The organism is Rathayibacter sp. AY1F3 (assembly GCF_002931975.1).
Lineage (GTDB): Bacteria > Actinomycetota > Actinomycetes > Actinomycetales > Microbacteriaceae > Rathayibacter.
The window spans coordinates 1-50,536 of the sequence record NZ_PSVF01000024.1 but is presented as its reverse complement, the minus strand read 5'-3'; the positions used below and the strand labels follow the sequence as shown (position 1 = coordinate 50,536).

Sequence of the window (50,536 nt, the reverse complement as noted above, 5' to 3'; positions counted from 1 at the left end):
GGCGCGCCCCGACCCGGCGGACCCGGCATGGGCCAGCGCCCCGCCGGCTTCGGCCAGCGTCCCGGCGGACCCGGCGGCGGAGCAGGACGTCCCGGCGGTGCCGGTCGTCCGGCCGGCGGCGGCTTCCAGCGCCCCGGCGGCGCTCCCGGTGCCGGTGGCGGCTTCGCCCCGCGTCCCGGTGGCGGCGGCGGTCGCGGTCGCGGCCCCGGCGGTGGAACCGCAGGAGCCTTCGGTCGCGGTGGCGGCAAGAGCAAGGCCCGGAAGTCCAAGCGCACGAAGCGTCAGGAGTTCGAGCTCAGGGAGGCCCCGTCGCTCGGCGGCGTCAGCGTCCCCCGCGGCGACGGCAGGACGGTCATCCGTCTGCGCCGCGGCGCGTCGATCTCGGACTTCGCCGACAAGATCGAGGCCATGACCGGCGTGCCGGTGCCCCCCGGCAACCTGGTCACCGTCCTCTTCGCCCTCGGCGAGATGGCGACGGCCACCGAGTCGCTCGACGAGGCCACCTTCGAGGTGCTCGGCTCCGAGCTCGGCTTCAAGATCCAGGTCGTCTCGCCCGAGGACGAGGACAAGGAGCTCCTCGAGGGCTTCGGTCTCGACCTCGAGCAGGAGCTCGACGACGAGACGGACGAGGACCTCGAGATCCGTCCCCCCGTCGTCACCGTCATGGGTCACGTCGACCACGGAAAGACGCGCCTGCTCGACGCGATCCGCAACGCCAACGTCGTCGCCGGCGAGGCGGGCGGCATCACGCAGCACATCGGTGCGTACCAGGTCGTCGCGGAGCACGAGGGCATCGAGCGCCCGATCACCTTCATCGACACCCCGGGTCACGAGGCGTTCACCGCCATGCGAGCCCGCGGTGCCCAGGTCACGGACATCGCGATCCTCGTGGTCGCGGCGGACGACGGCATCATGCCGCAGACCATCGAGGCGCTGAACCACGCCCAGGCGGCCAACGTGCCGATCGTGGTCGCGGTGAACAAGGTGGACAAGCCCGACGCCAACCCGGCCAAGGTGCGCCAGCAGCTCACCGAGTTCGGGCTCGTCGCCGAGGAGTACGGCGGAGACGTCATGTTCGTCGACGTGTCGGCTCGCGCGGGCACCGGCATCCAGGACCTCCTGGACGCCGTGCTGCTCACCGCGGACGCCGGTCTCGACCTGCGCGCCAACCCCAACAAGGAGGCGCGCGGAGTCGCGATCGAGGCGAAGCTCGACAAGGGACGCGGTGCGGTCGCGACCGTGCTCATCCAGTCGGGAACGCTGCGCGTCGGAGACGCGATCGTCGCCGGAACGGCCTACGGCCGCGTCCGTGCGATGGCGGACGAGAACGGCAACGCCGTCCTCGAAGCCGTGCCGTCGCGTCCGGTGCAGGTGCAGGGACTCTCGTCCGTGCCCCGCGCCGGCGACACCTTCCTCGTCACCGAGGAGGACCGCACGGCCCGTCAGATCGCCGAGAAGCGCGAAGCCGCTCAGCGCAACGCCCTGCTGGCCAAGGCCCGCAAGCGCATCTCGCTCGAGGACTTCACCCGTGCTCTCGAGGAGGGCAAGGTCGAGTCGCTCAACCTCATCATCAAGGGCGACGTGTCCGGTGCCGTCGAGGCGCTGGAGGAGTCGCTCGTCAAGATCGAGGTCGACGACTCGGTGCAGCTGCGCATCATCCACCGCGGTGTCGGTGCGATCACGGAGTCGGACGTCAACCTCGCGACGATCGACAACGCGATCATCGTGGGCTTCAACGTCCGCCCCGACCCGAAGGCCCGCGAGCGCGCTGCTCGAGAAGGAGTGGACATCCGCTTCTACTCGGTCATCTACAACGCGATCGAAGAGGTCGAGAACTCGCTCACGGGCATGCTCAAGCCCGAGTTCGAGGAGGTCCAGTCCGGTGTCGCCGAGATCCGCGAGGTGTTCCGCTCCTCCAAGTTCGGCAACATCGCGGGTGTCATCGTCCGCTCCGGCACGATCACCCGCAACTCGAAGGCGCGCGTCATCCGTGACGGCGTCGTGGTCGGGGACAACCTGGCCATCGAGTCGCTGCGTCGCTTCAAGGACGACGTCACGGAGGTCCGTACGGACTACGAGGCCGGTATCGGTCTCGGAAAGTACAACGACATCCAGATCGGCGACGAGATCGAGACGATCGAGATGAAGGAGAAGCCGCGAGGCTGATCCGCTCCACTGGAAGGCCCGGGTCCGCCCGGGCTTTCCGGCGTCTCACGGCGCTGTTCGTGCGGGATCGGGAGGGGACTCTCGTCCTCTCGCGCCCTGCGGGAGGAATCGGGGGCCGCCCTCCTCCCGGAGGTGCGGACCCTCCAGCGGGCGATTCCGCACCTCCGGGCGCAGGATCGAAGAGCAAGCGCTCCCGTCTCGGTGGGTGCGCCCGCTGAGCGAGCAGCTCGCGAGCAGCGAGCCTGCGGGCGATCCAGCACCTGAGCCTTTCCTCCCCACCCGGTCCCCGAGGATCAGGGAGCCGCGAGGCGGCACCCCACCCGCGCCGTCGCAGACGCGCGGTCGAGGGGCATCACGCCCCAGAAGCAAGGCCCCCTCGGACGCGACCGGTCGTCCGGGCGGAGAGTGGTTGAATGGCGAGCTGAACGGTTCGCCGAGAGAGATGTGAGGACCAGCCATGGCAGATCCGGCCCGGGCGAGGAAGCTCGCCGAACGTATCCAGGTGATCGTCGCGAAGCGGCTCGAGCGCGGTCTCCGCGACCCGCGCCTCGGCTTCGTCACCATCACCGATGTCCAGGTGACCGGCGACCTGCAGCACGCCTCGGTGTTCTACACGGTCTACGGCACCGATGAGGAGCGCGCCGATTCGGCCGCGGCCCTCAAGGCCGCCACCGGAATGCTCCGCACCGAGGTGGGCAGGAACATCACGTCCCGGCTCACGCCGTCGCTCGAGTTCATCCTCGACGCGGTGCCCGAGAACGCGAAGCACATCGAGGATCTGCTCGCCGCCGCGCGCAGCCAGGACTCGCAGGTGCAGTCGCTCGCCGCTCAGGCGGACTACGCCGGCGAGGCCGACCCCTATGTGAAGCCCCGCGAGGACGACGAGGACTAGGCGCCGAGCCCGAACACCGCGGAGCCCGTGGCGACGTCGACCGATTCCAGGACGACGACGACACGGGCTCCCGGCGTGAGCGGGGCCGGGACGTCGACGGTGATCTCCGGGTCGAGCAGCTGGACCGAGGAGCGGGTGCGCGCCGAGGAGACGACGATCCCGCTGAAGGAGGCTCCTTCGCGGCCTCGGAGGACGGCGGCCTCGACGATCGCGGTCGCCGCACGGGAGGCGGCTCCGGCCCGGCGGTCGCTCGCGGCGAGGAGCGGCGGGAGCAGGGGCAGCGCCTCGCGCAGCTGCGACGGGATCGTTCCGCCCCGGGACACCGCGAGGCAGACGGCGAGGCCGAACCGGTCGACCAGGCGCCGCAGCGGCGCGGTGACGTGCGCGTACGGCGCGGCGAGAGCCGCCTGCTCGGGATGCTCCGGCGGGGCGCCGTCGAAGGCGGTGTAGCCGGCGCCGCGGAACAGGCTCGCCGCGGCGTACATGATGGCGAGCTGGGCGGGGTCGGCGGTGTCGAGGCGGCGCAGGTAGGCGCCGTAGGCCTCCTCCTCGGGCCACGGGACGCCGAGCGCCGCGGCTCGGGAGCGGAAGGCCGCGACGGTGGCGGGGTCGGCCTCGGGCATGGTCCGGAGGATGCCCACCCCCGCGTCGAGCATCATCGTCGCCGCCGCCATACCGGTCAGCAGCGAGACCTGGGCGTTCCAGCCCTCGACGGCCAGGGGAGCGCGGCGCTCGACCCGGTAGCCGCCGTCGGCGGCCACGATCTCCTCCTCGGGCAGCGTCAGGCTCGCTCCTCCGCGCTCGGCCTCGCGCGCCAGGCGCTCGCGTCCGAACCAGGGGAGGAGGGCGAGGGAGGGGTGCGGATCGCCCGCGTCGACGCTGCGCTGCACGCCCTCGTAGTCGAGCCGGGCCACGCTGCGCACGAGCGCCCGCTCGAGGTGCACCGAGCGCGGCTCCGCCCGCTCGTCGAGGGTCAGCGTCCAGACCAGCGCTCGGCGCGTCTCGTCCGGCAGGAGCGACGCGGTCCCCTCGGAGAGGACCGCGGGGTGCAGCGGGACGCGGCCGTCCGGGAGGTAGTAGGTCTGGCCGCGGCGGCGCGTCTCGGCGTCGAGCGCTCCGCCGGTGCGGACGACCGCGGGCACGTCCGCGATGGCGTAGCGGAGGACGACGCCCTCCGACGTGTGCTCCAGGTGGAGGGCCTGGTCCAGGTCGAGCGAGCCGGGCGGGTCGATCGTCACGAAGGGGAGGTCCGTCCGGTCGACGCGGTCCTCGTCGTCCGCTCCGGCGTCCGCGTGCTCGGCCTCGGCCAGCGCGGCCGGCGGGAACGGGCCGGGCAGGTCGTTCTCGACGCGGACCGCGGCGAGGGCGCGCTGGACGTCCTGGGCGAGGTCGACGTCGAGGGCGCGCTCGACGGCGGCGTCGGGGCGGGGGAGGCGGAGGCGGCGACCGGTCACGGCGCCGACCCTACCCGCCTCCTCCGACGCGGACGGCGGTCGACGGGCCCTCAGGAGCCGGGGAGGAGGTAGCCGTCCTCCGGGCCGCCCGTCGCCAGGCCGTCGGCGAGGAGCCCGGCCAGGGCGCGACCGCGCTGGTCGGCGTCCGGCCAGAGAGACTCCACCTCGGCCGCGGTGACCGGGCCGTGCGCGGCGCGCAGCTCGGCGAGGATGAGGCCGCGGACCTGGCGGTCCGAGCCCTCGAACCGCTTCTGCTTCGCCTTCACGGGCCCGGTGTGCTCGGGGTACCCCTCCGCCCGCCAGCGGCAGAGGTCGCGGATCGGGCACTCGTCGCAGCGCGGAGCGCGGGCGGTGCAGACGATCGCCCCCAGCTCCATCGCGCCCGCGTTGAAGGCCGCCGCCTCGGAGAGCGACTCGGGCAGCAGCGCCGACATCGCGGCGAGGTCGGCCCTCGCGCGGGGCGGGCCGGGCTCCGCCGCTCCGTCGACCGCGCGCGCGAGGACCCGGCGGACGTTGGTGTCGACCACGGGGTGCCGCCTCCCGTAGGCGAACACGGCGATGGCGCGGGCGGTGTAGTCGCCGATGCCGGGCAGCGCGAGGAGGGTCTCGACGTCGTCGGGGACCACGTCGCCGTGCTCCTCGGCGATCGCCACGGCACAGGCGTGCAGGCGCAGGGCCCGCCGCGGATAGCCCAGGGACTGCCAGGCGCGCACCGCCTCGCCGGGAGGGACGGCGGCGAGAGCGGAGGGTGTCGGCCAGCGCTCCAGCCACTCCGCCAGACGCGGGACGACGCGGACCACCGGGGTCTGCTGCAGCATGAACTCGCTGACGAGCGTGCCCCAGGCGGGGAAGCCCTCGCGGCGCCACGGCAGGTCGCGGGCGCTCGTGCGGAACCAGGCGGTGATCGCGTCGGCGAGAGGGTCGGAGGGCATCAGCCCACACTAGGCGGCGGCGCGTATCGTGGGCGGATGACCAGGTGGGCTCCGCAGAAGGCCGATGTGCTCGACGCTCTCGCGGCGGAGGTGCTGCACAACTACGGGCGCGGACGGGTCAAGGTCGGGATCGACGGCGACGACCCCGCGGTGAGCGCGGCGTTCGCGCTCGACCTCGCGGAGGCGCTCCGCCGGGCCGGCAAGGACGCGATCGTCGCGCACCTCGCCGACTTCCGACGTCCCCGCGCCGATCGGGACGACCCCGCCGTGCCCGACGAGCAGCGCTCCTACGCGGCCGGGTACGACTACGAGCTCCTGCGCCGCGTGCTGCTCGATCCGTTCACCCTCGGCGGCAGCACCGGGTTCGTGCTCGCGGGCTTCGACGCAGTGCGCGACGAGGCGCGGCAGGCGCGCTGGCGGACCGCCGGCCGCGACGCGGTGCTGCTCGTCGACGGCGAGTTCGCCCTCCGGCCGGAGCTGCGCGGAGCGTGGAGCACCAGCATCCGCCTCGACACGCAGGAGCCGCCGGTGGACGCGGCGTACCGCACCACGACGGACCCGCGCCGGCTGGCGGGGATCCTCGTCGACATCCGCGACCCGGAGCAGCCCCGGCGCCTCTTCGCCGACTCCTGCTGAGCCTCGGGACGGAGGCCGCCGCCGCGGGCGGCGTCCGTCCGACAGGGCCGCGGGCTCAGACCAGGGCGGCGCGGCGCACGACCTCCGCCGGCGGCACGAAGGCGCCCGCCCGCTCGACCTCGTGCACCAGGTCGACCAGCAGCTGGTTGACCGGTGCCTCGCGCCCGCCGCGGTGAGCGGTGCGGACCACGGCCCCGGCCAGGTGGTCGATCTCGCTCGGCACTCCGCGGCGGACGCTCTGCAGCGTCGACCCGGGGTTCGGCACCTCGCCCATCCGCGCGGCCATCCGGCGGGGGAGCAGCTCGACCAGGGGCAGGGGAGCGGCGGCCAGGGCGCGGACGGACGCGTTCGAGAGTCCCTGCAGCGAGCCGAAGCGGACGCCCGACGCGAGGCCCGTCCGCGCGGCCTCGCGCATCGACCGGGCGAGGACGCGCCGCAGCCCCGGATCGTCGATCGTCTCCTGGACCGAGAGCCCGGTGATCGCGGGCAGGGCGTTGACCTCGTTGATCAGCAGCTTCGTCCACTGCGCTCCGGTGAAGTCGTCGGTGACGGCGGTGGGGACCGCCTCGCCGAGCACGGCGGCGGCCCGGCGCACGTCGTCGTCGGCCGGGCGGTCGGGGACGCCGAGCGTGGTCGTGGCAGGAGCCGTGACGGTGACGCGGCCGGGTTCGAGGTGGCTCGCGGCGAAGAGGGCGAGAGCACCCACGAGCCGGGCGTCGCGCACCTGCCGGGCCGCCGCGGTGAGCCCGTCCAGTCCGTTCTGGACGACGACGACGAGGGTGCCGTCGACCGTGCGGCGGTTGGTGCGCAGCGCGTCCTCGGCGTCCTGCGCTTTCGTGCAGACGAAGGCGAGATCGGGCACCAGATCGAGGGACTCGCCGCAGCGGACCCAGGCGGTGTGCTCGCCCCACGCCCCGTCGAGCCGGATCCCCGACCGGCGGATCGCGGTGAGGTGGTCGCCTCGGGCGGTGACCTCGACGTCGTGCCCGGCGCGGTCGAGAAGGGCGGCGATGGTGCCGCCGACGGCGCCTGCTCCGAGTACTGCGATCCTCATCCGGACAGCCTAGGACGGGCGGGGGAGGGCTCCGGCTCCACCCCGGGAGTACTCCCGATCCGTCCGTGTATCGTCGCACCCGTGCTCGAGACCCCCGCCCCGGCTCCGAACGGGATCCTCCTGCTGGACAAGCCCGGCGGCATCACCAGCCACGACCTCGTCTCGCGGACCCGCCGCCGCGCGGGGACCCGCAAGGTCGGCCACGCGGGGACGCTCGATCCGATGGCGACCGGGCTGATGATCCTCGGTCTCGGCCCCTCGACGCGCCTGCTCACCTACCTCGTCGGCCTCGACAAGCAGTACGAGGCGACGATCCGGCTGGGCTCCTCCACCACCACCGACGACCAGGAGGGCGAGGTGCTCGCCTCGGCGGAGCCCGCCCTCGTCGCGGCCCTCGCCCCGGAGTCGGTGTCCGACGCGATCGCGGCCCTCACCGGAGCGATCGAGCAGGTCCCGAGCACGGTCAGCGCGATCAAGGTGGACGGCCGCCGCGCCTACGCCCGCGCCCGCGACGGCGAGGAGGTCGTGCTCGCCTCCCGCCCCGTGACCGTCTCGGAGTTCGCCGTCCTGGCGAGCCGCCCGGTCGAGGGGTTCCTCGACCTGGACGTGCGCGTCACCTGCTCCTCCGGCACCTACATCCGCGCGCTCGCCCGCGACCTGGGCGCGTCCCTCGGAGTCGGCGGCCACCTGACCGCGCTGCGGCGCACCGCGGTCGGCCCCTTCTCCGTGGCCCAGGCCGGCGAGATCGACGAGCTCGACGTCCCCGCCGCGCTCCTGCCGCCGACGCTCGTGGCGGGCGAGCTGTTCCCCCTGCTGCGCCTCGACGCCCAGGAGGCGGGCGATCTCGCGAACGGCAAGCGCATCCCGGCCCCGGAGGCGGTGGCGGGCGCGAAGGGCCTCCTCGCCGCGGTCGGCCCGGGGGAGCGGCTGATCGGCCTCGCCGAGCGGCGCGGCACCCAGCTCAAGAGCGTCGTCAACTTCCCGACCGAGGACCTGCGGACGGCCGCCTCGTGATCGAGTGGTTCACGATCCTCCAGGTGGGGATCGCCGTCGCGGCCGGCCTGCTCTGCCTCGTGCTCGGGCTGCTCGCCCGCCGTCCCTCGGACGTCTCGGTCGGCGCGACGGCGATCGTCGAGCTGCTGCTGATCGTCCAGCTGGCGGTCGCGATCGTGTCGCCGCTGGTCGGCAACCGCCCGTCGGGGAGCCTGCCGGAGTACTACATCTACCTGATCTCGGCGCTGCTCCTGCCGCTCGCGGCCGGGTTCTGGGCGCTCATCGAGCGGAGCCGCTGGAGCACCGTGATCCTGGGCGTCGCCTGCCTCTCGATCGCGGTCATGGTCTACCGGATGCACCAGATCTGGTTCTTCCAGAGCGCCTGATCGGGCCCGCCACCGGGCCCGGCCCGGCGAGCGCCTAGCATGGACGTGCGATGTCGAAACCAGCCAGCGATGCGTCCGGACGGGCCGCTCACGACCCCTCAGTCCCCTCGGCCCCCGGGAGCGGAGAGCCGACCCGTTCCGCCCGCTCGCGCGGGATCGGCAGCCTCCTGGTCGTGGTCTACGGGATCCTCGCGCTCGCCGCGACGGGGCGCTCCGTCTTCCAGATCATCGACCGGTTCGACGAGGCGCCGCTGGCGTTCTCGCTCTCCGCGCTCTCGGCCGTCGTGTACATCGTCGCGACGGTCGCCCTGATCGTCCCGGGCCGCGCCTGGCAGCGCGTCGCGTGGGTGACGATCACCTTCGAGCTGGTGGGCGTGCTCGTGGTCGGCGCGCTCAGCCTCCTCGCTCCGCAGCTCCTCGGGCTCGCGAGCGCCGACCCGTTCGGGCGCCAGTCGACGGTGTGGGCGGCCTTCGGCGCCGGCTACCTGCTCATCCCGCTCGTCCTGCCCGTGCTCGGCCTCTGGTGGCTCCGCGTGCAGGGGCGGCGCACGGCCCGGGCGGCCGCCTGATGCGCGTCGAGACCCGCCCCGGCGACCTGGCCGGGATCGGACCCTCCGCCGTCACGATCGGCAAGTTCGACGGCGTCCACTCCGGGCACCGGGCCGTCATCGGCCGGCTGCACGAGCGGGCCCGCGAGCAGGGGCTCGCCGCCGTCGTCGTCACCTTCGACCGCAATCCGCTCAGCGTGATCGCGCCGGAGAAGTGCCCGCCCGTCCTGGTCGGCAACGAGCAGAAGCTCGAGCTCCTCGCCGGGACCGGCGTGGACGCGACGCTGCTGCTCACCTTCGACGAGGCGTTCCGGGCGCTCTCGCCCGAGCAGTTCGTCGAGCAGGTGCTGGTGGAGGCGCTCGAGGCCCGCGTGGTCCTCGTCGGCTCCGACTTCCGCTTCGGCGCCCGGGGAGCGGGCGACGTCGACCTGCTGCGCGTGCTCGGCGGGCAGCACGGATTCGAGGTGGAGCTGATCGACGACGTGCGGCCCGAGGACGGGCGCCGCGTCTCCTCCACCTGGATCCGCGAGCTGCTGGCCGAGGGCGACGTGGAGCACGCGACGCGCCTGCTCGGGCACGAGCCCGTCGTCCGCGGCGTGGTCGTGCACGGAGCGAAGCGCGGCCGCGAGCTGGGCTTCCCGACCGCGAACCTCTCGCCGCAGTCGCAGGGCCTGATCCCGGCCGACGGCGTCTACGCGGGCCGGCTCACCACCGACGGCGTCACGCATCCCGCCGCGATCTCGGTCGGCAGCAACCCGACCTTCGTCGGAGTGCCGCCCAAGCAGGTCGAGGCGTACGTGCTCGATCAGACGCTCGACACCCTCGACCTCTACGACCGCGTGGTCGACGTGGCGTTCGTCGGCCGGATCCGCGGCCAGGTCGCCTACGAGGGCGTCGAGCCCCTCATCCGCCAGATGAACCACGACGTGGTGCAGGTCCGCGAGGTCCTCGGCATCGACTGAGCGGGATGCCGGGCGCCGCCTAGCAGGGGCCGCGGGCCCGCACCAGCGGGAGAGGTCCCGGGGCCATCGGCGTACCGTGGCCGCATGAGCGAAACCCCCTCCGACTCGGCGCGCCCCCTCGCGCTCGTCACCGGCGCGACCGGCTACATCGGCGGCCGGCTGACGCCGCGCCTCCTCGAGGCGGGCTTCCGGGTGCGCGTCCTGGTGCGCGACCCGCGCAAGCTGGTCGACGTGCCGTGGGCGGAGGAGGTCGAGGTCGCCCAGGGCGATCTCGGCGATCCGGAGTCGCTGGAGGCCGCGGTCGAGGGCGTCGACGTCCTCTACTACCTCGTCCACTCGATGGGCTCGGGCAACGACCACGCTCACTTCGAGGAGGTCGAGAGCCGCGCCGCGCATAACGTCGCCACGGCCGCGAGGTCGGCCGGCGTCGGCCGCATCGTCTACCTCGGCGGCCTGCACCCCGAGGGCCAGGAGCTCTCGAAGCACCTCCGCTCGCGCGCTGAGGTGGGCCGGATCCTGATGGAGTCGGGAGTGCCGACGATCGCCCTGCAGGCGGGCGTGATCATCGGCTCCGGGTCGACCTCGTTCGAGATGGTGCGCCACCTCACCGACGTGCTGCCGTACATGCCCGCGCCGCAGTGGGTGCGCAACTTCATCCAGCCGATCGCCGTGCGCGACGTGCTGCACTACCTGATCGGCTCCGCGTCGCTCGAGGACGCCACGCTCAACCGCACCTTCGACATCGGCGGGCCCGACGTGCTCCGCTACGGCCAGATGATGAACGGCTACGCGGTCGAGGCCGGGCTCCCGCAGCGGCCGATCGCGTCCCTGCCGGTGTTCACCCCGTGGCTGGCCTCGCAGTGGGTCAACCTGGTCACGCCGATCCCGCGCTCGCTCGCGGTGCCCATCATCGCCTCGCTGCAGTACGACTGCGTCGTGCACGAGCAGGACATCCGCGCGCTCATCCCCGACCCCGAGGGCGGGCTGACCTCCTACCGCCGCGCCGTCCGGCTCGCGCTGGGAAAGATGCAGGCGGGCGAGATCGAGACGAGCTGGCAGAACGCGGAGGTCGTCGGCGCTCCCAGCGATCCGCTGCCGAGCGACCCGGAGTGGGCCGGCCACACGGTCTACGTGGACCTCAAGGAGCGCCGCACCCAGGCCGACCCGGCCAAGCTCTGGCGCGTCATCGAGGGCATCGGCGGCACCAACGGCTGGTACTCCTTCCCGCTCGCGTGGGTGATCCGCGGCTGGATGGACCGCCTCGTCGGGGGAGTGGGCCTGCAGCGCGGGCGCCGCGACTCCGCGCGCCTGCACGCCGGCGACGCCCTCGACTTCTGGCGCGTCGAGGAGATCGAGCGGCCGAAGCTCCTGCGCCTGCGCGCCGAGATGAAGGTGCCCGGCGGGGCCTGGCTCGAGATGCGCGCCGAGCCCTCCGGAGACGGCGGCTCGGTCTACACGCAGCGCGCGGTCTTCTTCCCGCAGGGCCTCGCGGGCAGGCTCTACTGGTTCGCGATCCTGCCCTTCCACGGCATCATCTTCAACGGCATGGCCAACCGCATCACGGCCACCGCGGCCGACCTGCCGGACTCCGGCGACGAGCGCTCCCCTGGCGGGCGCCGGGTGCAGCGGTGACAATGGAGGGGTCCGGCGGCGGCGAGGCCGCCCGGGACGCCGACGAGAGGAGCACGATGAGCGAACGGTCGAGTACGGACGCGGGGCGCGGACTCCAGCTGGGGAAGGTCCTCTTCATCGGGGACAGCATCATCCAGGCGGGAGCCTGGGGCGAGTGGCTGACGGAGTCGACGGTCGTCGACGAGGGAGTCGGAGGGGCCACCACGGCGGACGTCGTCGCGCGGCTCGCCGAGCTGGTCGCGCAGGAGCCGGACACGGTGGTGCTCCTGATCGGCACCAACGACCTCGCCTGGCACCGCACGACGGAGCACGTCGTGCGCAACATCGAGACGATCGTCGCGACGTTCCGGCGCGACCTCCCGGACGTGCGCATCCTGGTGACCTCGGTCCTGCCGCGCGGACACGAGTTCGCGCCGCAGATCCGCGAGATCAACCGCCACCTGTGGCAGTTCGCGCCCACGGCGCACGCGGGCTACCTCGACCTGTGGCCGGTGCTCGCGGGCGAGGACGGCGGGCTGCTCGAGCAGTACTCGCCGGACGGCCTGCACCTCAACGAGGACGGCTACCGCGCCTGGCGCGAGGCACTGGGCCCGGCGCTCGAGGCGGTCGTGCGGATGCCTCCGCGGACCCGCCCGATCACGCTGCCCTACGACGAGTTCGCGCGGCCGAAGACGGCCTAGCGCAGCACCGTGGAGGGGGAGTCGACCGCAGGGTCGGCTCCCCTTCCGTCATTCCGCGGCCAGTGCGGCCTCGAAGGCCGCGAGGGCGTCCGCGGAGAAGAGGACGAACCGGACCTCGTCGAGTGCGCCGTCCGCGGTCGCCTCGCGGACCGTCTCCACCGCGATGCGCGCCGCGTCGTCCATCGGCCAGCCGTAGACGCCCGCCGAGACGGCCGGGAAGGCGAGCGTCCGCGCACCGAGACCGACGGCGGTGCGCACCGACTCGCGGTAGGCCGAGGCGAGGACAGCGCTGCGGTCCTCCGACCGCGAGTGGACGGGACCGACGGTGTGCACGACCCAGCGGGCGGGGAGGCGGCCGGCGGTCGTGGCGACCGCGGAGCCGGCGGGCAGGCCGTCCGGCAGCTCGGTCCCGCGGAGCCGGCGGCACTCGGCGAGGATCTCCGGTCCGCCCGCGCGGTGGATCGCGCCGTCGACGCCGCCGCCGCCGAGGAGCGACGGGTTCGCCGCGTTCACGATCGCGTCGACGTGCTCGCGGGTGAGGTCGCCGCGCACGGCTCTCAGGGTGGTCACGACTCCTCCTCCAGGCTTCGTCCGAGGGCAGCGATCGCCGCAGGTCCCACGCGGCAGCAGCCGCCGATCAGATCCGCTCCCGCCGCGCGCCAGGAGGCGACCAGCGCGGGGTCGAAGGCCGCGTCGCCTGCCCAGCGACGCTCGACGGCGTCCCACTCCTCGCCGCTGTTCGGGTACACGACGACCAGCTTGCCGGTGATGGAGCGGGCGATGCGGACCGCCTCGGCGATGTCGCCGGGCGGGCAGCAGTTCACTCCCACGCCGACCACCTCCTCGGAGGCGGCGGCGACGGCGAACGCCTCGGCCAGGGGCTCGCCGGCCGCGGTGCGGCCCGAACGGCCGCTCACGCAGATCCAGGCGGGGACCGAGGAGCCCGCGAGGGCCTTCACGACGGCCCGCACCTCCCGCACCGACGGGATGGTCTCGACGGCGAGCAGGTCGGGCCCGGCCGCGGCCAGGGTCTCCAGGCGCGGGCGGTGCCAGGCGGCGAGCTCGCCGACGGTGAGGCCGTCGTCGCCGCGGTACTCGGAGCCGTCGCCGAGGCTCGCACCGAAAGGGCCGACGGAGGCGGCGACCCAGCCGCTCTGCGCGCGCCGGGCCAGGTCCACGCTCTCCCGGAGGGCGCGCTCGACGAGGCCCGGGGCCAGCCCCGCGGCTGCGAATCCGCTCGCGGACACCTGGTAGCTCGCGGTCACCGCGACCCGGGCGCCCGCCTCGGCGAAGGCGCGGTGCGCGGCGACGACCCGGCCGGGCTCCTCCAGCAGGACCCGGGCGCTCCAGAGCGAGGAGTCCACCGCGGCGCCCTGCGCCTCCAGCTCCGTGCCCAGGCCCCCGTCGAGCAGCAGCGGGCGCACCCGCGCCGCGGCGACGAGGCCGGCGGTCACGAGCGGTTGTTGGAGAGCTCGAAGATCTTCACGAGCTCGGCGATCGCCGCCTCGCGGGCGTCTCCGCCCTCCTCGAACATCGCGGTGATGTGCGTGCGGAGGTGGTTCTCGACGATGAGCTTGTTGAGCGAGCCGAGCGACTTCTGGATCGCGAGGGACTGCGTGACGATGTCGACGCAGTAGTCCTCGTTCTCGATCATCCGCTCGAGGCCGCGCATCTGGCCGCCCAGGATCCGGGCACGGTGCAGCGAGCGCTTCTTGAGGTCCTCGATCACTCCTCCAGCCTACGCGCCGCAGGCGGTACCCGGGCGGGGTATGCGCGCCTACGATCGAGGGGTGAGCACCCGCAAGCCGTCCCGCGCGACCGCCGCCCGCTACCCCTCGCGCGACCGCGCCCGCATGGCGCTCGCGCCCGGGATCCTCGGCGCGATCGTGCTGCTGGCCGGGCTCGCCCTCGTCGGCTCCGACGCCTACGACTTCATCCGCTACCCGGTCGCGATCCTCGCGGCGGTCATCGGCTGGTTCGCGATCCAGGCGCGCGCACTCCTCTGGCTGATCGGGCTCGTCCCGGTGCTCGTGCTGTGGAACCCGGTGCTGCCGTTCGCCTTCCCGGACGCGATCTGGTCCTCGCTGAGCCTCGCCGCGGTCGGCGTCTTCGTGGCGGCGGGCCTCGTCATCCGCGTCCCGACTCCGGAATGACGACGAGCGCGACCGTCCGCGCGGCGGAGCGCCGACCGGACCGCCCCGAGGAGTAGACTGGCGGCGCACCCGCACGCCGGGGATGCTGCGACCGGGTCCCAGACCCGTTGCTCGGAGCTCCCGACGGCCACCGGATGCACCGACGCCCGACGCCTCTCCGGAGGCGATCCGGCGGATGCACGGCGACGGCAGCGCGCGGGAACCCCTCCTCCGCCCCCCGTCACACATCGAGGAGGAGCATGGCTCGCAGCGGCCAGCGTCAGTCCGGTCAGACGCGACGAGCGTCGAACGCCGCCGGGAGCCGACCCCGATCGCGCTCGCGCGGCGTGGACAACGCGGGGATCATCCCGATCCTCGCCCGCCGCGTCCGCGAGGTGGAGGCGAAGGCCCAGACCGGCAAGGTCGGACCGACCAACCGGACGAAGTTCCTGGTGATCGCCCTCCTGATGCGCGAGGAGCGCAAGCGGGTCAAGGTCGATCCCTCGCTCAGCGACGCGCAGCGCGCCGAGGAGATGAAGCGCCTCGACGGCATCGCCACGATCCTGGCCAAGACGGCCGCCCGCGACACCAGCCTGATCGCGCTGCTCGAATCGGAGGCCGGCGTCACGGCGGCCGCGCAGAAGCTCCGCCGCGACTGGCTGCTCGAGGCGGGCGCGGAGCTCAGCCCCGACGAGCTGCTCATCGTGACCGAGCCGGAGCCCAAGCCCGAGGTGCCGGTCAACCAGGTCGTGCCGCAGTCGGTGCGCGCCCGGCAGCTGGCGAACCCCTTCCTCCCGCCGGACTTCTCGATCGCCGAGGCCTCGGCCCCGGCGCCGCGCCGCCGGCTCGACGACTGGGAGCTGCTCGGGCCGCTCTTCAAGGCGTTCGAGTACGGAGCGGGCGGACGGGCCGCGAGCATGGAGCTCCCGGAGCCGCCGAAGCTCGACCGGGTCTCGCCGCGCGGCCGCGAGCTGATGCCGCACCAGGCGCGCTTCATCGAGAGCGCCCGCGAGGGGCACCGCAGCTTCCTGCTCGCCGACGAGCCGGGTCTGGGCAAGACCGCGCAGAGCCTCCTCGCCGCCTCGGTGGTCGGGGCGTACCCGCTGCTCGCAGTGGTGCCGAACGTGGTCAAGATGAACTGGGCGCGCGAGGTCGAGCACTGGACTCCGCAGCGGCGCGCCACGGTGATCCACGGGGACGGCGGCACGCTCGACGCGTTCGCCGACGTGGTCATCGTCAACTACGACATCCTCGACCGGCACATCGGCTGGCTCGGGAGCCTGGGCTTCCGCGGCATGGTCGTCGACGAGGCGCACTTCATCAAGAACCTCCGCTCGCAGCGCTCGCAGAGCGTGCTCGCGCTGGCGTCGAGGATCCGCGAGACCACCCCGGGGCACGATCCGCTGATGATCGCGCTGACCGGCACCCCGCTGATCAACGACGTCGACGACTTCCGCGCCATCTGGCGCTTCCTCGGCTGGATCGACGAGACCAAGCCGGGACCGGAGCTGATGGGCCGCCTCGAGGAGACGGGCCTCACCCCCGCCGACACGGGCTTCTACCCGGAGGCGCGCGAGGCCGTGATCGACCTCGGCATCGTCCGGCGCAAGAAGATCGACGTCGCCGCCGACCTGCCGTCGAAGCGGATCGTCGATCTGCCCGTCGAGCTGGACGACGACCTCGGCCGCTCCATCCAGAAGGCCGAGCGCGAGCTCGGCGCCCGCATGCTGCAGCGCTTCAGGGCGGTCACCTCCTCGATCACGCACGAGCTCGACGACGACGAGCGCGAGCGGTTCATCCGCATCGTGGCGCAGAGCGAGCTCGAGGAGTCGAAGTCGGCCAAGACCGGCGAGAACGTCTTCACCATGGTGCGCCGGATCGGCCAGGCCAAGGCGGCGCTGGCCGCCGACTACGCCTCGCAGCTGGCCCGCTCGGTGGGCAAGGTCGTCTTCTTCGCGAAGCACATCGACGTGATGGACCAGGCGGAGGACACCTTCGAGAAGCGCGAGCTGACGTCCGTCTCCATCCGCGGCGACCAGACCGCGGCGTTCCGCCAGACGCAGATCGACGCCTTCAACGAGGACCCGGACGTCTCTGTCGCCGTCTGCTCGCTCACCGCGGCGGGAGTCGGCGTGAACCTGCAGGCGTCGTCCAACGTGGTGCTCGCCGAGCTGTCGTGGACCTCGGCCGAGCAGACGCAGGCGATCGACCGCGTGCACCGCATCGGCCAGGAGGAGCCGGTGACGGCGTGGAGGATCATCGCGGCGCACACGATCGACGCGAAGATCGCGGAGCTCATCGACGCCAAGGCCGGTCTCGCCGCCCGGGCGCTCGACGGCGCGGACGCCGAGACGGCCTCGGCCGACACGGTGCAGCTGGACGCCCTCATGCACGTCCTGCGCGAGGCGATCGGCTGAGCGCACCCGACCGGGCCGGCTGAGAGCTCAGCCGGTCCGGGCGAGCGGTGCGGCGAAGAAGTCCTTCTCGAACGAACTCGACCGCAGGAACGCGTCCCTCATCGCGGCGCGCTCCCTCGGTGAGGCGTCGCGGGCGGCCTGCTCCGTGAACTCGATCGCCCGCTCGGTGGCCGTCGCGAAGACCGGGTCGCCGTAGGTGAGCAGCCAGTCCGCGTAGGGGTGCTCGGGGTGCCCGGAGGCGGCGAGGCGCGACCCGACGTCGGCGTAGAGCCAGAAGCAGGGGAGCAGGGCGGCGACGATCTCGCCGTAGCCGCCGCCCGCGGCGACCGCGAGCAGGTGGTCGGTGTAGCCGCGGGTCACGGGCGCGGGAGTCGCGTCCCTGGTCCCGAGCCGGTCACGGTGCAGCTGCGCCTCCGCCGCGAGGGCGGACGCCGAGCCCTCGGCCCAGAAGACCTGCTCGGCGGTGCTCGGCGCGCGTTGCGCCGCCACGGCCAGGACGCGGGCGTACTCGGTGAGGTAGAGAGCGTCCTGCTCGAGGTACCACTCGAAGTCCTCCCGCCCGAGGGAGCCGTCGCCGAGGGCCCGCACGAACGGGAGCGCGTCGATCTCGTCGCGGAGGGTCCGCGTCCGCTCCCAGACGTCCGCGCAGAACGCCGGGGTTCGTTGCCGGTGGAAGTGGTCGATCGGGCCGTTGCCGGAGCCGACCTCGAGAGCGTCGGCGGCGCGCAGGGCGCCGGTCAGCCACTCCTTGGCCTCCGTCAGCGCCTCGACCAGGGCGTCGGAGGAGGCGTCGCGCCCGGCCAGGAGCGTCGCCATCGCGGACGAGAGCGAGCACCCGGTGCCGTGCGTGTTCGAGGTGGCGACGCGCTCGCCGGGGACCTCGCGCACGAGGCCGTCGGGGGTGACGATCGCGTCCGGGGTGGCGGGGCCGTCGAGGTGGCCGCCCTTCACCAGCACGGCGGCGTCGAGGGCGCGGGCGAGTGCTGCTCCCTGCGCGAGCGCGGCCGGCCAGTCGGAGGCGGTCGGCTCTCCGGCCAGCACGCCCAGCTCGGGGAGGTTCGGCGTCACCAGATCGGCGCGGCGGAGCAGGTCGCGCACGGCATCCTCCGCCTCGGGAGCGAGCAGCCGGTGACCGCTGGTCGCGACCATCACCGGATCCACGACCACGACGGGCGGGCGGACCTCGTCGAGCCACTCGGCGACGACTCCGGCGTACTCGGCCGTGGCGAGCATCCCGATCTTCACCGCGTCGATCGTGACGTCGTCGCTCACCGCGTCGAGCTGCTCGCGGAGGAACACGGCGGGTGGCAGGTGCACGGAGCGGACCCCGTGCGTGTTCTGCGCGACGAGCGCGGTGACGACCGCCATGCCGTAGCCGCCGAGCGCGCCGATCGACTTGAGGTCGGCCTGGACGCCGGCACCGCCGGTCGGATCGGTGCCGGCGATGCTGAGGACACGGGGGACGCGGGCGCCGGCGGTCATCGGTCCCACTCCGCTCGGATCAGGCGGGCGGCCGCCGCGGGGTCGGCGGCCGTGCAGAGCGCCGACACGACCGCGAGCCCGGCCGCACCGGCGAGGCGGAGTGGCCCCGCGTCCGCGGCTCCGACTCCGCCGATGGCGATGCAGGGCAGCGCCGCGGCCGCGGCGAGGGCGGCGAACCCGTCGACACCGAGGGGAGCGGGGTGGTCGGGCTTGGTCGCGGTGGGCCGGATGACGCCGACGCCGAGGTAGTCGACCGTCCCCGCGGGCAGGGCGCGGACGGCGGCGAGGTGCTCGGGGGTGTTCGCGGTGAGCCCGATCACCGCGTCGGGTCCGAGCAGCGAGCGGGCGGCGGTGACGGGGAGGTCGGACTGCCCGAGGTGGACGCCGTGGACGCGGGCGCCCGCGAGGCGGGCGGCGAGGGCGACGTCGACGCGGTCGTCGACCAGCAGGGTCGTGCGCTCGTCGAGGACGGCGGCGACGGCCCGGGTCAGGGCGACGAGCTCGGCGGCGGAGGCGTCGTGATCGCGGATCTGCACGGTCGTGACTCCGCCCCGGACGGCGGCGGCGACCACGGCGGGCACGCCGCGCGGGCCGCACTGGGCGGTGTCCGTGACGAGGTAGAGCGAGAGGTCGAGGCTCATGCGATCCGCGCCTCGGCCTCGGCGTCGGCCGGCTGGAGGGCAGCGAGGGCGTCGAGGAGGCCGACGGCGAAGGATCCGGGACCGCTGCTCGCGGCGGCGGCCCGCTCGGCGGCGAGGCCCCAGACCGCGGAGGCGCTGACGGCCGCGTCGAGCGGGCGGGCGCCCGCGCCGAGGAACGCCGCCATCACGGCGCCGAGCGCGCAGCCGCCGCCGGTCACGCGGGTCAGCAGCGGGTGGCCCCCCGTGACCCGGACGATCCGCTCGCCGTCGGTGACGAGGTCGACCGCTCCCGAGACGGCGACCACGCCTCCGGTGCGGCGGGCGAGGACGCGGGCGGAGTCGAGCGCCTGCTCGGCGGTGTCGACGGCGTCCACGCCGCGGCCGCCCGCACCGGCTCCCGCGAGGGCGAGGATCTCGGAGGCGTTGCCGCGGATGATCGCGGGCCGCGCCTCGAGCAGCTCCACCGCCAGAGCGGTGCGGACGGGCAGCGGGCCCACGGCGACCGGATCGAGCACCCACGGGGTGCCGGCGCGTCCGGCCGCGGCGACCGCCTCGCGAGCACCCTCGCGCTGCTCCGCTCCGGGCGTGCCGAGGTTGACGAGCACCGCGGAGGCGAGGCCCGCGAAGACGCCCGCCTCGCCGGGCAGGTCGCACATCGCCGGGCTGGCGCCGAGGGCCAGAAGGCTGTTGGCGGTGAAGCCGGTGACGACCGCGTTCGTGATGCACTGCACCAGGGGCCCGGCGGCGCGGAGCTCGGCGAGATCGCGACCCACGGACGCCGGGTCGGGCGCCGTGTCGGCGGGGAGGGTCGGGTGGACAGGCGTGCGAATGCTCATTCGCGACATCCCTTCGCTAGTACGAACTAGATCAGGTTCAACGGGTCTTCTCTCAGCCCTGGCGGGCACCCCGTGTCACTGCGCACGACCCTAGCAGCGGGCGCGGGCGCGCTCGCTGCTGCAGTGCGAGAGGAGGGAGCGGGCCGTCGTCGCCCCTTCGCCCGGGAGCGGCCGCTCAGCCGGTGAGGATCGACGAGTCGCCGCGCGGCCCCACCGCGACGCGGAGGCCGATCGGCAGCCGCTCGCGCATCGCGTCGACGTGGCTGATCAGGCCGATCGTCCGACCGCCCGACCGCAGCTCGTCGAGCGTGCTGAGCGCCGTCTCGAGCGTCTCGGCATCGAGCGAGCCGAAGCCCTCGTCGATGAACATGGTCTCGAGCGAGATGCCGCCGGACTGCGCCGTCACCACGTCGGCGAGGCCGAGGGCGAGGGCGAGCGAGGCGAGGAACGTCTCGCCGCCGGAGAGCGAGGCGGGCTGCCGGCGGACGCCGGTGAAGGCGTCGAGCACGTCGATCCCGAGGCCGGAGGCGGCACCGCGGTAGGCGAGCGAGTCGTCGTGGGCGAGTGCGTAGCGGCCGCTGGTCATCGCGTCGAGGCGGAGGTTCGCCGCGGTCACGATCTCCTCCAGGCGTCCGGCGAGGGCGAAGGCCTCGAGGTCCATCCGGCGCGTGTTCTGCCCCCGGCCGGAGACGGTCTCGGCCAGCGTCCGCAGCTCCTCGTGGCGGTGGAGGCGCTCACCCAGCACCGCGAGGCGGCCCGCGGCCGTCGCGGTGAGCTCGGCCAGGCGCTCCGAGCGGTGCTCGAGCACGGAGAGGCCGGCTCGCGCCTCGTCGCGACGGGCGGAGGCCTCGCGCGAGCGCCCCTCGGCGTCGGCGAGGTCGACGGCCGTGCCCGGCAGTCCGCGGAGCTCCGGGTCGGCGAGCACCGCCTCCGTCGCGCTCCGCCGTCGCTCGTGCTCGGCGACGACGGCCTCGGCCCGCGCCCGGTCCCCGCTGGCCAGCGCGGCCGACTCGGCCTCCTCGGCGGTCGTGAAGCCGCGCTCGGCGAGGACCTCGGCGAGCTCCTCCCGGGCGGCGGCGGCGGCCTCGGACCGCGAGACGGCCGCCTCCTCGGCCTCGACCACGGCGACGGCACGACGGCGCTGGGCGTTCAGCTGCTCGACGCGCGAGGCGACGCTCGTCGCGCCGTCGCGGAAGGCCTCGACGCGCTCCCGCAGCAGCCGCAGCGCTTCAGCGGCGAGGGCGGACTCGTCGGCGCGGGCGCGGTGCTCCTCACGAGCGGCGTCCCGCCCGGTCGTGAGAGCGTCGATCCGGGTGCGCAGCCGGATGCGCTCGCGCCGCAGCTCCTCCATGCGGGCGGCGGCGCGGCGCGCCGAGGCGAGCCGCTCCTCGTGCGCCGGGCGGAGCGACTCCGGATCCGCGTCCTCGCCCACGCGCTCCTCTAGCGCCGCGAGAGCCCGAGCCGCGGCTCCCTCGCGCTCGCGGGCGCCGTCGAGGGCGGCGGCGGCGCGCTCCACCGCGACGCGGGCCCGGTCGAGGTCGTCGGTGCCGACCGTCGTCGGGCCGTCGTGCTCGGCCGGGCGGGGGTGCTCGCACGAGCCGCAGACGGGGCAGGGCTCGCCCGGCTCCAGCCGCTCGGCGAGCTCCCCGGCGAACCCGGCGAACCGGCGCGCGATCAGGGCGGCCTGCTCCGCGGCGCGCTCGCCGTGGACGCGCGCCGCGTCGGCGTAGGCCGTGCGGAGCCGCTGCAGGCCCGCCGCAGTGAGATCGCGCTCGAGGGCCGCGGCGATCCTCCGCTCGAGCGCGGCGAGCTCGTCGACGCGCGCGGGGACGGCGGCGGCCTCCCCGGCCAGGGACTCCTCCTCGCCGGCGAGCGCGTCGACGCGAGCGGGCAGCTCGCGCAGCTCCGCCTCGATCCCGGCGAGCGCGGTCGCCGCCGCCTGCTCGGCGCGCGCGGACCGCTCGGCGACGCGCTCCGCGTCGGGGAGCCGGCGCTCCTCGGCCAGCGCCTCGGTGAGGGCGCCGAGGACAGCGGCGAGCCGTTCGGCCGTCTCGGCGGCCGGGCCCCCGGACGCGTCCCCGTAGGCGTCGGCCGCGAGGTCGCGCTGCTGCCGGGCGGCCCGCTCCTTCTCGGCGGCTGCCCGGGCGGAGCGGAGCAGCGGCAGCACGCCGTCGGCCCGGCGCGCGCGCTCGATCGCGGCCCGCTGCTGCTCGACGTGCGCCTCGGCGACCACGAGCTCCTCCGCCTCGATGAGGGCGCGCCGGCGCCGCTCCTGGCCCCGGGCGGTGCGCCGGGCCTCGTCGAGAGCGGTGCCCGCGGCCTCGTGCGCCGCGTCGGCCGCGGCGGAGCCGGCCCGGGCCGCCTCGAGCGGAGCGGCGAGCCGCGCCGGCAGCCCGGCGAACCAGGCGGCGTCCGGCAGGGGCGGCTCGGCTCCGTCATCGAGGAGCCGGACGGCCTCGTCCGCGAGCGCCGTCACGGCCGCGCGCTCCTCCTCGAGCCCGACGGCGCTCGCGTCGCGCTGCTCGAGCAGGCGGCGGCGGAGCAGATCGAAGCGCTCGGTCGCGAAGAGCGTGCGCAGGAGACGCTGCCGGTCGTCGTTCTTCGCGAGCAGGAACTCGTGGAAGCGGTTCTGCGCCAGCAGGATCACCTGGAGGAACTGGTCCTTCGTCAGGCCGACGATCCGGCCGATGTCGGCGCCCACCTCCTTCGCGCTCGACGAGAGCCCGACCCAGGAGCCGTCGACCTGCTCCAGCAGCTCGACCTTCGCCGGCTGGGTCGTGGTGCCGGTGCCGCGCCGTTTCGGCCGCTCGTACTCGGGCGAGCGCCGGACGCGGTAGACGCGCCCCGCCGCCTCGAACTCGAGCTCGGCGAAGGTCTCGTCCTCGGGGCCGCTGTGGTCGCTCCGGAGGCGCGAGGCGGTGCCGTCGAAGCGGGGGACCGAGCCGTAGAGCGCGAACGCGATCGCGTCGAGGATCGTCGACTTGCCCGCTCCGGTGCGCCCGGCGATGAGGTACACGCCCACGTCCTCGAGCCGGTCGAAGTCGACGCACTGCTCGGCGCGGAACGGTCCGAGCCCGGCGAAGGCGAGTCGGCGGATCCTCACCGCAGAGCCTCGGCCTCGACGGCCGCGAGCGCGTCGAGGGTGAGGGCGCGCTCGGTCTCCGTGGCGCCGTGACCGCCGCGGACGTGGGCGAGGAAGTCGTCGACGACCTCCACGTCGCTCCGCCCGCGGATCCGCTCGGCGTACGCGCGCGGCTCGGCCGCGGCGTGCGGGGGCCGGTGCTCGAGCGTGGCGCAGCCGGGGAAGCGCGACTGCAGGCGCGCCATCGCGTCGAGCGGGCGCACGGGATCGGTGAGCACCGCCGAGACCCAGTCGCCCTCCACCTCGGCCAGGGAGGGATCGCGCAGCAGCTGCTGGAGCTCGCCCTCGATCACGCTGAGCCTCCTCGGCACGGGGAGCGGCGACCACTCGACGCCCTCGAGCCCCTCGGGCCCGATCGTCACCAGCCAGGCGCCGCGCGGCTTCGACGCCTCGCCGAACGAGTAGTGCAGCGGCGCTCCGGAGTAGCGCACTCCCGGCAGCAGCTCGGCGCGTCCGTGGATGTGCCCGAGCGCCGCGTAGTCGGCCGCGGCGAAGTGCTCGACCGAGACGTAGTCGAGCCCGCCCGCCGTGATGTCGCGCTCGAGGACCGCGGCCGGGGCTCCGACCGCGAAGCAGTGCGCGAGCACGACCCAGGGACGGCCCGCCGCCTCGGCGGCGGCGCGCACCCGCGCCATCGCGAAGGCGAGCACGTCCTCGTGGCGGCGCAGCTGCTCCTCCGGGTGCCGGTGGCGGTAGAGGGCGGGCTCGAGGAAGGGGATGCCGTGGACGCCGACCTCGAGGCCGGACGCGTCGCGCAGCACGACCGGCTCGGCGTACGCCTCGGGGTCGGTGAGGACGTGGACGCCCGCTCCGCGCAGGAGCCCGGCCTGGAAGCCGAGCCGGGCGGGGGAGTCGTGGTTGCCGCTGGTGAGGACGACCTCGGCGCCGGCCGCGCGGATCGCCTCGAGCGTGCGGGTGAGGAGGGTGTAGTGCTCCGCGGCGGGCACGGCGGAGTCGAAGACGTCGCCGGCGATCAGCACCGCGTCCACGCGCTCGGCCCGCACCGTCTCGACCAGGGCCTCGAGCACGGTCGCGAGCGCCGCCGTCGTGGAGTGCCCGTGGAAGGTGCGGCCGATGTGCCAGTCCGAGGTGTGCAGCAGCTTCACGGTCGTCCTTCCTCTGCGTCGTCCGGGGGAGCGCCTCCAGGCTAGTGAGGCCCTCCGACACCGGCGGCGCAGCGGACACCTCCCGTTCACCGGGAGGTGCACAATAGGGCGTCGGTCGAGCAGAGGAGATGGTCGTGAAGCTGCCCCGCGTCCCCGCGACGATCCTGGGTCTGGGCTCGCGCACCCGCGCCGCCGCCGAGGACACCGCTCCCATCCAGCGTCTGCGCCCGGACGACGAGCCGGCCCGCACCAGCACGGTCGACAACGCGATCTATCAGGACGGCCGCCGGGTCGTCTCTCCCGGCAGCATCCCGGAGGCGCTCGCCGCCCTGCAGAAGCTGCCCGACGCGATGGCGTGGATCGGTTTGTACCGGCCGAACGCGGCCGAGCTCGCCGCGCTCGAGGACGAGTTCTCGATGCACCCGCTCGCCCTCGAGGACGCGATCAGCGCGCACCAGAGGCCCAAGCTCGAGCGGTACGGCAGCGACATGTTCGTGGTGCTGCGCGCCGCCAGCTACTCCGACCAGCGCGAGGAGGTCGACTTCGGCGAGCTCCACCTGTTCGTGGGGTCGAACTTCGTCGTCACGGTCCGCCACTCCGAGAAGCCCGACCTCTCGCTGGTGCGGCGGCGGATGGAGGCCGATCCGGAGCTGCTGCGCGTCGGCCCGGTCGCCGTGCTGTACGCGATCCTCGACGCCGTCGTGGATCAGTACTCGCCCGTCGTCGCCGGTCTCGAGAACGACATCGACGAGATCGAGGCGCAGGTCTTCGAGGGCGACCCGGCGGTGTCCCGCCGCATCTACGAGCTCAGCCAGGAGGTGCTGGACTTCCAGCGTGCGGTCGCTCCGCTGACCGGCATGCTCGGGCGGCTCGTCACCGACTTCGAGGTGTTCCAGTCGGATGTGGAGCTGCGCCGCTACATCCGCGACGTCGCCGACCACGTCGCGCTCGTCACCGAGCGGGTCGACGGCTTCCGCACCACGCTGCGGGAGATCCTGGCGGTGAACGCGACCCTCGTCGCCCAGCGCCAGAACGAGGACATGAAGAAGCTCGCGGAGGTGGGCAACCAGCAGAACGACGAGGTCAAGCGGATCTCCGCCTGGGCGGCCATCTTCTTCGCGCCGACCATGATCTCGAGCATCTACGGCATGAACTTCGACGTGATGCCCGAGCTGCACGTGGCGTGGGGGTACCCGGCGGCGCTCGCGGCGATGCTCGCCTCGAGCGTGGTGCTGCACCGGCTCTTCAAGCGGTGGGGCTGGCTCTGAGCCCGCGTCCCGCGACGTGTCAACACCGTGACGGTCCAGGAGGCTCCGCGTAGCGTCGCTCGCGGGCCGTCCGGCCCCTGAACGGAGGGACTCCCGATGACTCCGGAGGACACGACCACGACGGCCCCGCGGCCCCGCTCCCTCTGGCGGGCGGGCGCGGCTCCGATCCCCTCCGACGAGTTCGTGCCGGGCGCGCACTACGACGACGTCGTGGTCGGCGCCGGGCTCACCGGGCTGGTCACCGCGCTCCTCCTGCAGCGGACCGGCCGGCGCGTGCTGGTGCTGGAGGCGCGGGAGGTCGGCGCCGTCACGACCGGGAACACGACGGCGAAGCTCAGCCTCCTGCAGGGAGCGCACCTCTCCCGGATCGCGGAGCGCAACATTCCCGCGGTGACCGAGGCCTACGTCGCGGCGAACCTCGCGGGCTTCCGCTGGCTGCTCGACTACTGCGAGGGCGCGGGCGTGCCGGTGCAGAGGCGCACCGCCTACAGCTACGCGCAGACGCCCGAGCGCGTGGACGCCGTCCTGAAGGAGCACGCGACCGCGCGCCGCTTCGGCCTCGCGACCCGCCTCGTCGGCGAGCTCGACGTGCCCTTCCCCAGCACGGCGGCCGTGGCCCTCGACGACCAGGCCCAGTTCGACCCGATGGACGTCCTCACGGCGCTCGCCGCCGACTTCCGCGCCGCCGGGGGCACCCTGGTGCAGGGCGTCCGGGCCCTCGGGATGCGAGCGACCGCTCCTGTCCGGGTCCGCACCAGCGCGGGCCCGGTGACCGGGGACCGGGCCTACCTGCTCACGGGCGCGCCGATCCTCGACCGCGGCCTCTACTTCGCCAAGATCGCCGCGCTGCGCTCATACGCGGTCGCGTTCCGCACCGACGCGCCGATCCCCGACGGCATGTACCTCTCGGTCGACGAGCCGTCCCGCTCCGTGCGCGACGCCGAGCGCGACGGCGAGCGGCTCCTCCTGATCGGCGGCAACGGCCACCCCGTGGGGCGCAGGCCCGTCACCTCGGAGGCGGTGGACGACCTGGTCGCCTGGACGCGGCGGTCCTTCCCGGGGGCGGAGCCGGTCGCGCAGTGGAGCGCCCAGGACTACGAGCCGTTCCACCGTGTGCCGTTCGTGGGCTGGCTGCCGCGGGGCCGCGGACGGATCTTCCTGGCGACCGGCTACGACAAGTGGGGGATGACCAACGCGGTGCAGGCCGCGATGACGCTCGTCGCCGACCTCGAGGGCGGGACGCCGGCCTGGGCGAGGACGCTGCACCGCCGGCCCACGCTGCCGCGGGTGATGGCGGAGGGGCTCGGCGCCGGGCTGGCGGTGGGCGCCTGGTACGCCCGCGGCTGGTCGGCAGCGCTCCGCGCGCCCCGCTCGGCCGGGGTGGTGCCGGCGGAGGGCCAGGGCTCGCTCGCCCGCGACGGCCTGCAGCCCGTCGCGGTCTCCACCGTGGACGGGAGGCGCTGCGCGGTGTCGGCGGTGTGCCCGCACCTCGGCGGGATCGTCACCTGGAACGACTCGGAGCGCAGCTGGGACTGCCCGCTGCACGGCTCCCGCTTCGCAGCCGACGGGACGGTGCTGGAGGGGCCGGCGGTCGAGCCGCTCGCCCCGCTGGGCTAGTCCGGCCGTCGGCTCCGCGGAGCCGAGCCGACGGCCGGCCCCGCAGAGCAGGCGGCTCAGTCCTCGTCCGCTCCGGGCTCCGCGACCTCGTCGCCGTCCGCGCCCGAGGCATCGCCGGTCGTGTGCAGATCGGTGTCGCCCGGGATGCTGAAGTCGCTCAGCGGGTCCAGGGGCTTCTTGTCGTCGGTGTCGTCGCTCATGCCTGCCACCCTACGAGCGTCCGGCGAGGCGCTGCACCGCGGCGACCGGGATCGACAGCCACTCCGGCCGGTTGCGCGCCTCGTAGATCGCCTCGTAGACGGCCTTGTCGAGCTCGAACGCGTCGAGCACCGCCCGGTGCGCGGTGACCGCGTCGCCCGCTTGCTCGGCGTAGCCCTCGAGGAACGCGGCACGGCTCGCCGCCGCCCACGCCGCCCTCGAGGCGCCCGGCTCGGCCTGCTCGTGCGCACCCGCCGCGTAGTCGAAGGAGCGCAGCATCCCCGCCACGTCGCGAAGGGCCACGTCGGGAAGACGGCGCTCGTGCATGGGCCGCAGCGGCTCGCCCTCGAAGTCGAGGAGCACCCAGCCGCGATCGGGCACGGACAGGACCTGCCCGAGGTGGTAGTCGCCGTGGATGCGCTGGAGCCTCGGCCACGGCGCGGTCTCGGCGGCGCGGAACACGGCCTCGATCGCCTCCGAGTCCTCGGCGATCACGGGGACCTCTGCCGAGGCGATGCGAAGGCGACGGCGCATGGCCGCGACCATCCGCTCGACGACCTCGGACGTGGTGTCCTCGGTCGGCATGACCTCCGCCAGCGTCGCGTGCACCTCGGCGGTGGCGCGGCCCAGCTCGCGGGCGGGTCCGGTGAAGTCGGAGTCGGCGGCGACCGCCTCGAGGGCGACGCGCCACGCGTCCTGGACCCCGGGGAGGAACTCCTGCGCGAAGGCGAGGTGCCCGAAGGCGCGGCCCGTCTCCTCGCCCTGGTCGTCCCACTCGCCGGTCACGTTGCCGAGCACGGGCGGGACGAGGGCGCTCCCGGCGGCGTTGAGCGCCGACTGCACCGTCACGTCCGGGTTGTCGCCGTGGTGGAGGGCGCGGAAGACCTTGACGATCACCGGGGTCGCGTCGGATCCGTCGTCGGCGGTCGTGCGGACGATCACCGAGGTGTTCGACTGCTCGCCGCTGAGCACCTTCGAGGACGCGAACGCCCCGATCGCGGCACCCGGCTGCCGGTGGCCCTCGGCGCGGGCGCCGCCCTGGGCGCCGTCCTCGTCGGAGCGGCCGCCGTCGGCGATCATGCCGAGCAGGGCGCGGGCGAACACCGGGTCGCGCGGAGCGTCGTACACGTAGTGCGCGTCGTCGGAGTAGACGAGGGCGTCCTCGAGCCCGGGCACCGGAGCCGCGTGGACGGTCACCGGCACCTGGTACAGCACCGGGCTCGTGCCTGCCCGGTCGATGAAGAGGTGGTCCACCACCTCCGCCTCGCCGGGGTGCAGCGACCAGGCGCCGCGGACCTCCAGCTCGGGGCGCCGCCCCTTGCTCGCGTACCACCTCTGGTCCGCCACCCATGCGGCGATGCGGTCGATCGACAGGCCTGCGCTCATGGTCTTCCCTCCGTCGGCACCCCGAACCCTACTGGCCGCGGACGACGGGCGGAGGGGCTTGCGGCGGGGCGCTCAGGCCAGCTCGAGCACGTCCAGCGTCCAGGCGTACTCGAACGCGATCTCGCGCCAGCGCTCGTAGCGTCCGCTCACTCCGCCGTGTCCCGCGGTCATCTCGGTGCGCAGCAGCGCGGGAGCGCCGACCTCGCGGAGCCTGGCCACCCACTTCGCCGGCTCCACGTACAGCACCCGGGTGTCGTTGAGGCTCGTCGTCGCGAGGATCCGGGGGTACTGCACGCCCTCGCGGACGTTCTCGTAGGGCGAGTACGACTTCATGTAGGCGTACACCTCGGCGTCGTGCAGCGGGTCGCCCCACTCGTCCCACTCGATCACTGTGAGCGGCAGCGACGGGTCGAGGATCGAGGTGAGCGCGTCGACGAACGGCACCTGCGCGAGGACGCCGGCGAACGCCTCCGGGGCGAGGTTCGAGACCGCGCCCATCAGCAGGCCGCCGGCCGACCCTCCCTGCGCGACCAGGCGGTCCGGAGTGGTGAAGCCCGCGTCGACCAGGTGCCGCGCCGCGGAGACGAAGTCGGTGAAGGTCGTCCGCTTCGCCAGCGTCTTCCCGTTCTCGTACCAGGAGCGGCCCATCTCCCCGCCGCCGCGGACGTGCGCGACGGCGAAGACGACGCCGCGGTCGAGCAGCGAGAGGCGCGCGATCGAGAAGCCCGGGTCGATGCTCGCTTCGTACGAGCCGTAGCCGTAGAGGAGGAGCGGCGCGGGGGCCGAGTCCGGATCGGCGGCGTCGCGGCGCCAGACGAGCGAGAGGGGCACCCGCGTGCCGTCCTCCGCCACGGCCCACTCCCTCCGCTGCACGTAGAGCGCGGGGTCGTAGTCGCCGAGCACCGGCTGCTGCTTGAGCACCGTGCGCTCGCCCGTCGCGACGTCGAGCGCGAGCACGGTCGAGGGGGTGACGAACGAGGTGTAGGCGAGGCGGAGGGAGGGCTGCTCCCACTCCGGGTTCCCCGCCAGGCCCGCGTCGTAGAGCGGCTCGTCGAAGACGATCTCCTCGAGCCGCGCTCCGGTGCCGTCCTCGCGGAGCAGCCCGAGCCGGGTGGCTCCGTCGGCTCGGTACGAGACCACGACGTGCCCGGCGAAGGCGTCGACGCCCTCGATCCGGCGGCCCTCGCGGTGCGGCACCACCACGCGGCGCTCGCGGGCCCGGGCGTCGGCGTCGCGCGACAGGTCGGCCGGCTCCTCGACGATCTCGAAGTCGAGGGCGCCGTCGTTGTGCACGATCAGCAGGCGGTCGCGCCCGTCGACGACGGCGTGCTCGACCTCGTACTCCACGCCCTCGCGGCGCGGCCACACCGAGCGGAACGAGCCGGTCGGGTCGGACGCGTCCAGCAGCAGGCACTCGCTCGTGATCTTGCTGCCGATCTCGATGACGAGGAAGCGGCGGCTGCGGGTGAGGCCCACGCCGATCCAGTAGCGCTCGTCGGGCTCGGCGAAGACGACCTCGTCCGGGGTCCCGGCGCCGACCTCGTGCCGCCAGATCGTGTCGGGGCGCCAGGACTCGTCGACGGTCGGGTAGAAGACGAAGCGCGCGTCGGCGCCGAAGGTCGCTCCGCCGCCGGTGCCCTCGATGACGTCCGGCAGGTCCTCGCCGGTCTCGAGGTCGCGGATGCGGAGGGTGTAGCGCTCGTCGCCCTCGACGTCGGTGCCGAAGAGCAGCCGTCGGCCGTCGGCCGAGACGTCGAAGCTGCCGAGCGAGAAGAAGTCGTGCCCCTCCGCCTCCGCGTTGCCGTCCAGGACGACCTGCTCGCCCTCGAGCGGACCGCCCTCGGCGATCGACGGCGGCGTCCAGTCGTCCGGCCCGCTGATCGGCGCCCGGCAGTGCACGGCGTACTGGCGGCCCTCGTAGGAGCGCGAGAAGTACCACCAGGAGCCCTCCCGGACGGGGACCGAGAGGTCGGTCTCCTTCGTCCGCGAGCGGATCTCCTCGAACAGGCGCTCGCGCAGCGGGGCGAGAGGAGCCAGCACCGCCTCGGTGTACGCGTTCTCGGCCTCGAGGTGCGCGATCACCTCGGGGCTCTCCTTCTCGCGCAGCCACTCGTAGTGGTCGACCACCACGTCGCCGTGGTGGCGGCGCTCGAAGGGGACGCGGCGGGCGACGGGCGGAACGGGCGCGGTCATCGCTCCAGCCTAGGGCGAGGGCGCCCCTGGCCGCCCGGGGTGCCGCAGCGGCGCCGGGCGTGATCACAATGGAGCATGGCCAGCGGTGCGGAGAACGAGTCGGCGACGTCCCGGGCGGGCGGTGCGCGGAGAGTGCAGACCGAGGTCGAGCGCAAGTACGACGTCGACGCGGGCACCCGGCTGCCCGACCTGACCGGCACCGCGAGCGTCGCGAGCGTCCGCACGGAGGAGCCGGTGACCCTCCGCGCCGAGTACTTCGACACCGCCGAGCGCGCTCTGTCCCGGGCGCGGATCACGCTGCGCCGCCGCGAGGGCGGATCCGACCAGGGCTGGCACGTCAAGCTGCCCGGCTCCTCCGGCCGCACCGAGATCCACGCGGAGCTCACGGCCTCGCGCACGGTCCCGTCCGCCGTCCGCGAGCCGGTGCTCGGGCAGGTGGGGCGCGCGCCGCTCGAGCCGCTGGCGCAGCTCGAGACGGTCCGCTCGATCACCCGCGCCCTCGACTCCCACGGGCGGGAGCTCGCCGAGATCGCCGACGACCTGGTGACCGCGCGCGACCAGCGCACCGGCCGCGAGCGGCGCTGGAGGGAGTGGGAGGTCGAGCTCGTCGACGTCCCGGGCGACGAGGGCGAGCGGGTCCTCGACGCGATCGAGCAGCGCCTCCTCGCCGCGGGCGCCCGCCCGGCCGCCAGCGCCTCCAAGCTCGCCCGGGCCACCGGCGGCCCGATCGAGGAGACGGTCCCGGATCCGCGGAACGGCGGGGAGGCGGCGCTCGCCGCGGTCCGCTCGCTCCTGCGCGAGCTGCGCGCCGTCGACCCGCGGGTGCGCCTCGAGGCCGACGACGCCCTGCACCGGATGCGCGTGCTCGCGCGCCGGCTCCGGTCCGTCCTCGCCGCCTCCCGCTCCGTGCTCGACCGTGCGGCGACCGACCCCGTGCGGGACGAGCTGCGCTGGCTGGGAGGGGTCCTCGGCGCGGCCCGCGACCAGGAGGTGCTCGCCGAGCGGTTCCGCACCTCCCTGGCGGCCGTCGAGGGCGCCCCGAGCACCCCCACCGCCCTGCTGGAGGAGATCGAGCACCGGCACGCCTCGGCGCTGCGCCGCGTCGACCGCACTCTGCGCGGCGGCCGCTACCTCGCGCTCCTCGCCTCGCTCGACGCCCTGCTCGCGGATCCGCCCCGCACCGCGCGGGCGGGCTCGAGCGCGACGGCGCTGGTGCGCCGCTCCGTCGCGAAGGACCTCGCGCGCATCTCCGCGGCGGCCGGCGGCTCGCTCGAGGCTCGTCACGACCTGCGGAAGGCGGCGAAGCGGCTCCGCTACACCGTGGAGGCGTGGCGGGCGGTCGTCCCCGAGGCCGTCGGCGCCCGGCGCCGCTCGCTCGCCGAGGCGGGCGAGGACCTCGCCGACGCCCTGGGGGAGGAGCGCGACGCGCTCGCCGCCCGTGCGCTGATCCTGGAGGAGGCCGATCGCAGCGGGGAGGGAGCCTTCGCGCTGGGGGTCGTCGCCGCCGAGGAGCGGCACCGCGCCAGGCGGGCCGCGAAGGCCGCGGAGAAGGCGGGGGACCGTCTGGGGTCGCTCTCGCGCTGACCGTGCGGCCCCGCGGTCGCTGTCAAGCCGACGGCCCGGTCACACGGACGAAATCCACGGCGGATAATGTGAATCATGCCTTCCGTCCGTGCTCTTCCGTCACCGCTCCTGCGCCCGCGCCACTTCGACCGCGACGACGTCGTGGTCCATGCCGGCCTGTTCTCGCTGGTGAACTCGAGTACGACGCCCCGCGCGGCCTGGACCGAGGACCTGATCGCCATCGGCGAGGTCCTCGACGCCGCCGAATTCCCCTACCGCCTCATCCGCGGCACCGACGGCTCGCCCTTCCTCGCGGTGGACCGCGTGCTCGGCGCCGAGTTGGCCACGCTGCTGGCGCGCGCCTTCGCGACCGAGCCCTTCTACGCCAAGACGGTCGACAAGCGGGGCACCCCGCCCCAGCTCCTGGCCGAGGGCGTGCTCGCGCCGTACCCGCGCGCCTCCGTCTTCAAGCTCTTCCGCCCGCGCGTCTCCTCCACGGGATCGCTGCGCTACGGCGCCCGCAGCGGCGTCCGCCTCGAGCTGTGGAAGGTGGGCGAGGAGGAGATCATCACTCCCGCCGAGAACGCGCTCATGCGCAACAGCCTCCCCGTCGCCGAAGCCATCGACGCCCACGTCGAGGCGTACGGCCGCACCTGGCCGACGTTCGAGGGCATGTTCGAGCCGCTCGTCAGCGACATCCGCTTCGAGGTCGACATCGTCTTCTCGTGGGTCGACGGCACCGACCTGGAGTTCCAGCGCGCCCGTGCGGCCCGCATGGCGAGCTACGTGGTGGGCGAGGGCGACGACGCTCCGGCGCGCTTCCGCCAGATCGACGAGCTCAAGTACGCCCTGCGCAGCGTCTACATGTACGCGCCGTGGATCCGGCACATCTACATCGTCACCGACTCCCCGCGCCCGCGCTGGCTGGACAACCACCCGGACGTCACCCTCGTGCGCAGCGAGGACCACTTCCGCGACCTCTCGGTGCTGCCGACGCACAACTCCCACGCGGTCGAGAGCCAGCTGCACCGCATCCCGGGGCTGGCGGAGCACTTCCTCTACTCCAACGACGACATGTTCTTCGGGCGCCCGGTCGACCCGTCGATCTTCTTCTCGCCCGGGGGCATCACGAAGTTCATCGAGGCGACGACGCGCATCGGCATGGGCGACTCCAACGCCTCCCGCAGCGGCTTCGAGAACGCGGCCCGCGTCAACCGGCGCCTGCTCCGCGAGCGCTTCGGCGCGATGACGACCCGTCACCTCGAGCACGCCGCCACGCCGCTCCGCAAGACCGTGATGGCCGAGCTCGAGGCCGAGTTCGAGCCGGAGTTCACCGCGACCGCCGCGAGCCGCTTCCGCTCCGCGAGCGACGTCTCCGTCACCAACTCGCTCTACCACTACTACGCGCTGATGACCGGGCGCGCGGTCGTGCAGGAGAACGCCTCGGTGAAGTACGTCGACACGACGATGCACCAGGGGCTGAAGGACATGCGCAAGCTCCTCAAGAACCGCGGAGTCGACTTCTTCTGCCTCAACGACGGCAGCTTCCCCGAGATCTCGGCGGAGGCGCGCACCAAGGCCGTCATCGGGTTCCTCGAGGAGTACTACCCGATCCCGGCTCCGTGGGAGCGCGAGGACTGACCGTGGGCTGGGCCGTCGGGGGAGCGGTGGCCGGGCTGCTGCTCGGCCTGGCGAGCTCGCTCGTGTTCCCGGGCATCGGAATGGGAGCGGGCGTCGGCGTGGGCGTCGCGCTGGCCGCGGCGCTGGCTTTCGCCGGATGGCTGTTCGCGCGGGACCGTGCCGGCGGGCGCTGACACCGCCGGCCGTGTCCGAGGACGCGGTCGACGCGGCGCCCGGAGGCGTCGGGGCGACCCCGACGCCCCGTCGCGTCGCTACGCGCTGACGCCCACCCGCTCCACGAGCGGCGGGTAGAGCTCCTCGTCCCGGGCGACCGGGGCCGCCGTCGCCGCGGCGATCTCGACGCCGTGGTCCGCGAGGATCCGCTGCGTCTCGCTCGCCGAGACGTAGGACACCTCGGTCGAGGCGCCGATCGGCACCACCGAGTGCAGCACCGTGCCGTCGTAGACGTGGATCAGGTTGAACGCCTGGGCGCCGTTGCGGGCGCGGGTCGCTCCCACCGGCACGTTGAGGTCCTGGGTGTAGCAGGTGGCCGACGCGACCGAGACCGGGATGCCGGCGAACATCGCCGTCGACGAGTAGTGCAGGTGGCCCGCGATGATGCTGCGGACGTCGGAGCCCTCGAGCACCTCCGCGAGGGCGGGCTGGTCGCGCAGCTCCACGAGGACCGACAGGTCGAGCACGCTCGGCACCGGCGGGTGGTGCAGCGCGAGGATCGTGCCGTGCGGGGCCGGGCTGGAGAGCTCCTCCGCCAGCCAGTCGAGCTGCGCGTCCGAGATCTCCCCGTAGTGGGCGCCGGGCACGGTGGAGTCCAGCGCGATGATCCGCAGCCCGTTCACGTCGTGCACGCGGTCGACCGGCTGCGTGGTCGGGAGCTGGTCGAGCAGCCCCGAGCGGAACGCGCCGCGGTCGTCGTGGTTGCCCATCACCCAGATCACCTCGGCGCCGAGGCGTGCGGCCGCGGGCTCGACGACGGCGCGCAGCTTCGCGTACGCCTCCGGCTCGCCCTTGTCGGCGAGATCACCCGTGATGACGATGGCCTCCGGACGTCCGCCGGACGCCTCCAGCTCGTCGAACAGGAGCCGCAGCTGGGCCTCGCTGTCGACGTCGGAGCCGTACAGGCCGCCGTCTCCGGCGATGAAGTGGGTGTCGCTCAGGTGAAGGATGAAGTGGTTGGGCCGGGGGTACTCGGCCTGGCGGAGGGACATGATCCTCGGGTTCCACGATCGGCGGGAGCCGGATCACGCGACCCGGCGTCGGCACTTGCGCACTGCTCCAGCGGAGGCGACCCCGCTGCGATCAGTCCATCATCGCGGGGTGAACTCCGGGCCAACACCGGTCGGCGCGTCATCGAACGGTTCTCCCAGGTTGCCGGTCGCTGCGCGGTCCTCCCCGACCCCGGAGGATCGCCGCGATCAGAGTCGGGCGAGCAGCCGCGCGTAGAACTCGATGGCGCGCTCGAACTGGTCGGCCTCGACCGACTCGTCGACCCCGTGGATCCCGAGCTGCTGCCGCGGGCTGATCTCGAACGGGATGAAGCGGTAGACGTGGTCGCTGATGGCGTGGAAGTGCCGGGCGTCGCTGCCGCCGGTCTGCACGTAGGGGGCGACGACCGCGTCCGGGAACGACTCCTGCACGACCGCGCGGAGCAGGTCGTACGGCCCGCCGTCGCCGGGCTCGCCGGTGGGGGAGACGGGGGAGGGCTCGTGGGCGACCTTCACCTCGACCTCGACCTCCGGGTCGTCGATGACAGCGCGGATGCGCTCGACCACGCCTGCCACGGTGCCGCCCGGGTTGATCCGCACGTTCGCGGTGGCGCTGGCGCTGGAGGCGAGGACGTTCGCTCCGGTGCTGCCGCGCAGCTCGGTGATCGCGACCGTCGTCCGCAGCATCGCGGCCGAGCGGTTGGAGTGGGCGGCGAGCGCGCCGACGACGGCGTCCGGGTGCTCGTGCGGGCGGGCGTACCAGACGGCGTGGGCCGCGTCCGCGTGGTCGGCCGCCGCGCGCACCAGCTGGGCGATCGGCTCCGGGAGGGTCGAGGGGAACGGGTTCTCGGTCAGGCGGTGGATCGCCCTCGCGAGCCGCTGGGTGGCGAGCAGCCCGGGCGGGGGCGGCGGAGCGGAGGCGTGGCCGCCGACGTCGCGGCAGGTCAGCTCGAGGTTCATGATCCCGCGCTCGGTGACGCCGATCACGGCGATCGGGGTGGTGACGCCGGGCAGGATGCCGCGCCGCACGTTCCCGCCCTCGTCGAGCACGAGGCGCGGGCGGACCCCGCGCGCGCCGAGCAGGGCGACGACCGAGGGGGCGCCGTCGCCCGCCGTCTCCTCGTTGTGCGTGGAGAGGAGGTACACGTCGTGCCGGGGCCGCTCGCCCCGCCGGACGGCCGCCTCGACCGCTTCGAGGAGGGCGACGAGGGAGCCCTTGTCGTCGAGGGCGCCGCGCGCCACGACGGAGGTGCGGCCGTCCGCGGCGACGACCGTCTCGGCCGCGAACGGGTCGTGCGACCACTCCGCCGCCGTCACGCTGACCACGTCGTAGTGAGCCATCAGCACGGCCGGCTCGCCCGGCTCCTCACCGCGCCAGCGCCAGAGGAGGGAGTGGCCGGCGACGGTCTCGGACTCCAGCGCCGCGTGCAGCGCCGGGTAGAGCTCGGCGACGAGCTCCCGGAAGGCGTGGAAGCGGCTCCAGTCGGTCGCCGACTCGTCCGAGTGGGACACGGTGTCGACGCGCAGCAGGGCCTGGAAGCGCTCGAGCGCGGTCGTCGTCACCGGGCTAGCCTACGACGGCGGTGCCGGGCCCCCGGCCCGCCGGAGCGGAGGTGCGCGGTGGGGCTGCCCGAGGTGTGCGTCGTCTACGTCCTCCGCGACGGCCCGCGGGGTGCGGAGGTGCTCCTCGGCCGGAAGCGCAGGGGCCTCGGCGAGGGCCGCGTGGTCGCCCCCGGTGGCAAGCTCGAGCCCGGGGAGTCGCCCGTCGACGCGGCCGTCCGCGAGCTGGAGGAGGAGGCGGGGCTGGTCGCCCTCCCGGCCGACCTGGAGCCGCGCGGCGTGCTCGACTACTCCTTCCCCCACCGGGCGGCGTGGAGCCAGCGCTCGCACGTCTTCCTCTGCCGCCGGGTCGCCGGCGAGGTCACCGAGTCGAGCGAGCTCGCCGCCGCGTTCGTCCCGGTCGACGAGGTGCCGTTCGACCGCATGTGGGACGACGCCCGCCTGTGGCTGCCGGACGTGCTGCGCGGCGGCCCGCCCGTCCGCCTCCGCGTCGAGTTCGGGGCCGACCTCGCGAGCGTGACCTCCTGGGGCCCGGGAACGGGGCCCGCAGCGGGGTCGTGACCATCTGCACGAGCACCCGGCGGAGCGCGCTCCGGCCGGGCCGGTCCCGCCGTGGGACAGGGGTCCGCCGCGCCTGCCGCCGCGGGGCCATCCGCTAGGCTTCCGCTCGGCCGGGGCCCCGCCCATGGCGTCTCTGGACACCACGAAAGGGAAAGAATGACCAGCACGACGGTGATCGAATGGCGTGAGCAGGCTCCTGCCGAGGCAGTGGACGCGCTCGCCGCTCCCGGTGGACTGGTCGTCTGCGCGACCAAGGTCGGCTACATCCTGATGACGACCGACGGTGCGGGCCTCGAGCGCAAGTTCTCGGCCAAGCAGCGCAACCGCAACAAGCCCGGCGTCGTGCTCTGCTCCAGCATCGAGCAGCTCGTCGAGCTCGCGGAGCTCAACGACGAGGTCCTCGCCTTCTACCGGAAGCACTGGGACCAGGACGTCCTGCTCGGCTGCATCCTCCCGTGGAAGGCCGAGGCGGTCGAGCTCATCGACGAGGACGCCCGCGAGCTGGTCCGCGACGGACGCGGCACGAGCTGCTTCGTCATCCGCTTCGGCCGCCCCGCCGAGCAGCTGGTCGCCACCCTGTGGGAGCGCGACCGCACCCTCACCTTCGCCAGCTCGGCCAACCCCTCGGGCGTGGGCAACCGCGGCCGGGTCGCGAACATCGGCGAGCGGATCGAGAACGAGGCGGACGTCATCGTCTCGGCCGACTCGTACGTCTCCTCCATCCAGCCGGACAAGGACGAGGACTCCCGCCACGAGCAGGGCGTCATGGTCTCGATGGTGGACGCCTCGGGCGCCCTCATCCCCGTGCAGGGCAGCGAGCGCTCGATCACCCCGGGCCCCGTGCTGATCCGCCGCGGCCTCGACTACGAGCGCATCATGCTGAACCTCGCCGAGCAGTTCAACTCCTGGGACTACCGCCAGGGCGAGTACTACTGATCCGCTAGCGGATCGCGACGACGGCCGGGCCGGGGCTCGCCCCCGACCCGGCCGTCGTCGTCCCCGGCGTCAGAGCTCGAGCACGTCGCCGGGCTCGAGCGCGTGGTACTCCCCGCCCCCCTCGCGCACGGCCCAGCCGAGCCGGTCGTGGCCGAGCGCGCGTCCCGCCTCCGAGAGGACCTGCTCGTGGGTCGCGAAGGCGTGCCGCGGCGCGATCTCGAGCACGTAGTCCATCGCCTCGGCGATCTTCATCCACGGCGCGCCCGACGGGGCCGCGAGGACCTCGACGTCGACGCCCTCGGGGACGGTGAAGGAGTCGCCGGCGTAGTAGACGCGGCCGTCGACGAGGACGCCGACGTTGTCGATGACCGGGATGCTCCGGTGGATCACCGCGTGGCGGGCGCCGAAGAAGCGCAGCTCGAACGGGCCGACCGTCACCACGTCGCCGTCGGCGACCGTCTCGACGTCGAAGCCCTCGGCGGCGGCGGCGACCCCGGCCGGGCCGAGGATCCGCAGCGACGGGGCCGCGTCGCGCAGGCGCTGCAGCTGCTCCGGGGTCCAGTGGTCGGCGTGCTCGTGGGTGAGCACCACGGCGACGGTGTCGGCCGTCCCCTCGACGGGCCGGGTGAAGGACCCCGGATCGATCACCAGCCGGGCGCCGTCCTCCTCGATCAGGACGGCGGCGTGCTCGAGTTTCGTCAGTCTCATGCCCCGAGCCAACCGCCTCGGCGGGCGGCGGGCAAGGCCGGGGCCGAGCGGAGACCGGATGGGCCGGGCGCTCGATTTGCGTCGATGCGGATCCGTGTGCAACACTCTTCGAGTTGCAAAAACGCGGCCCCATCGTTTAGCGGCCTAGGACGTCGCCCTCTCACGGCGGTAACGCGGGTTCAAATCCCGCTGGGGTCACCACGGCAACACGAGAAGAACCCCCGGTCTGACCGGGGGTTCTTCTCGTTTAACACCCGGGTGCTCGCCACGCGGCACCCGCTCGACGCATCGCGCCGATCGCCTCGTTCCCGCTCCGCCTCCTCGGGGCCGCATCCCGCCGGATCGGCGCTAGGATCGCATCCGCGAAGGGGAGTATCCCGCCTTTCCGCTCCCGTCAGTACGCACCGCCCCTGCGCGGTGCCGGGGGCGGGACGGGTGACGCGGACCGGCACGGCCGTCCGCTCCCCGGGGAGAGACTTTCGGCCCCCACCCACTCGGAAGGCCCTCATGCTCGATCTGCCCGTCTGGTTCGTGATCGGCTCGTTCGTCGTCCTGAGCCTGATCCTCGCCGCCGACCTGCTGCTGGTCTACAAGCGCCCGCACGTGCCGAGCCTGAAGGAGTCCGGCCTCTGGGTCGGCTTCTACGTCACGCTCGCGCTGATCTTCGCGCTGGCGATGCTGATCCTCGGCGGCGGCGAGCTCGCGGGCCAGTTCGTCGCGGGCTGGCTGACCGAGTACAGCCTCTCGATCGACAACCTGTTCGTCTTCGTCATCATCATGGGCCGCTTCGCGGTGCCGGCGAAGCTGCAGCAGGAGGTGCTGATGGTGGGCATCATCATCGCGCTGGTCTTCCGCGGGATCTTCATCCTCCTCGGCGCGCAGCTCATCGAGAGCTTCAGCTGGATCTTCTACCTGTTCGGCGCGTTCCTGGTCTACACGGCGTGGAACCAGGCGTTCGGCAAGGAGGACGAGGACGAGGGCACCGACAACCTGCTCATCCGCCTCCTGCGCAAGCGCGTGAGGATCTCGGACGAGTTCGACGGCTCGAAGATCCGCACGGTCAAGAACGGCACGAGGTTCTTCACCCCGATGCTGATCGTCTTCCTGGCGATCGGCTCGACCGACCTGCTCTTCGCGCTCGACTCGATCCCCGCGATCTTCGGCATCACGGAGAGCCCGTTCATCGTCTTCACCGCGAACGTCTTCGCCCTGATGGGGCTCCGCCAGCTCTACTTCCTGCTCGGCGGCCTCATCGACAAGCTCGAGTACCTCAAGTACGGCATCGCGTTCATCCTCGCCTTCATCGGCGTGAAGCTCGTCCTGCACGCCCTGCACGAGAACGACCTGCCCTTCATCAACGGCGGCGAGCCCGTGCCGGTGTGGGACATCGACACGATCACCTCGCTGGTGGTCATCGTCCTGAGCATGACCGTCGCGACGCTCGCGAGCCTGGCGAAGATGCGCCGCGAGCACCGCCACATCGAGATGCACGACGGGCACCCCGAGGTCGTCTCGGACGACGCCCGCTCGGCCGCCGAGGAGAAGTGACCCCGCGATGACGACCACCACCGTCGACCTGCCCCAGGGGGCGCTGCGGCTCGCCGTCAGCAGCAGCACCGACGTCGGAGCCGTCCGCCGGGTCAACGAGGACTCCCTCCTCGCCGACGAGCTGCTGCTCGCGGTCGCCGACGGGATGGGCGGGCACGCCCGCGGCGACCTCGCGAGCGCCGCGGCGGTCGGTGCTCTGCACGAGAACCGGCCGACGGCGCTCGGACCGGTCGACGCGGTGTTCGACCTGGTCGAGGGCGCCAACACGGCGGTGCGCGCGCTGGACGTGGGCGGTGCGCTCTGCGGTACGACGCTCACGGGGCTGATGCTCGTCCTGCCCGAGCCCTCCGGGCCCGCCCGCTGGGCGCTCTTCAACGTCGGCGACTCCCGCGTCTACCGCTGGGACGGGACGGAGCTCGAGCAGCTGACCGTGGACCACTCGGCCGTGCAGGAGCTCGTCTCGGCGGGCCTGCTCACGCGGGAGTCCGCCGAGTCGCACCCGGACCGCAACATCGTCACCCGCGCCCTCGGCGCCGACGAGGAGGTCGAGACGGACGTCTGGACGCTGCCCGTCGTGCCGCGCGCCAGCTACCTGCTCTGCTCCGACGGGCTCACCAAGGAGCTCTCGGACGAGCGGATCGCGGCGCTGTTCGCGCGCCGCGACTCCGGCGACCCGGCCGACCTCGCCCAGGCGCTCGTGAGAGCGGCGGTCGACGCCGGTGGGCGGGACAACGTGACCGTGGTCGTCGTCGACGCGGTGCTCGACGCCCGCGCCTGAGCCCGTCGACCGCGCGCCGCCGGCTCCCGGGAGCGGGGGAGCGCGGTGCTATTCTCGGTCCATGCTGAGCGGCCCGCACCTCCTTCCGTGCCGCGACGAGACCTCGATCTGACGGCCTCCCTCGTCGCGGTGCCTCGCCCGGCCGAGCAGCGACTCCTGAAGGAGAAGGAACCGTCATGACCGAGAAGTCACCCGGCGCAGCCGCGCCCGCGTCGAGCGGAGCGGAATCCCGCTCGCTCGCGGACTCGATCCGCACCCCGAGGCCCCGCACCCTCGCCGAGAAGGTCTGGGACGACCACGTCGTCGTCAAGGGCGAGAACGGCGCTCCGGACCTCGTCTACATCGACCTCCACCTCCTCCACGAGGTGACGAGCCCCCAGCCGTTCGACGGGCTGCGCGCGGCCGGGCGCCCCCTCCGCCGCCCCGACCTCACCATCGCGACCGAGGACCACAACACGCCGACCCTGCAGATCGGCCGGCCCATCGAGGACCCGACCAGCCGGGCCCAGATCGACGCTCTGCGCCGGAACGCCGGCGAGTTCGGCGTCCGCCTGCACTCCCTCGGCGACGTGGAGCAGGGCATCGTGCACGTCGTCGGCCCGCAGCTCGGCCTGACGATGCCGGGGATCACCGTCGTCTGCGGCGACTCGCACACCTCGACGCACGGCGCGTTCGGCGCGATCGCCTTCGGCATCGGCACGAGCGAGGTCGAGCACGTGATGGCCACGCAGACGCTGCCGCTGCAGCCCTTCAAGACGATGGCGATCACCGTCGAGGGGACGCTGAAGGAGGGGGTCACGGCCAAGGACGTCATCCTCGCGGTCATCGCCCGCATCGGCACCGGCGGCGGCCAGGGCTACATCCTCGAGTACCGCGGCTCCGCGATCCGGGCGCTCTCGATGGAGGGCCGGATGACGATCTGCAACATGTCGATCGAGGCCGGGGCGCGCGCGGGCATGGTCGCGCCGGACGAGACGACGTTCGCCTACCTGCAGGGCCGTCCGCACGCCCCCGAGGGCGAGGACTGGGACGCCGCCGTCGCCTACTGGCGGACGCTGCCGAGCGACGAGGGCGCGGTGTTCGACGCCGAGGTCGTGATCGACGCCGACGCGCTCGAGCCGTTCGTCACCTGGGGCACCAACCCCGGCCAGGGCGTGTCGCTCTCGCAGTCCGTCCCCGACCCCGAGGCCATCGACGACCTGAACGAGCGCACCAGCGCCCTGCGCGCGCTGGAGTACATGGCGCTCGAGCCCGGGACGCCGATGAAGGAGATCCCGGTCGACGTCGTCTTCATGGGCTCCTGCACCAACTCCCGGATCGAGGACCTGCGGGCCTTCGCCGCGATCGTCGAGGGGCGCACCAAGGCGCCGGGCGTCCGCGTGATGGTCGTCCCCGGCTCCGCCCGCGTGCGGCTCGAGGCGGAGGCCGAGGGCATCGACCGGATCGTCACGGCGTTCGGGGCGGAGTGGCGCTTCGCCGGCTGCTCGATGTGCCTCGGCATGAACACGGACCAGCTGCTCGAGGGGGAGCGCGTCGCCTCCACCTCCAACCGCAACTTCGAGGGCCGTCAGGGCAAGGGGGCGAAGACCCACCTCGTCTCGCCGCTCGTCGCTGCCGCCACGGCCGTGCGCGGCACGCTCTCGAGCCCCTCCGACCTGGAGCCGGCGCGCGAGAGAGCAGGAGTCTGACCGTGCAGAAGTTCGAGACCGTCACCGCGATCGCCGCGCCCCTGAAGCGCGCCAACGTCGACACCGACCAGATCCTCCCCGGCGTCTACCTCCGCCGCATCACGAAGACCGGATTCGAGGACGCCCTGTTCCACGGCTGGCGCCAGGAGGAGGACTTCGTCCTCAACCAGGAGCGGTACCGCGGTGCGGGCATCCTCGTGGCCGGGCCGGACTTCGGCACGGGCTCCAGCCGCGAGCATGCCGTCTGGGCGCTGCGCGACTACGGCTTCCGGGTCGTGATCTCGCCCCGATTCGGCGACATCTTCCGCGGCAACGCCGGCAAGCAGGGACTCCTGGCCGCCGTCGTGTCCGAGGCCGACGTCGAGCGCCTGTGGGAGATCATCGAGAGCACCCCGGGAATAGAACCGACGGTGGATCTGGTTGCGCGTACGGTCACCGCCGGTGGCGAGGCCTTCGACTTCGAGATCGACGACTACACTCGATGGCGCCTGATCGAGGGCCTGGACGACATCGGCCTGACCCTGCGCGACGAAGCGCTCATTTCCGAATTCGAGACCCGCCGCGAGAGCTGGCGGCCCAAGACATTGCCGGTGAAATAGCGTGAACACACTTCTTCAGGACGCCAAGGCCCTCCAGGACGCCAAGGCCTCGGGAGCCCGCGTGGGGATGACGACGGAGCGGATCACCATCAAGGGCGGTCGGCCGCTGGTGGGGCGCATCGAGCTCAAGGGAGCGAAGAACCTCGTCACCAAGGCGATGGTCGCGGCGCTCCTCGGCGAGACCGCGTCCACCCTCCGCGACGTGCCCGACATCAGCGACGTCCGCGTCGTGAAGGGCCTCCTCGAGGTGCACGGCGTCAAGGTGAAGCAGGGCGCCGAGGTCGGCGAGCTGATCCTCGACCCCTCGAACGTCGAGTCCGCGCACTTCGCCGACATCGACGCGCACGCCGGCTCCAGCCGCATCCCGATCCTCTTCTGCGGCCCGCTCCTGCACCGCCTGGGCGAGGCGTTCATCCCCGACCTCGGCGGCTGCCGCATCGGCGACCGCCCGATCGACTACCACCTCGAGGTCCTCCGCAACTTCGGCGCGGTGATCGAGAAGCTGCCCTCCGGGATCCGGATGTCGGCTCCCGAGGGCCTGCACGGCGCCAAGGTGTCGCTGCCCTACCCGAGCGTCGGAGCGACCGAGCAGGTCCTCCTGACCGCGGTGCGCGCCTCCGGCATCACCGAGCTCTCGGGCGCGGCGATCGAGCCCGAGATCATGGACCTGATCAACATCCTGCAGAAGATGGGCGCCATCATCTCGGTCGACACCGACCGCGTGATCCGCATCGAGGGCGTGGACCGGCTCACCGGCTACTCCCACCGCGCGCTCTTCGACCGCAACGAGGCGGCCTCCTGGGCGGCCGCGGCCCTCGCGACCGACGGCGACATCTTCGTCGGCGGCGCCCGCCAGCAGGAGATGACCACCTTCCTCAACGTCTTCCGCAAGGTCGGCGGCGCGTTCGAGATCGCCGAGGACGGCATCCGCTTCTACCACCCGGGCGGCGAGCTCAAGCCGGTCATCATCGAGACCGACGTGCACCCCGGCTTCATGACGGACTGGCAGCAGCCGCTGGTCGTGGCGCTCACGAAGGCCAAGGGCGTCTCGATCGTGCACGAGACCGTCTACGAGCAGCGCTTCGGCTTCGTCGACGCGCTCGTCGAGATGGGCGCGACCATCCAGATCCACCGCGAGTGCCTCGGCGGGCAGGCCTGCCGCTTCGGGCAGCGCAACTTCATGCACTCGGCCGTGATCTCGGGACCCTCGAAGCTGCACGGCGCCGACATCGTCGTGCCGGATCTGCGCGGCGGCTTCTCGCACCTGATCGCGGCGCTCTCGGCCGAGGGCACCTCGACGGTCTCGAACGTCGGCATCATCAGCCGCGGCTACGAGAACTTCCTCACCAAGCTCGAGCTGCTGGGCGCCGACTTCTCGCTCGACGCGTAGCCGCCCACCGGGACCCCGGTGCCGAGGAGGACGACCGTCCTCAGCGGCCCGGGGTCCTGTCGCGTCCGGGCGCGCCCCACGCGGGCGGTTCCGCGGCCTCCTCCAGGCGTCCCCGGATCCGCTTCTCGAGGAGCGCGAGCGTCGTCTCCGGCGCGGGCCGGAGGCCCAGCGGTCCGGGCGACTCGACCAGGACCAGCGTCAGGCGTCCGCGCCGCGTCCCGGCCAGGACGACCTCGAGGGCCTCGCGCGGACGCAGGCCCACCAGCACCCACCGCCGCTCCAGCCGCGCGATCCGCGCCCAGGGCACGACGACGCCCCAGTCGCCGAAGGAGACGGTCAGTCCCCGGCGGCGCGGCACGACGACCGCGTAGGGCCGCAGCGTCGGCAGCGGGAACCGCGGCTCGACACGACGGAGGCCCGCTCCGAGCCGGCCGCGTCCGAGGACCGCGACGCCGCCGGTCGCCTCCGCCTCGACGTGGGCGAGTGGTGCCACCGCGACGCGCCAGAGGGCGTCGACCCCGCCGATCACGAGGGCGACGGCCGCCGAGCCGCCGACGAGGACCGCGAGCGTCAGCAGGAGGCCGTCGCCGAGCGCGGCCGCGTCGCGTCCGGCCTGCGTGGCGAGCAGCACGACTCCCCACACGATCAGGAGCACCAGGCCGGACAGCGCGATCGGCGAGTCGGCGAGGCGGCCGAGCGCTCGGCCGATGGCGTCCCACGGCGACGGGCGGCGACGCGGACGGGGCATGCCGGTACCGTACCGGCGGCCGGGCCGCTCCTCCCACCGCGGGGCACCGCTGCTCCCGGGCGTGGGGACGCGGCCCCTCCGATGCGGGATGCGAGGATGGGCGGGTGTCTGAGCGAAGCCGTCCGTCCATCTTCTGGTTCCTCGCGGCGGCGGTGATCCCCGTGATGACCGCCTCGGTCGACCTGCGGATCCGGAACGGCGACAAGATCCCGAGCACCGGAGCCTTCGTGTTCGCGCCGAACCACTACAGCGAGATCGACCCGATCATCACGGGCTGGACCCTGTGGCGCGCCGGCCGCGCACCGCGCTTCCTCGCCAAGGCCTCGCTGTTCTCGGTGCCCGTGCTCGGCTCGATCCTGCGCGGCTCCGGGCAGATCCCCGTCGAGCGCTCGGGCTCGGTCCGCGGCAGCGAGCCGCTGAAGACCGCCAAGGCTCTCGTGGACGAGGGCCGCTCGGTCATCATCTACCCCGAGGGCACCCTCACCCGCGACCCCGAGCTCTGGCCGATGCGCGGGAAGACGGGAGCGGTGAGGATGGCGCTGCAGTACGGCCTGCCCGTCGTCCCGGTCGCGCACTGGGGCGCGCAGCAGCTGATGGGCCGCTACTCCAAGCGGATCACCCTCTTCCGCCGCAAGCGCGTCGACGTGATCGTCGGCGACCCCGTCGACCTGTCCGCCTTCCGCGGACGCAGCCTCGACTCCGCCACACTCAACGAGGCCTCCGCGGTCGTGATGGCGGCGATCACCGCCCTGCTCGAGGAGCTGCGCGGCGAGGCGGCGCCCGAGAAGCGCTGGAACCCCTCCGAGCACAACCAGAAGGGCACGGGTCGCTTTGAGTCCGAGCAGTAGGAAGGCGCCCATCCCCGTGCCCCGCCGCGTCGCCGTCCTCGGCGCCGGCAGCTGGGGCACCACCTTCGCGAAGATCCTCGCCGACGGCGGCTCCGACGTCGTGATGTGGGCGCGCCGCGCCGAGCTGGCCCGCGAGATCACCGAGGCCAAGCGCAACAGCGACTACCTCCCCGGCATCAACCTCCCGCGCAACATCCGGGCCACGCCGCGCATCGAGGAGGCGCTGGAGGGCGCGGACCACGTCTACCTCTCCATCCCGTCGCAGTCGCTGCGGAGCAACCTCGAGGCGATCACGCCGTTCCTCACCGAGCGCACGGTGCTGGTGAGCCTGATGAAGGGCGTCGAGAAGGGCACCGGCCAGCGGATGAGCGAGGTGATCGCGCAGATGCTGCCGGTCTCTCCCGACCGGATCGCCGTCGCCTCCGGACCCAACCTCGCCCTCGAGATCGCCAAGGAGCAGCCGACCGCGGCGGTCATCGCCTCCGAGAGCCTCGTCACCGCGCAGGAGGTGGCCCTCGCGGCGACCAACCGCTACTTCCGCTCCTACGTCAACACCGACGTGATCGGCACCGAGTTCGGCGGCGTGCTGAAGAACCTCATCGCCGTGGCGATCGGCATCGTCGACGGCGTCGGCTACGGCGAGAACACGAAGGCGTCGATCATCACGCGCGGTCTCGCCGAGATGACCGACTTCGCGGTCGCGTACGGCGGACGGGCCGAGACGATGGCCGGACTCGCGGGGCTCGGCGACCTCATCGCGACGTCGAGCTCGTCCCTCTCGCGCAACAACACGGCCGGGCGCCTGCTCGGCCAGGGCTACAGCTTCACCGACGTGGTGAAGTCGATGCAGCAGACGGCGGAGGGGCTCGCCTCCGTCGCGCCGGTCCTCGAGCTGGCGCGCGCCAGGGGAGTCGACATGCCCATCGTCGAGCAGGTGTCGCAGGTGCTCGCCGGTACGCTCGATCCGAAGGACATCGCGCCGCACCTGACCACGGATTCGGACGAGCCACAGGGTGAGAGGAACCTCGATGACCAGCAAGCTCCGCGTGGCCGTTCTGTTCGGGGGGCGCTCCAGCGAGCACTCGATCAGCTGCGCAACGGCGGCCGGGGTGCTGCGGGCGATCGACCGTGACCGCTTCGAGGTGATCCCCGTCGGGATCACCTCCGACGGCGCCTTCGTGCTCGAGGAGGACCGTCCTGAGAAGTTCGCTCTCGACGCCGCGTCGCTGCCCCGCGTCGAGGACGACGGCTCCCGTGTGCGCTGGCCGGAGTCGGCCCTCTCGCGAGAGCTCACCGTGACGACCGAGGACGGCGCGACGCGCTCGCTCGGCGAGGTCGACGTGGTGCTGCCGATCCTGCACGGCCCGTGGGGCGAGGACGGCACCGTCCAGGGGATGCTCGAGCTCGTCGGGCTGCCCTACGTCGGCTCGGGCGTGCTCGCGTCGGCGCTCGGCATGGACAAGCACTTCACCAAGACGGTGCTGCAGGCCGCGGGCCTCGCGGTGGCGCCCTGGTACCTCGTGACCGAGGCGGAGTGGCGCGCCGACCCGGGCGACGCCTCCTCGGCCCTCGACGAGCTGGGCCTGCCCGCGTTCGTGAAGCCGGCGCGGGCCGGCTCCAGCGTGGGCGTCAGCCGGATCGACGAGCGCGAGCAGCTCGAGGCCGCGCTGGAGGAGGCGTTCGCGCACGACTCGCGGGTGCTGATCGAGTCGGGCATCGTCGGCCGCGAGGTCGAGATCGGCGTGCTCGGCGGCCGCCGCGGTGCTCCGGCCCGCGCCTCCGTCGCCGGCGAGGTGGTCGTCTCCGGCCGCGGCTTCTACGACTTCGAGGCGAAGTACCTCGGGGCGTCCGGCATCGAGCTGGTCTGCCCGGCCGACCTGACCGACGGCGAGCTCTCCGAGATGCGGTCCCTCGCGATCCGTGCCTTCGACGCGATCGGAGCCGAGGGCCTCGCCCGGGTCGACTTCTTCCTCACCGCCGACGGCTTCGTCGTCAACGAGATCAACACCATGCCCGGCTTCACGCCGGTCTCGATGTTCCCGCGCATGTGGGGCGCGAGCGGCGTGGACTACCCGGACCTGATCAGCGAGCTGCTCGACTCGGCGCTCGACCGCGTCCCGGTCGCCGCCCGATGACGCCGGCGCTCGCGCTCCGCGTCGAGGCGGGCGCGGCCGCGGCGCCCTTCGAGCAGATCCGCGAGCAGATCACCGCTCTGATCGCCGCGGGCGAGCTGCCGGTCGGCACGCGGCTGCCGCCGGTGCGCGCGCTGGCCGAGACGCTGGGCGTCGCCGCGGGGACAATCGCCCGCTCCTACCGGGAGCTGGAGTCGGCGGGCCTGGTCGAGACGCGCGGCCGGGCGGGCACGGTCGTCGCGGGAGGCGTGGACGCGCTGGAGCGCGAGCTGCAGGCCGCGGCCGCCGTGTTCGCGTCCCGCGCGCGCGAGCTGGGGGCGACCTCCGATGGTGCGCTCACCGCAGCGAGTCGAGCCCTCGGCGTCTGACCGCTGAGACTCAGCCGGTGGGCGTGTCCGTCGGATCGAGGGTGTCGGCATCCGAGACGTCGGTGCACTCGCGCGTCTGCGGGACGTAGGAGACGGCGTTCGCGAGGTCGAGCGCGGCGGAGGATCCGGACGCGCGGCTCTGGTCGACGGTGATCTCCACCGCGGGATCGCGACCGTAGGTGGTCAGCGTGTAGATGTCCTCGTCCTTCTGCGTCTCGTCGATGATCCAGTCGACTCCGCTGACGTTCACGCAGAGGTCCGTCGTCGGGCCGGGCACCTCGACTCCGCAGTGGAGGATGACGGCGGCCGGGGTGCCCCAGGCGGCGGTGCCCTGAGCGTTCGTCTCGCGCTCGGGCTGCTCCGCGACCACGTCGGGCAGGCGCACCGAGACCTCGGCGCAGCCGGTGCTCGTCGCATCGGCGGCGGGCTCGAGGGCGACGCTGGCCGAGCAGCCCGAGAGCAGCAGGACGGCGGCGGCGGCGAGGAGGGGGGAGCGGAGTCGGCGGGGGGACATCGCCGTCAACGCTAGCGTGTGAACCATGGCAGAGGATCGGAGTCCCACCCTGGCCGAGCTCAGCGAGGGCGAGGTGCTCGCGAGGGTGCTGGCCCGGCTCGGCGGCCGGGGCGCGGAGACCCTGGTCGGGCCCGGCGACGACTGCGCGGTGCTGCGGGCTCCCGACGGCCGCTTCGTGGTGACCACGGACATGATGGTGCACGGCCCCGACTTCCGGCTGGCCTGGTCGAGCCCGGCGGACCTGGGCTGGAAGGCGGCGGCCTCGAACCTCGCCGACGTCGCGGCGATGGGGGCCCGTCCCACCGGGCTCGTCGTCGCGCTCGCGGCGCCCCAGTCGCTGGGCGTCGACGTGCTGGAGGGGATCGCGGGCGGACTCGCCGCCGGCTGCGCCGCGATGGCGCCGGGATGCGGAGTCGTCGGGGGAGACCTGTCCGCCTCCGCGACACTGACGCTCTCGATCACGGCGTTCGGCTCGCTCGACGGACGACCGCCGGTGCTCCGCAGCGGTGCGAGGCCGGGGGACGTGCTCGCCGTGGCCGGCCCGCTGGGACGAGCGGGGCTCGGGCTGCGCCTGCTGTTCGAGCAGGCGCAGCGGGACGGGGAGCCGTCGGCCGACCTCGCCGACCGGCTCCGCGAGCGGCATCCGTCCCTCCTCGAGGCGCAGCTGCGCCCGACCGCGCCGATCTCCGCGGGCGAGGCCGCGGGCGGGACCGCCACTGCGATGATGGACGTCTCGGACGGCGTGGTGCTCGACGCCCGTCGGATGGCGCGTGCGAGCGGAGTGGCGATCGACCTCGATGCCGCGGCGGTCGATGAGCACGCGCGCGGGCTCACGGGAGTGGAGGGCGTGGACCTCGACCTGGCGAGGGCGCTGGTGCTGGGAGGCGGCGAGGACCACGCGATGCTCGCGTGCTTCCCGCCCGCCGCGGCGCTGCCGGAGGGCTTCGTCCCGCTCGGGGTCGTCCGCGAGGGGGGCCCGGAGGTGCGCCTGGGCGGGGT

The 50,536-nt window shown here is 73.6% G+C and carries 47 protein-coding genes, 1 tRNA gene and 1 riboswitch; of the genes, 29 read left to right on the top strand and 19 right to left on the bottom strand.

The genetic code is table 11. The features are described from left to right. Both infB and rbfA read left to right on the top strand, forming a co-directional pair. Window positions 1-2,166 (top strand): translation initiation factor IF-2 (gene infB, locus C5C39_RS13550; protein ID WP_104353615.1); only part of this gene is annotated, 2,166 nt, incomplete at its 5' end. Between the two features lie 457 nt (window positions 2,167-2,623). Further along, window positions 2,624-3,058, top strand: coding sequence for a 30S ribosome-binding factor RbfA (gene rbfA / locus C5C39_RS13545; RefSeq protein ID WP_104223052.1), 435 nt, complete (start codon window positions 2,624-2,626; stop codon window positions 3,056-3,058). Here rbfA and C5C39_RS13540 read toward each other — a convergent pair. Together C5C39_RS13540 and C5C39_RS13535 are read right to left on the bottom strand one after the other, a co-directional pair. Further along, entirely contained in the window at window positions 3,055-4,512 is a 1,458-nt protein-coding gene (locus C5C39_RS13540; protein ID WP_104353613.1) for a ribonuclease catalytic domain-containing protein, read from the bottom strand. The genes rbfA and C5C39_RS13540 overlap by 4 nt on opposite strands. 50 nt (window positions 4,513-4,562) lie before the next feature. Further along, entirely contained in the window at window positions 4,563-5,444 is an 882-nt protein-coding gene (locus tag C5C39_RS13535; protein ID WP_104225596.1) for an A/G-specific adenine glycosylase, read from the bottom strand. Window positions 5,445-5,480: 36 nt separating this feature from the next. On the opposite strand from C5C39_RS13535, the gene C5C39_RS13530 reads away from it, so the two are divergent. Then, window positions 5,481-6,080 (top strand): hypothetical protein, encoded by a 600-nt coding sequence (locus tag C5C39_RS13530; RefSeq protein WP_146083945.1) that lies wholly within the window; start codon window positions 5,481-5,483, stop codon window positions 6,078-6,080. Window positions 6,081-6,135: 55 nt separating this feature from the next. On the opposite strand, the gene C5C39_RS13525 is transcribed toward C5C39_RS13530, so the two are convergent. Further along, window positions 6,136-7,134, bottom strand: coding sequence for a ketopantoate reductase family protein (locus tag C5C39_RS13525; protein ID WP_104353611.1), 999 nt, complete (start codon window positions 7,132-7,134; stop codon window positions 6,136-6,138). Window positions 7,135-7,215: 81 nt separating this feature from the next. On the opposite strand from C5C39_RS13525, the gene truB reads away from it, so the two are divergent. From truB to C5C39_RS13495, 6 genes are all read left to right on the top strand, one after another. Beyond that, window positions 7,216-8,148, top strand: coding sequence for a tRNA pseudouridine(55) synthase TruB (truB, locus tag C5C39_RS13520; protein WP_104223057.1), 933 nt, complete (start codon window positions 7,216-7,218; stop codon window positions 8,146-8,148). Then, window positions 8,145-8,513 carry a hypothetical protein gene (locus tag C5C39_RS13515; RefSeq protein WP_104223058.1) on the top strand — a complete coding sequence of 123 codons (369 nt, stop codon included), beginning with the start codon at window positions 8,145-8,147 and terminating at the stop codon, window positions 8,511-8,513. Before truB ends, C5C39_RS13515 begins: the two co-directional genes overlap by 4 nt. Window positions 8,514-8,563: 50 nt before the next feature. Further along, complete coding sequence (locus C5C39_RS13510; RefSeq protein WP_244229447.1) at window positions 8,564-9,082, top strand: hypothetical protein; 519 nt, start codon at window positions 8,564-8,566, stop codon at window positions 9,080-9,082. After that, entirely contained in the window at window positions 9,082-10,023 is a 942-nt protein-coding gene (locus tag C5C39_RS13505; RefSeq protein WP_104225670.1) for a bifunctional riboflavin kinase/FAD synthetase, read from the top strand. The genes C5C39_RS13510 and C5C39_RS13505 overlap by 1 nt, the downstream gene beginning before the upstream one ends. An 84-nt stretch (window positions 10,024-10,107) precedes the next feature. Beyond that, a complete protein-coding gene (locus C5C39_RS13500) occupies window positions 10,108-11,655 on the top strand; it encodes an SDR family oxidoreductase (RefSeq protein WP_104353610.1) in 1,548 nt (515 codons plus the stop codon). Window positions 11,656-11,711: 56 nt separating this feature from the next. Continuing rightward, window positions 11,712-12,335 carry a GDSL-type esterase/lipase family protein gene (locus C5C39_RS13495; protein ID WP_104225671.1) on the top strand — a complete coding sequence of 208 codons (624 nt, stop codon included), beginning with the start codon at window positions 11,712-11,714 and terminating at the stop codon, window positions 12,333-12,335. 48 nt (window positions 12,336-12,383) lie between these two features. On the opposite strand, the gene C5C39_RS13490 is transcribed toward C5C39_RS13495, so the two are convergent. From C5C39_RS13490 to C5C39_RS13480, 3 genes are read right to left on the bottom strand one after another with little or no spacing between them, the layout of a single operon-like run. Then, window positions 12,384-12,905, bottom strand: coding sequence for an O-acetyl-ADP-ribose deacetylase (locus tag C5C39_RS13490; protein WP_104353609.1), 522 nt, complete (start codon window positions 12,903-12,905; stop codon window positions 12,384-12,386). Next, window positions 12,902-13,789, bottom strand: coding sequence for a homocysteine S-methyltransferase (gene mmuM, locus C5C39_RS13485; RefSeq protein ID WP_104353608.1), 888 nt, complete (start codon window positions 13,787-13,789; stop codon window positions 12,902-12,904). The genes C5C39_RS13490 and mmuM overlap by 4 nt, the downstream gene beginning before the upstream one ends. Next, on the bottom strand, window positions 13,786-14,064 hold the full coding sequence (locus C5C39_RS13480; protein ID WP_104223062.1) for a metal-sensitive transcriptional regulator: 279 nt from the start codon (window positions 14,062-14,064) through the stop codon (window positions 13,786-13,788). Before C5C39_RS13480 ends, mmuM begins: the two co-directional genes overlap by 4 nt. Before the next feature lie 61 nt (window positions 14,065-14,125). Here C5C39_RS13480 and C5C39_RS13475 point away from each other — a divergent pair, with 61 nt between their 5' ends. Next, window positions 14,126-14,488, top strand: coding sequence for a DUF6804 family protein (locus tag C5C39_RS13475; RefSeq protein ID WP_244229446.1), 363 nt, complete (start codon window positions 14,126-14,128; stop codon window positions 14,486-14,488). Window positions 14,489-14,727: 239 nt separating this feature from the next. After that, window positions 14,728-16,884, top strand: a complete 2,157-nt coding sequence (locus tag C5C39_RS13470; RefSeq protein ID WP_104225603.1) for a DEAD/DEAH box helicase — start codon at window positions 14,728-14,730, stop codon at window positions 16,882-16,884. Between the two features lie 27 nt (window positions 16,885-16,911). Here the strand turns inward: C5C39_RS13470 and thiD are convergent, their stop codons facing one another. From thiD to C5C39_RS13445, 5 genes are all read right to left on the bottom strand, one after another. Next, the gene (gene thiD, locus C5C39_RS13465; RefSeq protein WP_104353607.1) at window positions 16,912-18,366 is read right to left on the bottom strand and encodes a bifunctional hydroxymethylpyrimidine kinase/phosphomethylpyrimidine kinase; all 1,455 of its coding nucleotides are present in this window, start codon (window positions 18,364-18,366) and stop codon (window positions 16,912-16,914) included. Next, complete coding sequence (gene thiE / locus C5C39_RS13460; protein ID WP_104353606.1) at window positions 18,363-19,007, bottom strand: thiamine phosphate synthase; 645 nt, start codon at window positions 19,005-19,007, stop codon at window positions 18,363-18,365. The genes thiD and thiE overlap by 4 nt, the downstream gene beginning before the upstream one ends. Then, window positions 19,004-19,843 carry a hydroxyethylthiazole kinase gene (gene thiM / locus C5C39_RS13455; protein ID WP_104353605.1) on the bottom strand — a complete coding sequence of 280 codons (840 nt, stop codon included), beginning with the start codon at window positions 19,841-19,843 and terminating at the stop codon, window positions 19,004-19,006. Before thiM ends, thiE begins: the two co-directional genes overlap by 4 nt. Continuing rightward, a riboswitch (TPP riboswitch) is annotated at window positions 19,835-19,926 on the bottom strand. It overlaps the preceding gene by 9 nt. A 92-nt stretch (window positions 19,927-20,018) precedes the next feature. Then, a complete protein-coding gene (locus C5C39_RS13450; protein WP_104353604.1) occupies window positions 20,019-22,946 on the bottom strand; it encodes an AAA family ATPase in 2,928 nt (975 codons plus the stop codon). Continuing rightward, entirely contained in the window at window positions 22,943-24,091 is a 1,149-nt protein-coding gene (locus C5C39_RS13445) for an exonuclease SbcCD subunit D (RefSeq protein ID WP_104255110.1), read from the bottom strand. The genes C5C39_RS13450 and C5C39_RS13445 overlap by 4 nt, the downstream gene beginning before the upstream one ends. A 128-nt stretch (window positions 24,092-24,219) precedes the next feature. On the opposite strand from C5C39_RS13445, the gene C5C39_RS13440 reads away from it, so the two are divergent. Both C5C39_RS13440 and C5C39_RS13435 read left to right on the top strand, forming a co-directional pair. Next, window positions 24,220-25,359: a magnesium and cobalt transport protein CorA gene (locus C5C39_RS13440; protein WP_104223070.1), complete on the top strand. Its 1,140-nt coding sequence runs from the start codon at window positions 24,220-24,222 to the stop codon at window positions 25,357-25,359. Between the two features lie 96 nt (window positions 25,360-25,455). Beyond that, entirely contained in the window at window positions 25,456-26,976 is a 1,521-nt protein-coding gene (locus C5C39_RS13435; protein WP_104353603.1) for an FAD-dependent oxidoreductase, read from the top strand. Window positions 26,977-27,032: 56 nt separating this feature from the next. On the opposite strand, the gene C5C39_RS17600 is transcribed toward C5C39_RS13435, so the two are convergent. The 3 genes from C5C39_RS17600 to C5C39_RS13425 all read right to left on the bottom strand — a co-directional run bounded on the left by C5C39_RS17600 (window position 27,033) and on the right by C5C39_RS13425 (window position 30,753). Continuing rightward, a complete protein-coding gene (locus C5C39_RS17600) occupies window positions 27,033-27,176 on the bottom strand; it encodes a hypothetical protein (protein ID WP_159914626.1) in 144 nt (47 codons plus the stop codon). A gap of 10 nt (window positions 27,177-27,186) precedes the next feature. After that, window positions 27,187-28,560, bottom strand: coding sequence for a phosphotransferase (locus tag C5C39_RS13430; protein ID WP_104353602.1), 1,374 nt, complete (start codon window positions 28,558-28,560; stop codon window positions 27,187-27,189). A gap of 72 nt (window positions 28,561-28,632) precedes the next feature. Continuing rightward, entirely contained in the window at window positions 28,633-30,753 is a 2,121-nt protein-coding gene (locus C5C39_RS13425) for a S9 family peptidase (protein ID WP_104353601.1), read from the bottom strand. A gap of 75 nt (window positions 30,754-30,828) precedes the next feature. On the opposite strand from C5C39_RS13425, the gene C5C39_RS13420 reads away from it, so the two are divergent. From C5C39_RS13420 to C5C39_RS17595, 3 genes are all read left to right on the top strand, one after another. Then, window positions 30,829-32,337 carry a CYTH and CHAD domain-containing protein gene (locus C5C39_RS13420; RefSeq protein WP_104353600.1) on the top strand — a complete coding sequence of 503 codons (1,509 nt, stop codon included), beginning with the start codon at window positions 30,829-30,831 and terminating at the stop codon, window positions 32,335-32,337. Window positions 32,338-32,412: 75 nt separating this feature from the next. Continuing rightward, the gene (locus C5C39_RS13415; RefSeq protein ID WP_104353599.1) at window positions 32,413-33,957 is read left to right on the top strand and encodes a stealth family protein; all 1,545 of its coding nucleotides are present in this window, start codon (window positions 32,413-32,415) and stop codon (window positions 33,955-33,957) included. Window positions 33,958-33,959: 2 nt separating this feature from the next. Continuing rightward, window positions 33,960-34,130, top strand: coding sequence for a hypothetical protein (locus C5C39_RS17595; RefSeq protein ID WP_181136388.1), 171 nt, complete (start codon window positions 33,960-33,962; stop codon window positions 34,128-34,130). 78 nt (window positions 34,131-34,208) lie between these two features. On the opposite strand, the gene C5C39_RS13410 is transcribed toward C5C39_RS17595, so the two are convergent. Continuing rightward, entirely contained in the window at window positions 34,209-35,162 is a 954-nt protein-coding gene (locus C5C39_RS13410) for a phosphodiesterase (RefSeq protein ID WP_104353598.1), read from the bottom strand. Window positions 35,163-35,369: 207 nt separating this feature from the next. Next, window positions 35,370-36,722 carry a M20/M25/M40 family metallo-hydrolase gene (locus tag C5C39_RS13405; protein WP_104353597.1) on the bottom strand — a complete coding sequence of 451 codons (1,353 nt, stop codon included), beginning with the start codon at window positions 36,720-36,722 and terminating at the stop codon, window positions 35,370-35,372. 57 nt (window positions 36,723-36,779) lie between these two features. Here C5C39_RS13405 and C5C39_RS13400 point away from each other — a divergent pair, with 57 nt between their 5' ends. Then, window positions 36,780-37,280 carry an 8-oxo-dGTP diphosphatase gene (locus C5C39_RS13400; protein WP_181136387.1) on the top strand — a complete coding sequence of 167 codons (501 nt, stop codon included), beginning with the start codon at window positions 36,780-36,782 and terminating at the stop codon, window positions 37,278-37,280. 156 nt (window positions 37,281-37,436) lie between these two features. Next, a complete protein-coding gene (locus C5C39_RS13395; RefSeq protein WP_104283457.1) occupies window positions 37,437-38,216 on the top strand; it encodes an L-threonylcarbamoyladenylate synthase in 780 nt (259 codons plus the stop codon). 69 nt (window positions 38,217-38,285) lie between these two features. On the opposite strand, the gene C5C39_RS13390 is transcribed toward C5C39_RS13395, so the two are convergent. Continuing rightward, on the bottom strand, window positions 38,286-38,924 hold the full coding sequence (locus tag C5C39_RS13390; RefSeq protein ID WP_104249616.1) for an MBL fold metallo-hydrolase: 639 nt from the start codon (window positions 38,922-38,924) through the stop codon (window positions 38,286-38,288). 125 nt (window positions 38,925-39,049) lie between these two features. Between C5C39_RS13390 and C5C39_RS13385 the strand changes: the two genes are divergently transcribed. From C5C39_RS13385 to murA, 6 genes are all read left to right on the top strand, one after another. Further along, window positions 39,050-39,125: transfer RNA gene (locus C5C39_RS13385), tRNA-Glu, on the top strand. Window positions 39,126-39,431: 306 nt separating this feature from the next. Beyond that, complete coding sequence (locus tag C5C39_RS13380) at window positions 39,432-40,472, top strand: TerC family protein (protein WP_104353596.1); 1,041 nt, start codon at window positions 39,432-39,434, stop codon at window positions 40,470-40,472. Window positions 40,473-40,479: 7 nt separating this feature from the next. Continuing rightward, a complete protein-coding gene (locus C5C39_RS13375) occupies window positions 40,480-41,250 on the top strand; it encodes a PP2C family serine/threonine-protein phosphatase (protein ID WP_104353595.1) in 771 nt (256 codons plus the stop codon). A 176-nt stretch (window positions 41,251-41,426) separates the two neighbouring features. Beyond that, window positions 41,427-42,938: a 3-isopropylmalate dehydratase large subunit gene (leuC, locus tag C5C39_RS13370; protein ID WP_104353594.1), complete on the top strand. Its 1,512-nt coding sequence runs from the start codon at window positions 41,427-41,429 to the stop codon at window positions 42,936-42,938. Between the two features lie 2 nt (window positions 42,939-42,940). Then, window positions 42,941-43,537 carry a 3-isopropylmalate dehydratase small subunit gene (gene leuD / locus C5C39_RS13365; protein ID WP_104283461.1) on the top strand — a complete coding sequence of 199 codons (597 nt, stop codon included), beginning with the start codon at window positions 42,941-42,943 and terminating at the stop codon, window positions 43,535-43,537. Between the two features lie 67 nt (window positions 43,538-43,604). After that, complete coding sequence (murA, locus tag C5C39_RS13360; protein WP_167299052.1) at window positions 43,605-44,927, top strand: UDP-N-acetylglucosamine 1-carboxyvinyltransferase; 1,323 nt, start codon at window positions 43,605-43,607, stop codon at window positions 44,925-44,927. 40 nt (window positions 44,928-44,967) lie between these two features. Here the strand turns inward: murA and C5C39_RS13355 are convergent, their stop codons facing one another. Then, window positions 44,968-45,675 carry a hypothetical protein gene (locus tag C5C39_RS13355; protein WP_104353593.1) on the bottom strand — a complete coding sequence of 236 codons (708 nt, stop codon included), beginning with the start codon at window positions 45,673-45,675 and terminating at the stop codon, window positions 44,968-44,970. Between the two features lie 164 nt (window positions 45,676-45,839). Between C5C39_RS13355 and C5C39_RS13350 the strand changes: the two genes are divergently transcribed. The 4 genes from C5C39_RS13350 to C5C39_RS13335 are packed head-to-tail and all read left to right on the top strand — an operon-like array spanning window position 45,840 to window position 49,023. Further along, on the top strand, window positions 45,840-46,523 hold the full coding sequence (locus C5C39_RS13350) for a 1-acyl-sn-glycerol-3-phosphate acyltransferase (protein WP_104233803.1): 684 nt from the start codon (window positions 45,840-45,842) through the stop codon (window positions 46,521-46,523). A 16-nt stretch (window positions 46,524-46,539) separates the two neighbouring features. Further along, window positions 46,540-47,655: an NAD(P)H-dependent glycerol-3-phosphate dehydrogenase gene (locus tag C5C39_RS13345; protein WP_181067828.1), complete on the top strand. Its 1,116-nt coding sequence runs from the start codon at window positions 46,540-46,542 to the stop codon at window positions 47,653-47,655. Beyond that, a complete protein-coding gene (locus C5C39_RS13340) occupies window positions 47,552-48,658 on the top strand; it encodes a D-alanine--D-alanine ligase family protein (RefSeq protein WP_104353592.1) in 1,107 nt (368 codons plus the stop codon). Before C5C39_RS13345 ends, C5C39_RS13340 begins: the two co-directional genes overlap by 104 nt. After that, the gene (locus tag C5C39_RS13335; RefSeq protein WP_104353591.1) at window positions 48,655-49,023 is read left to right on the top strand and encodes a GntR family transcriptional regulator; all 369 of its coding nucleotides are present in this window, start codon (window positions 48,655-48,657) and stop codon (window positions 49,021-49,023) included. The genes C5C39_RS13340 and C5C39_RS13335 overlap by 4 nt, the downstream gene beginning before the upstream one ends. 10 nt (window positions 49,024-49,033) lie before the next feature. Here C5C39_RS13335 and C5C39_RS13330 read toward each other — a convergent pair whose 3' ends face one another. Next, window positions 49,034-49,537: a DUF3515 family protein gene (locus tag C5C39_RS13330; protein ID WP_104223096.1), complete on the bottom strand. Its 504-nt coding sequence runs from the start codon at window positions 49,535-49,537 to the stop codon at window positions 49,034-49,036. A 25-nt stretch (window positions 49,538-49,562) separates the two neighbouring features. On the opposite strand from C5C39_RS13330, the gene thiL reads away from it, so the two are divergent. Beyond that, window positions 49,563-50,536, top strand: a 974-nt coding sequence (gene thiL, locus C5C39_RS13325; RefSeq protein ID WP_104353590.1) for a thiamine-phosphate kinase, incomplete at its 3' end; no start/stop codon positions are given.

Bases quoted from the DNA above. Each gene is read 5' to 3' on its own strand.
- thiD (WP_104353607.1), bottom strand. From the start codon at position 18,366: ATGACCGCCGGCGCCCGCGTCCCCCGTGTCCTCAGCATCGCCGGCACC.
- C5C39_RS17600 (WP_159914626.1), bottom strand. From the start codon at position 27,176: ATGAGCGACGACACCGACGACAAGAAGCCCCTGGACCCGCTGAGCGAC.
- C5C39_RS13390 (WP_104249616.1), bottom strand. From the start codon at position 38,924: ATGAGACTGACGAAACTCGAGCACGCCGCCGTCCTGATCGAGGAGGAC.
- C5C39_RS13440 (WP_104223070.1), top strand. From the start codon at position 24,220: ATGGTCGTGAAGCTGCCCCGCGTCCCCGCGACGATCCTGGGTCTGGGC.
- C5C39_RS13470 (WP_104225603.1), top strand. From the start codon at position 14,728: ATGGCTCGCAGCGGCCAGCGTCAGTCCGGTCAGACGCGACGAGCGTCG.
- C5C39_RS13425 (WP_104353601.1), bottom strand. From the start codon at position 30,753: ATGACCGCGCCCGTTCCGCCCGTCGCCCGCCGCGTCCCCTTCGAGCGC.
- C5C39_RS13340 (WP_104353592.1), top strand. From the start codon at position 47,552: ATGACCAGCAAGCTCCGCGTGGCCGTTCTGTTCGGGGGGCGCTCCAGC.
- C5C39_RS13350 (WP_104233803.1), top strand. From the start codon at position 45,840: ATGACCGCCTCGGTCGACCTGCGGATCCGGAACGGCGACAAGATCCCG.
- C5C39_RS13495 (WP_104225671.1), top strand. From the start codon at position 11,712: ATGAGCGAACGGTCGAGTACGGACGCGGGGCGCGGACTCCAGCTGGGG.
- C5C39_RS13510 (WP_244229447.1), top strand. From the start codon at position 8,564: ATGTCGAAACCAGCCAGCGATGCGTCCGGACGGGCCGCTCACGACCCC.
- C5C39_RS13430 (WP_104353602.1), bottom strand. From the start codon at position 28,560: ATGAGCGCAGGCCTGTCGATCGACCGCATCGCCGCATGGGTGGCGGAC.
- C5C39_RS13420 (WP_104353600.1), top strand. From the start codon at position 30,829: ATGGCCAGCGGTGCGGAGAACGAGTCGGCGACGTCCCGGGCGGGCGGT.
- C5C39_RS13530 (WP_146083945.1), top strand. From the start codon at position 5,481: ATGACCAGGTGGGCTCCGCAGAAGGCCGATGTGCTCGACGCTCTCGCG.
- C5C39_RS13375 (WP_104353595.1), top strand. From the start codon at position 40,480: ATGACGACCACCACCGTCGACCTGCCCCAGGGGGCGCTGCGGCTCGCC.
- C5C39_RS13395 (WP_104283457.1), top strand. From the start codon at position 37,437: ATGACCAGCACGACGGTGATCGAATGGCGTGAGCAGGCTCCTGCCGAG.
- C5C39_RS13355 (WP_104353593.1), bottom strand. From the start codon at position 45,675: ATGCCCCGTCCGCGTCGCCGCCCGTCGCCGTGGGACGCCATCGGCCGA.
- C5C39_RS13435 (WP_104353603.1), top strand. From the start codon at position 25,456: ATGACTCCGGAGGACACGACCACGACGGCCCCGCGGCCCCGCTCCCTC.
- rbfA (WP_104223052.1), top strand. From the start codon at position 2,624: ATGGCAGATCCGGCCCGGGCGAGGAAGCTCGCCGAACGTATCCAGGTG.
- C5C39_RS13505 (WP_104225670.1), top strand. From the start codon at position 9,082: ATGCGCGTCGAGACCCGCCCCGGCGACCTGGCCGGGATCGGACCCTCC.
- C5C39_RS13335 (WP_104353591.1), top strand. From the start codon at position 48,655: ATGACGCCGGCGCTCGCGCTCCGCGTCGAGGCGGGCGCGGCCGCGGCG.
- thiE (WP_104353606.1), bottom strand. From the start codon at position 19,007: ATGAGCCTCGACCTCTCGCTCTACCTCGTCACGGACACCGCCCAGTGC.
- thiM (WP_104353605.1), bottom strand. From the start codon at position 19,843: ATGAGCATTCGCACGCCTGTCCACCCGACCCTCCCCGCCGACACGGCG.
- C5C39_RS13500 (WP_104353610.1), top strand. From the start codon at position 10,108: ATGAGCGAAACCCCCTCCGACTCGGCGCGCCCCCTCGCGCTCGTCACC.
- murA (WP_167299052.1), top strand. From the start codon at position 43,605: ATGACGACGGAGCGGATCACCATCAAGGGCGGTCGGCCGCTGGTGGGG.
- leuC (WP_104353594.1), top strand. From the start codon at position 41,427: ATGACCGAGAAGTCACCCGGCGCAGCCGCGCCCGCGTCGAGCGGAGCG.
- C5C39_RS13525 (WP_104353611.1), bottom strand. From the start codon at position 7,134: ATGAGGATCGCAGTACTCGGAGCAGGCGCCGTCGGCGGCACCATCGCC.
- C5C39_RS13380 (WP_104353596.1), top strand. From the start codon at position 39,432: ATGCTCGATCTGCCCGTCTGGTTCGTGATCGGCTCGTTCGTCGTCCTG.
- C5C39_RS13535 (WP_104225596.1), bottom strand. From the start codon at position 5,444: ATGCCCTCCGACCCTCTCGCCGACGCGATCACCGCCTGGTTCCGCACG.
- C5C39_RS13410 (WP_104353598.1), bottom strand. From the start codon at position 35,162: ATGTCCCTCCGCCAGGCCGAGTACCCCCGGCCCAACCACTTCATCCTT.
- C5C39_RS13415 (WP_104353599.1), top strand. From the start codon at position 32,413: ATGCCTTCCGTCCGTGCTCTTCCGTCACCGCTCCTGCGCCCGCGCCAC.
- C5C39_RS13330 (WP_104223096.1), bottom strand. From the start codon at position 49,537: ATGTCCCCCCGCCGACTCCGCTCCCCCCTCCTCGCCGCCGCCGCCGTC.